General features: G+C 69.1%; 45 protein-coding genes (1 of these 45 cut by a window edge). 28 read left to right on the top strand and 17 right to left on the bottom strand.

All coding sequences use genetic code 11. The annotated features are described in order from the left end of the window. Positions 1-245: 245 nt before the first annotated feature. From kamD to kce, 5 genes are read left to right on the top strand one after another with little or no spacing between them, the layout of a single operon-like run. Positions 246-1802 (top strand): lysine 5,6-aminomutase subunit alpha, encoded by a 1557-nt coding sequence (gene kamD, locus SYV04_RS18070; protein WP_321547049.1) that lies wholly within the window; start codon positions 246-248, stop codon positions 1800-1802. Beyond that, positions 1799-2275: a hypothetical protein gene (locus SYV04_RS18065; protein WP_321547048.1), complete on the top strand. Its 477-nt coding sequence runs from the start codon at positions 1799-1801 to the stop codon at positions 2273-2275. Before kamD ends, SYV04_RS18065 begins: the two co-directional genes overlap by 4 nt. A gap of 7 nt (positions 2276-2282) precedes the next feature. Next, entirely contained in the window at positions 2283-3068 is a 786-nt protein-coding gene (gene kamE / locus SYV04_RS18060; protein WP_321547047.1) for a lysine 5,6-aminomutase subunit beta, read from the top strand. Next, the gene (gene kal, locus SYV04_RS18055; protein WP_321547046.1) at positions 3065-3460 is read left to right on the top strand and encodes a 3-aminobutyryl-CoA ammonia lyase; all 396 of its coding nucleotides are present in this window, start codon (positions 3065-3067) and stop codon (positions 3458-3460) included. Before kamE ends, kal begins: the two co-directional genes overlap by 4 nt. Before the next feature lie 19 nt (positions 3461-3479). After that, positions 3480-4307: a 3-keto-5-aminohexanoate cleavage enzyme gene (kce, locus tag SYV04_RS18050; RefSeq protein ID WP_321547045.1), complete on the top strand. Its 828-nt coding sequence runs from the start codon at positions 3480-3482 to the stop codon at positions 4305-4307. An 8-nt stretch (positions 4308-4315) separates the two neighbouring features. Here the strand turns inward: kce and SYV04_RS18045 are convergent, their stop codons facing one another. After that, positions 4316-4759 carry a hypothetical protein gene (locus SYV04_RS18045; RefSeq protein ID WP_321547044.1) on the bottom strand — a complete coding sequence of 148 codons (444 nt, stop codon included), beginning with the start codon at positions 4757-4759 and terminating at the stop codon, positions 4316-4318. 76 nt (positions 4760-4835) lie between these two features. On the opposite strand from SYV04_RS18045, the gene SYV04_RS18040 reads away from it, so the two are divergent. Further along, the gene (locus SYV04_RS18040) at positions 4836-5612 is read left to right on the top strand and encodes an SDR family NAD(P)-dependent oxidoreductase (RefSeq protein ID WP_321547043.1); all 777 of its coding nucleotides are present in this window, start codon (positions 4836-4838) and stop codon (positions 5610-5612) included. Continuing rightward, on the top strand, positions 5602-6396 hold the full coding sequence (locus SYV04_RS18035) for a class I SAM-dependent methyltransferase (protein ID WP_321547042.1): 795 nt from the start codon (positions 5602-5604) through the stop codon (positions 6394-6396). The genes SYV04_RS18040 and SYV04_RS18035 overlap by 11 nt, the downstream gene beginning before the upstream one ends. A gap of 3 nt (positions 6397-6399) precedes the next feature. Here SYV04_RS18035 and SYV04_RS18030 read toward each other — a convergent pair whose 3' ends face one another. After that, complete coding sequence (locus SYV04_RS18030; protein ID WP_321547041.1) at positions 6400-7983, bottom strand: acyl-CoA carboxylase subunit beta; 1584 nt, start codon at positions 7981-7983, stop codon at positions 6400-6402. Positions 7984-8061: 78 nt separating this feature from the next. Between SYV04_RS18030 and SYV04_RS18025 the strand changes: the two genes are divergently transcribed. Together SYV04_RS18025 and SYV04_RS18020 are read left to right on the top strand one after the other, a co-directional pair. Further along, complete coding sequence (locus SYV04_RS18025) at positions 8062-9111, top strand: hypothetical protein (protein ID WP_321547040.1); 1050 nt, start codon at positions 8062-8064, stop codon at positions 9109-9111. 10 nt (positions 9112-9121) lie between these two features. After that, positions 9122-9616, top strand: coding sequence for an MmcQ/YjbR family DNA-binding protein (locus tag SYV04_RS18020; protein WP_321547039.1), 495 nt, complete (start codon positions 9122-9124; stop codon positions 9614-9616). 21 nt (positions 9617-9637) lie between these two features. Here SYV04_RS18020 and SYV04_RS18015 read toward each other — a convergent pair whose 3' ends face one another. From SYV04_RS18015 to SYV04_RS18005, 3 genes are all read right to left on the bottom strand, one after another. After that, positions 9638-10453: a CPBP family intramembrane glutamic endopeptidase gene (locus tag SYV04_RS18015; RefSeq protein ID WP_321547038.1), complete on the bottom strand. Its 816-nt coding sequence runs from the start codon at positions 10451-10453 to the stop codon at positions 9638-9640. A 145-nt stretch (positions 10454-10598) separates the two neighbouring features. Then, positions 10599-11252: a hypothetical protein gene (locus tag SYV04_RS18010; protein WP_321547037.1), complete on the bottom strand. Its 654-nt coding sequence runs from the start codon at positions 11250-11252 to the stop codon at positions 10599-10601. Between the two features lie 48 nt (positions 11253-11300). Continuing rightward, the gene (locus SYV04_RS18005) at positions 11301-12860 is read right to left on the bottom strand and encodes a ChaN family lipoprotein (RefSeq protein ID WP_321547036.1); all 1560 of its coding nucleotides are present in this window, start codon (positions 12858-12860) and stop codon (positions 11301-11303) included. 114 nt (positions 12861-12974) lie between these two features. Here SYV04_RS18005 and SYV04_RS18000 point away from each other — a divergent pair, with 114 nt between their 5' ends. Further along, the gene (locus SYV04_RS18000; RefSeq protein ID WP_321547035.1) at positions 12975-15824 is read left to right on the top strand and encodes a TonB-dependent receptor domain-containing protein; all 2850 of its coding nucleotides are present in this window, start codon (positions 12975-12977) and stop codon (positions 15822-15824) included. Then, complete coding sequence (locus SYV04_RS17995) at positions 15824-16657, top strand: 5'-nucleotidase (RefSeq protein ID WP_321547034.1); 834 nt, start codon at positions 15824-15826, stop codon at positions 16655-16657. Before SYV04_RS18000 ends, SYV04_RS17995 begins: the two co-directional genes overlap by 1 nt. Positions 16658-16679: 22 nt before the next feature. On the opposite strand, the gene SYV04_RS17990 is transcribed toward SYV04_RS17995, so the two are convergent. Together SYV04_RS17990 and SYV04_RS17985 are read right to left on the bottom strand one after the other, a co-directional pair. Next, positions 16680-16946, bottom strand: a complete 267-nt coding sequence (locus SYV04_RS17990; protein ID WP_321547033.1) for a TIGR04563 family protein — start codon at positions 16944-16946, stop codon at positions 16680-16682. An 8-nt stretch (positions 16947-16954) separates the two neighbouring features. Then, positions 16955-17158: a TIGR04563 family protein gene (locus SYV04_RS17985; protein WP_044186644.1), complete on the bottom strand. Its 204-nt coding sequence runs from the start codon at positions 17156-17158 to the stop codon at positions 16955-16957. Positions 17159-17657: 499 nt separating this feature from the next. Here SYV04_RS17985 and tilS point away from each other — a divergent pair, with 499 nt between their 5' ends. The 4 genes from tilS to glmM all read left to right on the top strand — a co-directional run bounded on the left by tilS (position 17658) and on the right by glmM (position 23987). Then, positions 17658-19010 carry a tRNA lysidine(34) synthetase TilS gene (gene tilS / locus SYV04_RS17980; RefSeq protein WP_321547032.1) on the top strand — a complete coding sequence of 451 codons (1353 nt, stop codon included), beginning with the start codon at positions 17658-17660 and terminating at the stop codon, positions 19008-19010. A gap of 180 nt (positions 19011-19190) precedes the next feature. Continuing rightward, complete coding sequence (gene ftsH / locus SYV04_RS17975) at positions 19191-21107, top strand: ATP-dependent zinc metalloprotease FtsH (protein ID WP_321547031.1); 1917 nt, start codon at positions 19191-19193, stop codon at positions 21105-21107. Positions 21108-21191: 84 nt separating this feature from the next. Beyond that, positions 21192-22442 carry a dihydropteroate synthase gene (gene folP, locus SYV04_RS17970; RefSeq protein WP_321547030.1) on the top strand — a complete coding sequence of 417 codons (1251 nt, stop codon included), beginning with the start codon at positions 21192-21194 and terminating at the stop codon, positions 22440-22442. Positions 22443-22595: 153 nt separating this feature from the next. Then, complete coding sequence (glmM, locus tag SYV04_RS17965) at positions 22596-23987, top strand: phosphoglucosamine mutase (protein WP_321547029.1); 1392 nt, start codon at positions 22596-22598, stop codon at positions 23985-23987. 8 nt (positions 23988-23995) lie between these two features. Here glmM and SYV04_RS17960 read toward each other — a convergent pair whose 3' ends face one another. Then, positions 23996-26767, bottom strand: a complete 2772-nt coding sequence (locus SYV04_RS17960) for a YncE family protein (protein WP_321547028.1) — start codon at positions 26765-26767, stop codon at positions 23996-23998. Between the two features lie 168 nt (positions 26768-26935). Beyond that, positions 26936-32788 (bottom strand): AAA family ATPase, encoded by a 5853-nt coding sequence (locus SYV04_RS17955; RefSeq protein ID WP_321547027.1) that lies wholly within the window; start codon positions 32786-32788, stop codon positions 26936-26938. A 133-nt stretch (positions 32789-32921) separates the two neighbouring features. Between SYV04_RS17955 and SYV04_RS17950 the strand changes: the two genes are divergently transcribed. The 4 genes from SYV04_RS17950 to tsaE are packed head-to-tail and all read left to right on the top strand — an operon-like array spanning position 32922 to position 36037. Then, a complete protein-coding gene (locus SYV04_RS17950; protein ID WP_321547026.1) occupies positions 32922-33647 on the top strand; it encodes a pyridoxine 5'-phosphate synthase in 726 nt (241 codons plus the stop codon). A 4-nt stretch (positions 33648-33651) separates the two neighbouring features. Continuing rightward, positions 33652-34029, top strand: a complete 378-nt coding sequence (gene acpS / locus SYV04_RS17945) for a holo-ACP synthase (RefSeq protein WP_321547025.1) — start codon at positions 33652-33654, stop codon at positions 34027-34029. A 2-nt stretch (positions 34030-34031) separates the two neighbouring features. Further along, positions 34032-35564 (top strand): NAD(P)H-hydrate dehydratase, encoded by a 1533-nt coding sequence (locus SYV04_RS17940; protein WP_321547024.1) that lies wholly within the window; start codon positions 34032-34034, stop codon positions 35562-35564. Further along, the gene (gene tsaE / locus SYV04_RS17935) at positions 35561-36037 is read left to right on the top strand and encodes a tRNA (adenosine(37)-N6)-threonylcarbamoyltransferase complex ATPase subunit type 1 TsaE (protein WP_321547023.1); all 477 of its coding nucleotides are present in this window, start codon (positions 35561-35563) and stop codon (positions 36035-36037) included. Before SYV04_RS17940 ends, tsaE begins: the two co-directional genes overlap by 4 nt. 12 nt (positions 36038-36049) lie before the next feature. On the opposite strand, the gene SYV04_RS17930 is transcribed toward tsaE, so the two are convergent. From SYV04_RS17930 to hutU, 4 genes are all read right to left on the bottom strand, one after another. Next, positions 36050-36877: a class II glutamine amidotransferase gene (locus SYV04_RS17930; protein WP_321547022.1), complete on the bottom strand. Its 828-nt coding sequence runs from the start codon at positions 36875-36877 to the stop codon at positions 36050-36052. Between the two features lie 94 nt (positions 36878-36971). Then, entirely contained in the window at positions 36972-38237 is a 1266-nt protein-coding gene (gene hutI / locus SYV04_RS17925) for an imidazolonepropionase (RefSeq protein WP_321547021.1), read from the bottom strand. A gap of 2 nt (positions 38238-38239) precedes the next feature. Beyond that, a complete protein-coding gene (locus SYV04_RS17920) occupies positions 38240-38980 on the bottom strand; it encodes a hypothetical protein (RefSeq protein WP_321547020.1) in 741 nt (246 codons plus the stop codon). Positions 38981-38988: 8 nt separating this feature from the next. Then, positions 38989-40644: a urocanate hydratase gene (gene hutU / locus SYV04_RS17915; protein ID WP_321547019.1), complete on the bottom strand. Its 1656-nt coding sequence runs from the start codon at positions 40642-40644 to the stop codon at positions 38989-38991. Positions 40645-40930: 286 nt separating this feature from the next. Between hutU and SYV04_RS17910 the strand changes: the two genes are divergently transcribed. The 9 genes from SYV04_RS17910 to SYV04_RS17870 all read left to right on the top strand — a co-directional run bounded on the left by SYV04_RS17910 (position 40931) and on the right by SYV04_RS17870 (position 50706). Further along, positions 40931-41305 (top strand): response regulator, encoded by a 375-nt coding sequence (locus SYV04_RS17910; protein ID WP_321547018.1) that lies wholly within the window; start codon positions 40931-40933, stop codon positions 41303-41305. Beyond that, positions 41305-42303 (top strand): GAF domain-containing protein, encoded by a 999-nt coding sequence (locus SYV04_RS17905; protein WP_321547017.1) that lies wholly within the window; start codon positions 41305-41307, stop codon positions 42301-42303. Before SYV04_RS17910 ends, SYV04_RS17905 begins: the two co-directional genes overlap by 1 nt. Then, the gene (locus SYV04_RS17900) at positions 42303-43967 is read left to right on the top strand and encodes a chemotaxis protein CheA (RefSeq protein WP_321547060.1); all 1665 of its coding nucleotides are present in this window, start codon (positions 42303-42305) and stop codon (positions 43965-43967) included. Before SYV04_RS17905 ends, SYV04_RS17900 begins: the two co-directional genes overlap by 1 nt. 27 nt (positions 43968-43994) lie before the next feature. Next, positions 43995-45701, top strand: coding sequence for a HAMP domain-containing methyl-accepting chemotaxis protein (locus tag SYV04_RS17895; protein ID WP_321547016.1), 1707 nt, complete (start codon positions 43995-43997; stop codon positions 45699-45701). Between the two features lie 13 nt (positions 45702-45714). Further along, positions 45715-46254: a chemotaxis protein CheW gene (locus tag SYV04_RS17890; protein ID WP_321547015.1), complete on the top strand. Its 540-nt coding sequence runs from the start codon at positions 45715-45717 to the stop codon at positions 46252-46254. 17 nt (positions 46255-46271) lie between these two features. Beyond that, positions 46272-47144 (top strand): CheR family methyltransferase, encoded by an 873-nt coding sequence (locus SYV04_RS17885; RefSeq protein ID WP_321547014.1) that lies wholly within the window; start codon positions 46272-46274, stop codon positions 47142-47144. A gap of 31 nt (positions 47145-47175) precedes the next feature. Then, a complete protein-coding gene (locus tag SYV04_RS17880; protein WP_321547013.1) occupies positions 47176-47550 on the top strand; it encodes a response regulator in 375 nt (124 codons plus the stop codon). Positions 47551-47686: 136 nt separating this feature from the next. Next, on the top strand, positions 47687-48226 hold the full coding sequence (locus SYV04_RS17875; protein ID WP_321547012.1) for a hypothetical protein: 540 nt from the start codon (positions 47687-47689) through the stop codon (positions 48224-48226). Between the two features lie 101 nt (positions 48227-48327). Beyond that, positions 48328-50706: an FdhF/YdeP family oxidoreductase gene (locus tag SYV04_RS17870; RefSeq protein ID WP_321547011.1), complete on the top strand. Its 2379-nt coding sequence runs from the start codon at positions 48328-48330 to the stop codon at positions 50704-50706. A 7-nt stretch (positions 50707-50713) separates the two neighbouring features. On the opposite strand, the gene SYV04_RS17865 is transcribed toward SYV04_RS17870, so the two are convergent. The 4 genes from SYV04_RS17865 to SYV04_RS17850 all read right to left on the bottom strand — a co-directional run. After that, positions 50714-50929: a hypothetical protein gene (locus SYV04_RS17865; RefSeq protein ID WP_321547010.1), complete on the bottom strand. Its 216-nt coding sequence runs from the start codon at positions 50927-50929 to the stop codon at positions 50714-50716. 12 nt (positions 50930-50941) lie between these two features. Further along, a complete protein-coding gene (locus SYV04_RS17860) occupies positions 50942-53746 on the bottom strand; it encodes a hypothetical protein (RefSeq protein WP_321547009.1) in 2805 nt (934 codons plus the stop codon). A 173-nt stretch (positions 53747-53919) separates the two neighbouring features. Continuing rightward, positions 53920-54378: a BON domain-containing protein gene (locus SYV04_RS17855; RefSeq protein ID WP_321547008.1), complete on the bottom strand. Its 459-nt coding sequence runs from the start codon at positions 54376-54378 to the stop codon at positions 53920-53922. A 33-nt stretch (positions 54379-54411) separates the two neighbouring features. After that, positions 54412-54903, bottom strand: the 3' portion of a protein-coding gene (locus SYV04_RS17850; RefSeq protein WP_321547007.1) for a BON domain-containing protein. 408 nt of this gene lie beyond the right edge of the window; only the last 492 of its 900 coding nucleotides appear in the window; its start codon lies beyond the right edge, outside the window; the stop codon is at positions 54412-54414.

Here is a 54903-nt window from a genome sequence, read left to right as displayed (position 1 = left end):
CTTCAAGGCAGTCTCCCGAGAGGTGGGGTGGGGAAGCGGGAGATTCCTTCAGCAGGGCCCGTGCCAGGGGTTTAAGTTCAATGAATTCAATGGTTTGAGGAAAGAAGTCGCCTCGGGTTCACCGAAATAGCGGTGAACATCCACTGTCATGTCGGTGGGCTGGGTTGCACCCAAATATCGGTGTGCGGTGGTTTGAAGGTAAGGAGGTTGAGCACTTTCCCTGGAATGGCGTTTAAGGTGCGTCCATGCCGGGTCCGTTCATTCAAGACGAGCAGATCGCCCACGCGCGCCAACTGGCGGAGGAGATCGTCAACCCGATCTTCGATCTGATCCGCCGTAACACGACCGTGTCCATCGAGCGCACCGTGCTGCGCTTCTTTGGGATTTCAGGTGCGGGGGCCCGCGGGGTGCCGCTGGCCAACCTGATGGTGGACAAGCTGAAGGCGGCCGGGGTGCTCAACCGCGGGGCGGCCTACTGGTACGGCCGCGCGCTGCACCTGGGTGCCAAGAGCCCGCTGGAGGCCGTGGAGCGTCTCACCGCGCTGCCGACCGAGAAGCTGGGGCCGCTGTCGCCCGAGGTGGAGCAGAACCTGCGCGCCGAGGTGCGCTCCGAGGCCCGCGCCGCGCTGGAGGACATCCAGGGGCGCATCGCCCAGCGCAACGAGCTCCGCAAGCAGTTCCCCATGTCCCCGCCGCCGCACAAGTACGTCATCGTCGCCACCGGCAACATCTATGACGACGTGGACCAGGCGCGCGCGGCAGCCCAGGCGGGCGCGGACGTCATCGCCGTCATCCGCTCCACGGCGCAGTCGCTCTTGGACTACGTGCCCCACGGCGCTACCACCGAGGGCTACGGCGGCACCTACGCCACCCAGGAGAACTTCCGCATCATGCGGGAGGCGCTGGACGAGGAGAGCCGGAAGCTCAAGCGCTACATCCAGCTCACCAACTACTCCTCCGGCCTGGCCATGTCGGAGATCGCCTTCTGCGCGGCGTACGAGAAGCTGGACATGCTGCTCAACGACGCGATGTACGGAATCCTCTTCCGCGACATCAACATGCGGCGCACGTTCATCGATCAGTACTTCAGCCGCCGCATCTGCGCCCTGGCCGGCATCATCATCAACACGGGCGAGGACAACTACATCACCACCGCGGACGCCTATGACGCGGCCCACACCGTCATCGCCAGCCAGTTCATCAACGAGTGCTTCGCCAAGCGCGCGGGCCTGAAGGACTGGCAGCTGGGCATCGGCCACTCGTACGAGATCGACCCGTACCGCCAGGACACGCTGCTGCTCGAGCTGTCGCAGGCCATGCTGGTGCGGCGCTGCTTCCCCGACGCGCCGCTCAAGTACATGCCGCCCACCAAGCACAAGGAGACGGACATCTTCTTCAGCCACGCGTACGACGTGATGGCGAACCTGGTGGCCATGTGGACGCGGCAGGGCATCCAGCTGTTGGGGATGATGACCGAGGCGATGCACACGCCGCTGTTGGCGGACCGCTACGTGGCGCTGAAGTCGGCCGCGTACATCCACCGGGCGGCGCGGGGCATCGACGAGGAGTTCACCGTGCGCGAGGACGGCAAGATCGCCGAACGCGCGCGCGAGGTGTTCGGCAAGGCGATGGAGCTGTTGGAGGAGTGCCACAAGGAGGGCATGGTGGCCGCCATCGGCAAGGGTCGCTTCGGCGACGTGAAGCGCACGGAGACGGGCGGCAAGGGCCTGGACGGTGTGCTGGAGAAGGGGCCGGACTACTTCAATCCGTTCCTGGAGATCCTGGAGGGTACGCACTCATGATCGGAACCGTGCTGATGTTGGTGCTGGCCGCGGGCAAGGGTGGCTCGGCGGACGAGCTGGTGAAGCACCAGGCCAAGACGCTGTCCCTCAAGGTCCCGGCCGCGTGGGAGCGCTCGGTGGAGGAGGGGACGCAGAAGTTCAAGGCGCCCTCCAAGGACGCCTTCTTCCTGCTGGACGTGGGCGCGGTGCAGACGGCGGGCATGCAGCCGGACGTGTGCCTGCAGAAGATCCTCGCCAGCGTGGGCGGCGAGGGCTGGGAGCGCGTGAGCCTGGGGGCCAACCCCGCCGCCAAGAAGGTGGAGGTGGACGCCACCGAGGACGGCGTGGACAAGGTGGAGACGCACACCTTCGTCGGCTGCAACGGCAAGACGACCTGGTCGCTGGTCTTCTCCATGAACCAGAAGAAGAAGGAACGTTTCGAGCCGCTGGCGCTGAAGATCGCCCAGAGCGTCTCGTACTCGAAGGGGAAGTGAGCGCCTCATGGTGAAGCCGACCAAGCAGATCATCCGCCCCTATGGCGATCGCCGGGACGACGGCGTGGTGCAGCTGTCGTTCACGTTGCCGGTGCCGCTGTCGGAGAAGGCCAAGGAGGCCGCCTCCCAGTTCGTGAAGAAGATGGGGTTCTCGGACGTGAAGGTGGCCGCCGCCGAGCGCGCCGCGGACAACTACACGTTCTTCATCGTCTACGCCCGCTCGGGCATGTACATCGACTATGCCGAGATCGATGTGCCCGAGGTCATCGTCAAGAAGATGGGCTTCGATGACCTCAACGCCTTCATCCAGGAGAAGGTGGGCCGGCGCATCGTCGTCTTCGGCGCGTGTACGGGCACCGACACGCATACGGTGGGCATCGACGCCATCCTCAACATGAAGGGCTACGCGGGCGACTACGGCCTGGAGCGCTACCCCTGGTTCGAGGCCTTCAACCTGGGCAGCCAGGTGCCCAACGAGGACCTCGTCGCCAAGGCCATCGCCAAGAACGCGGACGCCATCCTGGTGAGCCAGGTGGTGACGCAGCGGGATGTCCACAAGGACAACTCGCGCCAGTTCATCGACGTGGCCAAGGCCAAGGGGCTGCACGGGAAGACGATCCTGCTGCTCGGTGGGCCTCGGGTGGACCACAAGCTGGCGCTGGAGCTGGGCTTCGACGCGGGCTTCGGGCCGGGCACCAAGCCCTCGGACGTGGCCAACTACATCGCCCACGCGCTCCTGAAGAAGCTGGGCAAGGAAGACCCGAACATGCACTACCAGGGAGAGCCCACGTGAGCACCACCAAGGCCATCATCCGGCTGCGCATGAGCAGCCATGACGCGCACTACGGCGGCAACCTCGTGGACGGGGCGCGCATGCTGGGGCTGTTCGGCGACGTGGCCACCGAGCTGTGCATCCGCCACGATGGGGATGAGGGCCTGTTCCGCGCGTATGACGCGGTGGAGTTCCTGGCGCCCGTGTACGCCGGGGACTTCATCGAGGCGGAGGGGGAGATCGTCACTGTCGGCAACACGTCGCGCAAGATGCGCTTCGAGGCACGGAAGGTGATTCGGCCGCGCACGGACGTGAACGATTCGGCGGCGGATCTCTTGTCGGAGCCGGTGGTGGTGTGCCGTGCTTCGGGCACCTGCGTCGTTCCCAAGGACAAGCAGCGCATCCAGCGGTAACCGAGGAAGGGGCCTACCCATGAGCAAGCCGATGGTCATTACCGCCGCGATGGTAGGGGCGGAGACGACGCGCGAGCAGACGCCGCACCTTCCCATTACGGCGGAGGAGATCGCCGAGGACGCGGCCAAGTGCCGTGAGGCCGGCGCGGCGATGGTCCACCTGCACGTGCGCACGGCGGACGGCAAGCCCTCTCAGGACGCGGAGCTGTTCCGGGCGGCCATCCGGGCCATCCGCAAGCGCACGGACGTGCTCATCCAGACGTCCACGGGTGGCGCGGTGGGCATGACCGTGGACGAGCGCTGCGGCCCGCTGACGCTCACGGGGCCGGACCGGCCGGACATGGCGACGCTGACGACGGGTACGGTGAACTTCGGCGAGGAGGTGTTTTGGAACCCTCGCCCGCTGGTGCGGGACATCGCGAAGCGGATCCGGGCGCTGGGCCTCAAGCCGGAGCTCGAGTGCTTCGACGTGGGGATGATCGACGAGGCGCGCTACCTGGCCAAGGAGGGCCTGGTGGACCTGCCGGCGCACTTCGACTTCGTGCTCGGCGTGCCGGGAACGCTGGCGGCGCGGGCCGAGGTGCTGGACTTCATGATCTCCTCGCTGCCGGAGGGAAGCACCTGGACGGTGGCGGCGGTGGGGCGGCACCAGTTGCCGTTCGTGGAGCTGGCGGCGGAGCGGGGCGGCAACGCCCGGGTGGGGCTCGAGGACAACATCTACGTGTCCAAGGGCGTGCTGGCCAAGGGCAACTGGGAGCTGGTGGCCGATGCGGCGAAGCGGGCCCAGGCGAAGGGTCGCACGCTGGCGACGCCGCAGGAGGCGCGGCAGCTCCTGCGCCTGTCGTAGGCGCGAGCTCAGCCGACGAAGAGCAGCAGGCGCTCCTCGGGTTGGAGGGGCGCTCGGATGCACTGGAGCAGGAAGTCCCGCCCGGCCCGGAGGATCTCCGGAGGGCACTGGAACTCCATCCCCATCAGGGGCCACTCGTCCTCGGCGGGCCCCAGCATCTCGATGGCCTCGGCGAGCCCGGGACCTTCGCCGGGCGCCAGGCAGGCCACGAGGCTCGTGTGGCGCCGCGAGAGGGCCGCGAGGTCCGGCTCCGTCGTATCGAGCGGCAGGCGCAAGTCGCGCTCTTCCAGCTCCGCCAGCACCACGTTGATGACGTGGCCCGAATGCTCGAACCGCGCCACCACCCGGGCATCTCGCTTGAGCTGGCGCCAGAACTCAGCCCCGGGCTGAGCGCGGCCGAGCTCGGCGAGCTGGGGCAGGGTGACGGCGTAGGCGCTCGCGAGCTGGGACATGGAAGTCCATCGTAGATACGCATCGCCCGATCGGGGCAACATCGACGATGGGCAGGTAACGTCAGGAACCTGATTCATGGAAACCGAACTGAGCGGCAAGGGCGTCCTCGTCACGGGCGGCGCTGGGGGAATCGGCACGGCCATCGTGCGCGCCTTCAAGGAAGAGGGAGCGCGGGTGGCGGTGCATTACCGGACGAACGAGGACAAAGCCCTCGCGCTCGCCAAGGACGTGGGCGGAGTGGCCCTGCGCGCGGACCTGACGGCCGAGGCCGAGGTGGATGCGCTCGTCCCCGCGGCGGTGAAGGCGCTGGGTCGGCTGGACGTGGTGGTGGCCAACGCGGGGCACTGGCCGTCGGCGGACGAGCCGGTGTGGCAGATGTCACTGGCGCGCTGGCGCCAGACGATGGCGGAGAACCTGGACAGCGTCTTCCTCACGTGCCGTGCCTTCCTGCGGCACGTGGCCACCACGGGGACGGGGAGCCTGGTGATCGTCAGCTCCACGGCGGGCCTCTTCGGTGAGGCGGGACACGCGGACTACGCGGCGGCGAAGGGCGCGCTGGCCAACGGCTTCTTGAAGAGCCTGAAGAACGAGCTGGGGCGCATCGCTCCGCTGGCGCGGGTGAACGTGGTGTGCCCGGGCTGGACGGAGGTGGATCGCAACCGGGCGAAGCTCCAGGACCCGGCGTTCCTCAACCGGGTGACGCGGACCATGGCGCTCCGCAAAGTCGGTCAGCCCGAGGACGTGGCGCGAGTCATCGTGACACTCGCCTCGGACCGGGTCTCCGGGCACGTGACGGGCGAGGTGGTGACCATCGCTGGAGGCATGGAAGGACGGGTGCTGCATGAAGGCTGACGTGGATGTTCGCGAGTACAACCGCGAGGCGTGGGACCGGCAGGTAGCCACGGGCGACCGGTGGACGGTGCCCGTGAGTCCGGAGGTCATCGCCGCCGCGCGCCGGGGCGAGTGGAGCGTGGTGCTGACGCCGCGCAAGCCCGTGCCTCGGGAGTGGTTCGGCGACTTGAAGGGCAAGGAAGTCCTCGGCCTGGCGAGCGCGGGCGGGCAGCAAGGGCCGGTGCTGGCGGCGGCGGGGGCGCGGGTGACGATCTTCGACAACTCGCCCGCGCAGCTCGGGCAGGACCGGATGGTGGCGGAGCGCGAGGGCTTGTCAATCCGGCTCGTCGAGGGAGACATGCGGGATCTGTCCGTCTTCCCGGACAACAGCTTCGACCTCATCTTCCACCCGTGCTCCAACTGCTTCGTGGAAGACGTGCGGCGCGTGTGGCGTGAGGCCTTCCGTGTCCTCCGGCCGGGAGGGGCGATGCTGTCCGGGTTCTGCAACCCGATCGGCTTCCTGTTCGATCCCGAGGAGGAGTCGAAGGGGGTGCTGACGCTCAAGTACCGGATGCCCTACTCGGACTTCACCAGCCTTACCGACCAGGAGCGGCGCCGGTACACCGACAAGGGCGAGCCGCTGTGCATCGCGCACTCGCTGGAGGACCAGATCGGCGGGCAGCTCGACGCGGGCTTCCTCCTCGCCGGCTTCTTCGAGGACAAGCACGTCGAGGGAGATCGACTCTCCGAGCACCTCCCTACGATTTGCGCCACGCGTGCGGTGAAGCCCGGTCCGGCGAAGTAGGCCTCAGACCGGGGAGATCTCCCGGCGGCGGAAGGGGCGCTCCACCTTCTTGTTGGCCGTGCGCTTGAGCGCCCGCGCCAACAGCCGCCGCGTGTCCCGCGGATCCACCACGTCGTCCACCATGGCCAGGGCCGCCGTGCGCTCGATGCGGATGTGCTGGCGCAGGTTGTCCGAGAGCTCCTTCTTCATCGCCTCGGCCGCCTCGGGGCTCTCGGCGCTCTGCAGCAGCTTGCGCGCCGCGATGGACACCATGCCCTCCGGTCCCATCACGCCGATCTCCGCTCCCGGCCAGGCGAGCAGCAGGTCCGGCTCGAACGCCCGGCCGTTCATCACGTAGTAGCCCGCGCCGTAGCCCTTGCGCACCACTACCGTGAACTTGGGCACCGTGGCGCTCGCCACCGCGTACATCATCTTCGCTCCGTGGCGGATGATGCCCTGCTGCTCCACCTTCGTGCCCACCATGAAGCCCGGCACGTCCTGCAGGAACAGCAGCGGGATGTTGAAGGCGTCGCACAGGTTCACGAACCGCGCCGCCTTGTCCGCCGCGTTCACGTCCAGGATGCCGCCCAGGTACATCGAGTTGTTCGCGACGATGCCCACCGGGTAGCCGTCGATGCGCGCCAGGCCCGTGATCAGGTTGCGCGCCCAGCGCGGCTTGAGCGGGAAGAACTTCCGCTCATCCACCAGCGACAGGATGACCTTGTGCATGTCGAACGCCTGCCGAGGGCTCTCCGGCACCACCTTCAAGAGGTCCTCGTCCCGTCGGTCGAACGGATCCGTGGAGGCACGGCGCGGCGGCTTGTCCTCGCAGCTCGACGGGAAGAACGACAGGTACTCGCGCACCGCGGTGATGCACGTCGCGTCGTCCGGGTACTCCGCGTCCGCGACGCCGGAGATCTCGTTGTGGACCTTGGAGCCGCCCAGCTCCTCCTCCGTCACCTTCTCGCCGACCACCGACTCCACCAGGTACGGGCCGCCGATGGCGATGGAGCTGGTTCCCTTCACCATGGGCACGAAGTCCGCCAGGGCGGGGATGTAGGCCGTGCCCGCCGCGCCCGGGCCCACCATCGCCGCGACCTGCGGAATCACCCCGCTCATCACCACCTGCTCGCGGAACAGGTAGCCCGTGTCCGCGAAGCCGGCGATGCGCCGCGGATCGATGCCCGAGGACGCATCCAGCCGCGCTCCCGCCGAGTCCACCAGCCACACCATGGGGATGCGGTTCTTGAGCGCCAGATCCCTTAGCCGCGCCACCTTGCGCTCGCCAATCTCGCCGATGGAGCCGCCGAACACCGTGAAGTCGTAGATGGCGGCGGCCACCGGACGACCGTCGATCTCTCCCGTACCGGTGATGACGCCGTCGGCGGAGGAGGGCTTGTCCGCCTCTTCCTCCTCCGGGAGGTTGCCGTGGTGGGCCGCCAGCAGCCCCAGTTCCTCGAAGGTGCCTGGATCGAAGAGCAGCTTCAGGCGCGAGCGGGCGTCCAGCTTGCCCTTGGCCTTCTGGCGCTCGACGCGCTCGGGGCCTCCCATGCCCTCGTTGCGGCGGCGGTGCTCGGCGAGCTTCTCCACGCGATCCTTCATCTTCATATGGCGCACTCCCACGAGGTGACTGCCGCATCAAACCCACTTGGAGGGGCGACCGGAAGGATAGAGTGAGCCGTGTTCGTGAACTCCTCGCGTGTGGCGCTCTGCGCCTGTGTGCTGCTGCTGCTCGGCGGGTGCCCGCAGGAGGGCGCGCCGGACACGCCGCGTGGCCGCGTGGAAGGGCAGGTGGCGGGCCCCGGCGTCCTTCAGGGGGATGCGTACGTGTTCCTCTTCGCTCCGGGCGAGGGGCCTCCCCAGGGCCCTGCGATTCCCCGGTATGTCACCGCTGTCTCCTCGTTGCGGCTGGAGGCGGGGGATTCGCGCTATCGGTTCTCCGAGGTGCTGCCGGGGCCGTACCGGCTCTGGGGGTTCCTGGATGCGAATGGGGACGCGGACCTGTCCGTGGATGTGCTGGCGCAGCCGGGCGCCGGGGATTGGAGCCCGGAGGCAGGGGGGGAGGTGGAGGTTGCAGCCGGTGAGGCGGTGGAGCAGGAGCTGACGCTGGCCCGGCGGATGCGCCATGGGCCTCCCGCCTTCCGGGTGGCGGGGGAGGGGACGGATGGCGGCGTGGTGACGTTGGAGGACGCGCCGCTGTCGCTGGTCTCGCTCTCCGTAGAGGCCGATGGCCTGGGACTCCTGCGCGGCGAGGAGGCTCGGTTCTTCGTCCGACTGCGGGATGGAGACGGAGACGGGGACGGGGATGATCTGAACGGTGACGGGGTTCCGGAGTTGTTCCCCCAGTTCTTCCTGCGGTTCGTTCCTCGGCCAGGGCAGGCGGTGCCCCGGGAGTCGGATGGAGGCGTCTCCCAGGTCATCGTGCCCCTGCTCATCAACCCGCTGCCCTTCGTCTCGGTGCTCCAGGGGGATGTGACCCGCGAGGCGTCGGCGGAGAGCCTGCAGCTCTTCGTCGTCCCTCAGGCGCAGGTCGTCTCGGTGGCTCCGGACGGAGGACAGGCGCTCACGCCCTTGGGCGCCATCCCCGTGGGCGAGTACCAGCTCTGGGCGCTCTCCGCCGAGGGAGCGTTCTGGTACGTACCCAATGTGCTGGGCGACCGGGACTCGGAGGCGCTGCGCTCCCAGGCCTTGCGGTTCCGGATCGTCCGGAGTGACTCGCGGGACGGAGGGGGCTAGATAGGAGCCCATGTCCGCGACCAACAGCCTCGACAATCCGCATGAGCTGGCGCTGCGCGACTTCGCGCTCGGCTACCCTGGCACCCATGAGGACATGCCCTGGGGCCACCGCGCCATCAAGGTGAAGGGCAAGGCCTTCCTCTTCATGGGACACGAGCAGGGGGGGCTGGGCCTCTCCGTGAAGCTGCCCCACTCCAAGGACGCGGCGTTGATGTTGCCGTTCGCCACGCCCACGGGCTACGGGCTCGGCAAGAGCGGCTGGGTGTCGGCCAGCTTCGCCAAGGGACAGAAGCCTCCGATCGAGATGCTGCGCCAGTGGATCGATGAGAGCTACCGCGCCATTGCCCCGAAGAAGCTCGTGGCGCAGATCGGCTCGGCGGCGGAGGCCCCGAGCGCCCCTGCTACGAAGAAGAAGGTCGCCGCGCCGCGAGTGCAGAAGGCCGCTGCCCCGAAGACGCCGACGACTCGCAAGAAAGCCGGGACGGCGGCGAAGCGTACACGCTGAGAAGGGGCGCGCGGCGGGGACTCAGGCCGCCACATGTCTCCGCACGCTCTTTCCCAGCCACCACCACCCGCCCGCGAAGACGGCCGCCGAGCCGAAGAACAGTGCGATGAGGGGAGGGCCGCTCAGCAGGTTCGCGGCCATGTTGGAGGTGGTGTTGCTGCTCGACGTCCCCACCAGATAGCAGAGCAGGTTGCTGGTGGCATGAACCAGGATGCAGGGCAGCAGCGAGCGCGTCTTCCAATAGAGCCAGCCCAGGAAGATGCCCATGAGGGCGCCCGCGATGCCCTGCCAGGGGTTCAGATGCACCACCCCGAACAGCAACGCCGACACGGCAATCGCCGTGGACGGCCGATAGTTCTTGAGCAGCCCTTCGAGGATGAGCCCACGAAACAGCACTTCCTCCAGCAAGGGCGCTAGGAGCACGACGGAGGCAAAGGAGAAGACGTTGGGGCGCAGAGCCTCGTCCATGACCTGCTCGTACCACCCCGGTGTGGGGAGCAATCCGATGAGCACGGTGAGGATGAACCCCATGAAGACGGTCAGGATGCAGGCCATCGCCAGGATGCCCGCTGGCACTCGCGTGAAGCGCAGGGCAGGCCGCTCGCCATCGAGCAGGGACTTGTTCCGCAGCCCTCGCCGGATGGTGAGCCCGACCGCCAGACCATACCCCACCAATCCCAACGCGGATTGAATGAGGGGGTTGGTGTTCAGGGGGGCTGGCAGAAGCGCTGCGAACGACTCGAAAGGCAGTGCCACCACGATGGCGAAGGCAATGAACACCAGCATCAGCCCCGCGGCCTGGCTGATGCTCGGATAGAAGATCTTCGAGCGGTCCATGGGCGTTCAGCTCCAACTCGAACGGGGTGGATTCACGGCGACACCCCTCAAAGTTGGAGACACCCAACCCTTCGGCAAATAGAAAATGTGGCTGACAGCCATCGGCTAAATCGATGGCCTGGGCTCGGCTGTGCGGCGGCTTACGTCACTTCAGACGCCGGGGCGAGCTGAGCTGCCGCCCGACCTTCAGCGTGCGGACCAGGGCCAGCGGGAAGAGCAGCAAGCTGACCAGGACGAGATTGAAGGGGAGGATCCTGGGCGAGGGAGTGAGGTGCAGCTCCGTTCCCAGGAAGTAGAGGGCCACGGCGCCAGGCAGCGGCCAGCACAGCAGGCCAGCGTACAAGCTGAGCCGGTGGAACCACTGCCGCTGTCCCAGCCAGATGCCCGCGAGGACGAACAACGGGTGTGGGGGCCAGAGCAGATCGTAGACGTGGACGAAGGAGTCACTCCAGAGCACGGAGAAGACCTTGGAGAGCAGGAACACCCCGCCGAAGGCGATGCCGCCGTGGACGAAAGCGCTTCTTCCCGGGTGCCTGCGCGCGACGAAGTCACCGATCGCCAGGCTCGCGATCACTCCGAGAAACGCCGAGCCATAGAGGTCCACGCGCTCGCGCCACAGGGGGCCGCCGGCGGAGAAGGCGAGGGCGGGCAGTACTTTCAACCGCACCAGGGTGGGCCATCCCACGCTCAGGGACACGGCGATGGCCTGTGTGACGAATCCCCGAAGGGCGGTTCTCAGTTCGGACGGAGGCGCACCGGAACTCACCCCGCTGTGTCTGCCGTCGATCACCTTCTCCATGCGTCATTCCCCCCGCAGGGAACGTAGCACAGGCGCCCTGGCGCTCGCTCAGGCTCCGCTGACGCGGTGGACCCAGTGGAAGTAGGCGCCGCGCGGGTCCGGCAGGGAATCTCGGAACAACGTGCGGATGTCCGCCTTCTCCACCCGGCCCGTGTCGAAGGCCCGGTACAGCGCGTCGCCCAGCTGGTAGCCCAGCGCGTGGCTGACGCCGTGGAAGAGCCGGTCCTTGCGCAGCGGGAGCAGCTTCACCGCCTCGTCCGGCCCCTCCGTCTCCGCCGCCTTGTGCGCCAGCACGAACGCGGCGATCTGCCGATCCACGCCTCGCGTCGATGCGAACCGCCGTGCCCACTCCGCGGGCCCCGCGCAGCCGCGCCTCGGGTTCACCAGCTTCGAGCCGAAGAACCCCAGCGCCTCCTCCATGCACCGCGCGTAGAACGCATCCGAGGCCCGCCGTGGTGCCTCCATCGCGTCTCCCACCGCGCAGTGCCGCACGAAGTGCGCCGCCTCTTCCGCTGCGTGGTTCAGCGACAGCGAGGCCAGGTACGCCGTGCGCGCCCGGGGAATGTAGCTGCTCTCCCGCGACAGGATGTGTCGCCGCAGTTGCCCCAGCTCCGCCTGGGTGAAGCGCCCGCGCTGCTGGATGCGCGAGAGCACATCCTCGTCCGCCGCGGTCGCCACCTCCACCTCGTCCAGCGCCCGGCCGATCGGCACTCCCGCGAGCCGGGCGATCAACCCGGACATCTCCCGGAAGCGCTCCGCCGCGCCGCGCTCCCGGATCGGCGCGTCACCGGTCTCGGCCTCCAGGTAGTCCAGGAAGCTTTGCTGGCACACCACGGGGGAGGCGTTGAGCAGGCAGAGCGAGCCGTCCTGCAGCTCCACCGCCTCCACCGCGCCGGCGCGGCTCTCCCGCGCCAGCCGCCAGTAGACGCCCTCGCAGTTCTGGTACACCACCAGCCCCCGGCGCGCATGTGCCGCCCCGAGCGCCCGCTCCACCTGCGCCGGAAGGTGGCATGGCGTCACGTGGTACTGGCCCACCAGCACCAACACCAGCGGGCGATCCTCGGCCCGAGCCACCCGGGCGATCCGCTCGGCCGCGTACGCATCCCGCAGCTCCAGCGAGCGCTCTCCCTGAACCCGCCGATCGATGCCCACCACCTGCAGGCGGTGGCGCCGGGCGAAGGAGAGCAGGGGACGGAAGCCCGACCACCCATCCACGCCGACGCCGGGCGCTCGACCCAGCCGATCGAGCAAGGCGCGCTCTGGCAGCTTGCCCTCGAGATACGCGTCCAGCGGGGCCTGATGCCGTCCCTCGACGCACTCCAGCGCCAGGACGACCCGACGGCCTGTCTCCAGCGCCCGCTCCACCAACCCGAGGTACGTCTCCTGGGCCAGGGGGAGCGTGTGGTAGTCGCCCACGTACACGACATCGGCGGCACGCACCCGCTGGTGTACCGAGGTCAGGGGCAGTTCAAGGCGGTATCCCGCCGTCCGCCGCCGATAGCGGGCCTCGTAGGCCCGAAAGGCGGAGGTCTGACCTTCGACGGCACGGGCAATCTGGGCCTTCTGCCGGCGAAACAGAGCAAGGTGGAGGGCAAGCGACGCACGCATGAAGAGCGGCGAGCAAGGTCGCACGCACTTCCGGGGGCGGCAAAAAAACGGCGGCACCCTCCCACCCCCCTTCCTTGACTTGGCAGGTAGTGGCAATGGACCATCGTCGTGCTCTTGAAGAACGCTCTCGCACGCTCGACGCTCCTCGTACTCGTGCTCCTGGTGGCGCTGCCCGCTCCCGCCGAGGAGCAGGCGGTCCTGTTGCACACCGCACCCTCCCGGGCCGAGGCGGATCAGCCGCTGAAGCTCGAAGGCACCCTGGTGGATGACGCCAACCGGATGTCGGAGCTGGTGATCCGCTATCGGGGGCCCGGCGAGCAGTACACCGATACACCCCTGGAGCGGCAGTACGGCGACCTGTACCGGGGCGCCATCCCCGCCGAGCACATGGTGCCTCCTGGCGTCGAGTACTACGTCGAGGGCATCCTCAAGAGCGGGGAGCGCGTGCCCCTGTTCCAGACGTCCGCCCGGCCCACCCGCGTCCTCGTGGCCGGAGAGCTCCCGCGCACCAAGACGCCCGTGGCGGAGACCCGCGAGCCGCCGCCGCCCCCTCCGCCCGCCAAGGGCACTCCGCGCCCCACCAAGAAGCCGGCTGACCGGGATGACGACGCCCTGGCCGTGCTCGCCGCGGATCTTCCAGAAGGGGAGCCCGCCGCGGTCCCGACTCCCGCCCCGCGCACCGGAGGGCGCAAGTCCGGAGCGCCCGCGCCTTCCAAGTCCACCCCGGCGTCTGCTCCCGCGTCGAAGCCCGCCCCGGTGGCGGCCGCCCCGGTAGAGTCCCCTCCCGAGGCTTCCTCGGAGCCCTCCACGGCGCCCGCGAGCAAGAGCTCCGTGCAGCGCTCGGAGCTGGAGGAGGATCTGGCCCTCTACAGCGCGGAGGACCCGCTGGCGCTCGCCACGCGCCACGCGGAGTCCGTGGCCCGGGTGCCCGCCATCGCCGCGACCTTGGGGCGTGAGCAGCTCCAGGCGCTCGGGGCGCGCACCGTGGCGGATGTGCTGGACGTGGTGCCCGGGCTCACCGTGAGCCGGGACGTGCAGGGCTTCCACCGCGTCGCCGTCCGAGGGCTGCGCAACGACGCGGAGGTGCTCTTCCTCCTCAATGGCCACCGCCTCAACAACTTCTTCGATGGCCGGGCGCTGATGAACCTGCCCGTGGAGAACCTGGACCGCGTCGAGGTCATCCGCGGTCCGGGCTCGGCCCTCTACGGCGCGGGGGCGTTCCTGGCCGTGGTCAACCTCGTCACGGACCACAGCGAGGGGGTGCGCGTCACGGCCTCGGGCGGCGGCTTCCCCAATCAGGACGAGTCGGCGGGGCTCACGCTGGATGGCCATGCCTCCACGGGCCTGACCGCCGGCAACCTCAAGCTCTACGGCGACCTGGACGTGTGGTCGCAGGGCGGGGACTCGGTGGCCATCGACCAGGACGCGCTCTCCGCGGACACGCTCAACCAGGAGCTGCGCGAGGCCGACCAGCCCGCAGGTCGCACCCATGACGAGCGCCTGCTGTTCAACGTGGGCGTGGGCATGTCCTACAACCTCGGCGACGCCGGGCGCGTCAGCTCCTCGGTGCGCTTCATTACCGAGGACCGCCAGGCACTCATGGGGCTGTTCGACTCGGTGGGCGAGGACTCGGAGCTGAGCTGGAGCGTGGCGCTGCTGGATGTCGAGTACGAGCGCCCGGTGGCCGAGGGCATCGTGCTGCGCCTGCGCGGCTACGGCGATCAGCAGAACACCCGCCGGCTCTTCCAGATCACCCCCGACAAGTTCCGCACCGGGGACGCGGCCAACCAGATCTTCCCCGAGGGCATGCTGGAGCAGACGCGCGTCACCGTGCGCACCCTGGGCCTGGGCGCGGACACGGACATGGCCCTGGGCAGCGCCAACCGCCTCTCGCTGGGCGTGGTGGCCGAGATGCAGATGCTGGGCAACTACGAGTACGCGACCAACTACACCGTGGACAATCGGATGCGGCCGACGCTCGCCCCGCCCGAGGGGCTGGTGGACGTGACGGAGCTGGCCGATGGCGCCGCCACCCGGCGCATGACGTTGGGCTTCTTCGCCCAGGACCAGTGGACGGTGGTCGAGCCGCTGACGCTCACCTTCGGTGTGCGCGTGGACGCCACCCAGCTTCCCACCACGGATGACGATGGCGTCATCAACGGCACCCGGCTGGTGCCCAGCATCAACCCCCGCGTGGGCCTGGTCTTCGCCGCCACCGACTCGCTGGTGCTCAAGGCGCTCTACGGGCGGGCCTTCCGCTCGCCCACGCTGCAGGAGCTGGTCGAGAGCATCCCCAACAGCGACTACAACCAGGGCCGCTTCGAGGGCAACCCGCTGCTGAGCCCCGCCACCGTGGACACCGTGGAGCTGGGCGTGGACCTCATCCAGGCCGCCGGCGACTCGCGCGTGCGCCTGCGTGGCAACGCCTTCTACGAGCGCTTCCACTCGCCCATCATCCCGGTGGACATCACCGGAAACATCATCCCCCTGCGCAACCGCGAGCTGGGCGTGCGCGTCTACGGCGTCGAGGCCGAGGCCCGCCTGGAGGCCTCCAAGCGCGCCAACGCCTGGGTCAACGCCAGCTTCTTCCGCGCCGAGGACCTGGAGCTGCCCTCCCAGTCGCGCCTGCTCACCGACACCCCCCAGGCGCGCTTCAACGCGGGCGTGTCCATGCCCATCGGCGACTGGGTGAACTTCGACGTGGTGGTGCGCGCGGGCGCCGAGCGCCGCAACAACAGCCGCTCGGTGCTGGAGCTCATCCGCCGCTACGAAATCCCCGCCTACAGCCTCATCACCGCGCAGCTGCGCACCGAGCCCATCGCCGAGCACTTCGAGGCGGCGCTGGTGGCCCAGAACCTCTTCGACCATGACCTGCGCGATGACGTGCCCCGCCCGGACCGCGTCCCGGGCCTGCTGCCGCGCGAGGGCCAGTCCGTCTATCTCACCCTGAGGGCCCGCTACTGATGATCCGCCCGCTGCTCGCCGCCCTCCTGGCCGCCGCGCTCGTCCCGGGCCTCGGCTGCCTGGCGTACAACGATCCGTGCCAGCCGCTCGTGGCCAACCCGGACGCCGTCATCGGCATCCTGGGCGAGAACGTCTACCTGGACCGGCCCTTCGCCCGGCACGACAACAACGCCCTGGGGCAGATGGCCGCTGACGCCTACCAGCATGCGGAGGATGACTCCGGAGACCTCGCGGGGCGCGCGGAGCTGGGCATCATCAACGGTGGCTCCATTCGCGCCGAGGGCCTCTGCATCAACCGCACGGTGCTGCCCAGCGGCCCGCTCACCGACGGCGTGTTCCACGAGGTGCTCCTCTTCGAGAACCGCCTGGTGACGGTGAACCTCACCGAGCAGCAGCTGGTGGACATGATGGAGCACTCCGTGGGCAGCCTCTTCCCCGAGGGGCAGCCCATCGGCACACCATTCGGCGGCTTCCTGCACGTCTCCGAGAGCACCACCGTGCGCGTGGACTGCGGGCGCCCCCGAGGCCAGCGCGTGCTGGCGATGCAGGTGGGCAATCGCGCGGTGCAACTGCCGCCGCGCGCCAACGTCTTCTACCGGGTGGCCATGGCCGACTTCCTCCTCCAGGGAGGCGACGGCTACGGGCCCATCTTCGCGGGCGCAGGGCAGGACCCCGCACGCAACCCGGTGCAGTCACGCAAGCTGGGCGGCGTGGACTCCAACATCGCCTCGGCCTACATGAAGTCGGTCTATTCGAGCGATGCGCGGCCCCTGCGCGAGGCCAGCCGCATCGTCTTCGAGAACTGCGCCAGGCCCTCCCGGCCCACCCGCTGAGGGGGCCGGGAGCAACGGCCCGCTACTGGGGCTTGGGCTCGCCGTCGGTCGGCGCCGCCGCCGCCACGGGGGCAGCCGCCGGCACCGGCGCGGGGGTGACCGGCTTGGGCGCCGGCGTGAGCACGTCATTGACGGACGGCATCTTGCGGATGTCGCCGCGGGCTACCTTCCAGGCCTGCTGGACGATCCACGAGAGCGAGCGGTCCTGCCGCGTCGCCTCGCGCTGGATCTCCTCGAGCATGTCCTCCGGGAAGTAGAGACTCTGCTTGCGATGATCGGTGGACGACATGCTCGTGTTTACTCCTCGCGAGGATCTTGGCGTTCGTCGCCGGTGACATCATTGACGGCAGGGAAGGCCTTGATGCGCTCGCGGGCGATCTTCCACGCCTGCTGAACCACCCACGACAGGGAACGGTCCTGGCGGTTCGCCTCCTCCTGGATTTCCTTCAACATCTCTTCGGGGAAGTACAGCGATTGCTTGCGCTTGTCGGTGCCTGCCATACCGAGTCTCCGGAGCGGATGCGAGGTGACGACCTGAGACACACCGGGGGGGTTATCCGACAGACGAACTAGCCGGTCAACGGTTTCAACGCCCCTTTCGACGGGGTGCGCCATCCGACAGTCAAGAGACTTCTATCGGAGCGGAAGCATCCCGGGAGCGTGGAAAAGGAGGGGAGATGGGGGCGGAGGTAGGACCTCGAAACGGAGCCCCAAAAGGGAAACGCCCCGGGCTTCTTCGAGAAAGAAGCCCGGGGCGCTCCGGAAAGAGGGACCGCGGAGAACAAGTCTCAGCGGTCCCGTGGACCCAGAGGGGGAGGGGGGGGACCCCTAGGTCCAACGCTATGAAGTTTCGAAGATCAATATTCTCAACACCCGCTGCCGCCCCAACCATTCCCCCCATCGTCCGGCTATGAGGAGCATAAGAACCACCCCCACCACCTTCAACCGACGGTGCTCGATGTAACCGGGCCGTTGGAAAATCCATTCCCCCCTCTGACCGATGCGCCGCACCGGCCCTGCCACCGCATTGATAACGACGACGCTCGAAGCGGCGTACCGGTACTTCGGGCTGGAGCGCCGTTCGGTGCTGATCGCCGTCTCGGGGGGAGCGGACTCCGTCGCGCTGCTCGAGGGCACGGCCCGGGTGTGCGGGCGACTGGGCCTCTCGGTGGAGGTGGCCACGTTGGACCATGGTCTGAGGCCCGAGGCGGTAGAGGAGGTGCGGGCGGTCGAGCGGCTGGCCGCGCTCCATGGCTTCCCGTGCCACGTGCGCCAACTGCGCCTGAAGGCGGGAGCGGGCGTGGAGCAGCGCGCACGCGAGGCGCGGTACGCGGCGCTGGAGGCCGTTCGCCTGGAGCGGGGGCTGGCGGCGATGGCCACCGCGCATACGGCCTCGGACCAGGCCGAGACGCTCCTGATGCGGCTGGCGCGGGGCACGAGCCTGCGAGGCGCGGCAGGCGTCCTGTCGCGAAGGGGCACGCTCGTCCGCCCGCTGCTCGAGCGCACGCGTGGGGAGATCGAGGCGTTCCTTCGCGAGCAGTCGGTGGGCTTCGTGGTGGATCCGATGAATGAGGACCCTCGGCTCTTCCGCTCGCGGGTGCGCCACGACGTGCTGCCCGCGCTCTCCCGGGCGGCGGGTTTCCCGGTGGCGCGGCAGCTGGCCTCCTTCGCGCGGCTGGCGGCCGAGGACGACGCGCTGCTGAGCGAGCTGGCGGACACGGCCTGGCGCCGGCTGGTGCGGCCGGAGGGGAGCCTGGACGCGGTGGGCGTCCGCGCGCTGGAGCCCCCACTGAGGCGGCGGGTGCTCTCACGGCTGCTCGCTCAGGTAGGAGCCGTGGTGGATGACGCCACCCTCGCGCGGGTCCTCGAAGCAGTGGCGCGGGGACGGTCCGCGACCCTGAGCGCGGGCCTCCAGCTCCGAGCGGCGGGAGGCAGTGTGCGCTGTGTCCGCCCCCAGGGCGCTTCGCGCGGCACATTGACGTTGGAAGGAGCGGGGGCCGCGGGTCTTCTAAAGGGTACGGGCTGGCGCTTCCAGGTGAGCGCTCAGGCCGCGCCGCCAGGAGCGCTGGTCCTGACGCTGCCCGAGGACACGCGCTGGCCGCTCACCGTGCGAACGCGCCGAGCAGGCGATCGGGTGTCAGGTGCCCAGGGATCGCGAAAGCTCCAAGATGTGTTCGTGGACCTTCGAGTGCCCGCCGAGCGTCGGGATCTCCAGCCCGTGGTGACGGACTCCGAGGGGCGACTGCTCTGGGTCCCGGGGATCTGGGGGCCGCCTGGCCGTAAGCTGGTTGGCGGACAGTCGCTCTGGGCGCTGCCTCCCATCCCGAGCGACGGGGGCAGCGCTCCGTTATAGAGTCTGCACAATGAGGGGCGGAGGATGGGCACAAGGCCCTAAATAGTTGGGGGCTCTTTGGTGTTGCTGATACGGTCCGAGGCAGGGCAGTTCGCCAAGCGTCGGACCAAGTCATTGAAATAGCTGGAGGAATTCCAGCGCGGCCCGCATTCCGCCGAGCTTTGAAAGGGCAGCAAACACGTGCGTTCGACTTACAAGACCATCGGACTCTGGGTCATCCTGATCGTCCTGTTCGTGGCCTTCTATAACTTCTTCTCCCAGGGCAACGAGCAGGTACAGGAGCCCAGCTTCACCCAGCTACTGGCCAAGGTGGAGGACAAGAAGGTCAAGGAGATCGCGGTCAAGGGCAACACGTACTCGGGCAAGTACGCCGACACCAACGAGAAGTTCCGGACGACGGGCCCCGCGCCGGACTCCACCATGCTCACGAAGCTGCAGGGCATGGGCGTGGACGTGAAGTACGAGAAGGAGGAGCAGAACAACCTGTGGTTGACCATCCTCGGCCAGTGGATGCCGGTGGTCTTCCTGTTCCTGTTCTTCATCTTCTTCATGCGCCAGCTGCAGGGCGGTAGCGGCAAGGCGATGACCTTCGGCAAGTCGAAGGCCAAGCTCCTCAACGAGAGCCACAACAAGGTGACGTTCGCCGACGTTGCTGGCGCCGATGAGTGCAAGGAGGAGCTGGAGGAGATCGTCGCCTTCCTCAAGGACCCCAAGAAGTTCACCAAGCTGGGCGGCCGCATCCCGAAGGGCGTGCTGATGATGGGCTCGCCGGGTACGGGCAAGACGCTGCTGGCCCGCGCGGTGGCCGGTGAGGCCGGCGTGCCGTTCTTCTCCATCTCCGGCTCGGACTTCGTGGAGATGTTCGTGGGCGTCGGCGCCAGCCGCGTGCGCGACCTGTTCGAGCAGGGCAAGAAGAACGCCCCCTGCATCATCTTCATCGATGAGATCGACGCCGTGGGCCGCCACCGTGGCGCGGGCCTGGGCGGCGGTCACGACGAGCGCGAGCAGACGCTCAACCAGCTGCTGGTGGAGATGGACGGCTTCGAGTCCAACGAGGGCGTCATCCTCATCGCCGCCACCAACCGTCCGGACGTGCTGGACCCCGCGCTGCAGCGTCCCGGTCGTTTCGACCGCCGCATCGTGGTTCCGCGGCCGGATCTGAAGGGCCGCCTGGGCGTGCTCAAGGTGCATACGCGCCGCGTGCCGCTGGCTCCCGAGGTGGACCTCGAGGTCATCGCCCGCGGAACGCCGGGCATGACGGGCGCGGACCTGGAGAACCTGGTGAACGAGTCGGCGCTGATGGCCGCGCGTCAGAACAAGGACCGCGTGGACCTGAGCGACTTCGAGGCCGCCAAGGACAAGGTCTTCATGGGCCCCGAGCGCAAGTCCATGATCATGACCGAGAAGGAGAAGCGGAACACGGCGGTGCATGAGGCTGGCCACGCGCTGTTGGCCAAGCTGCTGCCCGGCTGCGACCCGCTCCACAAGGTCACCATCATCCCGCGCGGCCAGGCCCTGGGCGTCACCTGGAGCCTGCCCACCGAGGACAAGGTCAACGGGTACAAGAAGCAGATCCTCGATCAGATCACCATGGCGATGGGCGGTCGGCTCGCCGAGGAGATCATGTTCAACGAGATGTCCAGCGGCGCGGCCAACGACATCGAGCGCGCCACCGAGACGGCGCGCGCCATGGTGTGCCGCTGGGGCATGAGCGACAAGCTGGGGCCCCTGGCGTTCGGCAAGAGCGAGGGCGAGGTGTTCCTCGGCCGCGACTTCAGCGCCACGAAGGACTACTCCGAGGACACGGCGCGGCAGATCGACGCCGAGGTGCGCGGCATCGTCCTGGGCTCCTATGAGCGCGGCAAGCAGCTGCTCACCGAGAACCGGGACGCGCTCCAGCGCATCGCCGACGCGCTCGTGGAGTACGAGACGCTGGATGCCGAGGACGTGAACATCCTCCTGCAGGGTGGCGCGCTGACCCGTGAGCGTCCGCCTCCGCGCGTGACGGCTCCTCCGAAGTCCACCGAGAAGAAGGACAAGCGGAAGATCCTCGACGCGCTCGAGTCCATCCCGAAGATGGAGCCGAACAAGGCGTGAGCCTGAGGCTTCGGTAGAACCCAAGGCCCTCCCCGCGCAGTGCTGGGAGGGCCTTCTTGCGTTTATCGCCCTGGAGCCCGCGTCATGATTCGCGCCCACCCGCTGCTCGCCGAGCGTCCAGCGGAGATCGATCTCGCCTTCCGCCGCATGGGGCTGCCCACCAGCGCCCGTGAGTACCTGCTGGAGAAGCTGCCGCAGTACCGGCTGCTGCTCACGGGGCTGACGCGGGTGGAGGGCCGCTTCCTCAAGGGTCTCTTCGAGGCGTCCACCGCGCCGGGGCGGGAGGAGTTCCCCGTCTACGTCGCGGGAGACCCGCGCACCCGGCTGGGCAGTGGGCTCCTGGTGGGACGGCGCGAGCAGTTCGATCGGCTGATCTCCGCGGCGCGGGAGAACGCGGAGCTCGCCGAGCTGGCAGGCGCGCTTACCCGAGCGCTGGAGACGGTGGCCACGCCGGCTCCGCTCGTGCTGGGCGGGCGGACCTTCGAGTTCGGTGCGCGCACCTATGTCATGGGTGTGGTGAACGTGACGCCGGACAGCTTCTCGGACGGCGGGCAGTTCGCCACGCCGGACACGGCGATCGCCCACGGACTGAGGTTGGCCGAGGCGGGCGCGGACGTGCTGGACGTGGGCGGGGAGACGACGCGGCCGGGCTCGAAGCCGGTCTCCGCCGAGGAGGAGCTCGCTCGGGTGCTGCCCGTCATCCAGGGACTGCGCGCGCACACGCAGGTGCCCCTCTCGGTGGACACCACCAAGGCGGTCGTGGCCCGGGAGGTGCTGAAGGCGGGCGCGACGCAGATCAACGACATCAGCGGCTTCCACTTCGACGCGGAGCTGCCGCGCGTCGTCGCGGAGGCGGGCGCGGCCTGTTGCCTCATGCACATTCAAGGCACTCCGGAGACGATGCAGCAGGCGCCTCGCTACGAGGACGTGATGGACGAGGTACACGCCTTCCTGGAAGAGGGTGTGGCGCGCGCCGTGGCGGCCGGTGTGGCCCGGGAGCGCATCCTGGTGGACCCCGGCATCGGCTTCGGCAAGACGCTAGGACACAACCTCTTCCTGCTGCGCCGGCTCGCGGACCTGCGCGTGCTGGGGCTGCCAGTGCTGGTGGGCACCAGCCGCAAGGGCTTCCTGGGGACGCTCACTGGCGGCAAGCCCGCGAGCGAGCGCCTGGCGGCGACCCTGGGCTCGGTGGCGACGGTGGCGGCCCTGGGGGGTGCTGACTTCGTCCGGGTACACGACGTGGCGGAGGCGCGCGATGCCCTCTCCGTGGTGGACGCCATCCGCTCCGCCACCGAGGGCGGCACGCTCTACGCCTCGGGCAAGGTGGGCGGCTGAAGGGACAGGTGATCCCTTGGAATACGCATGGTTGGGCGGTTGCCCAGATGGCTTTGGCTTCCTAGCTTCGAGCCCGTGATGGGCGCGGTATAAGCCCTGCGGGGATGGGGCGCCGGGGTGTTCTGGCGCGGGAAAAGGTGAGAGGCGGCACACATGGCTTACAAGATGAACATGTCTCCCAAGGAGGAGCGGGCGTCACAGCGGCTGTTCGGCACGGATGGCGTGCGCGGAGAGGCGAACGTCTATCCGATGACAGCCGAGGTGGCGATGCAGCTCGGGCGGGCGCTCGCGTTCCTCATTCGGAACGGGCCGCACCAGCACCGGGTCATCATCGGCAAGGACACGCGGCTGTCCGGCTACATGATCGAACAGGCGCTCGCGGCGGGCATCACCTCGATGGGCGTGGATGTGTGGCTCACCGGGCCGCTGCCCACGCCGGGCATCTCGAACCTCACCACGTCCATGCGGGCGGATGCGGGCGCGGTCATCTCGGCGTCCCACAACCCGTACCAGGACAACGGCATCAAGTTCTTCTGGCGCGACGGCTTCAAGCTGCCGGATGAGACCGAGGCGAGGATCGAGGAGCTGCTGTCCTCGGGCACCATGGACACCATCCGGCCCACGGCGGACAAGATCGGCCGCGCGTTCCGGTTGGATGACGCGCGGGGCCGCTACATCGTCTTCCTCAAGGCCACCTTCCCGCGCGAGCTGACGCTGGAGGGGATGACCATCGTCGTCGACTGCGCCAACGGCGCGGCCTACAAGACGGCACCCGCGGTGCTCGAGGAGCTGGGCGCCAAGGTCATTCCGCTGGGCGTGGCGCCGGACGGCAAGAACATCAACGACAAGTGCGGCGCGCTGCACCCCGAGGGGCTGGCGCGCGCGGTGTTGGAGCACGGCGCCCACCTGGGCCTGGCGCTCGACGGCGACGCGGATCGCCTCATCGTCGTGGATGAGAAGGGCAAGGTCGTCGACGGCGACGCCATCATGGCCATCTGCACGGGCGAGCTGGTGGCGCGCCAGGAGCTGAAGAAGAACACGCTGGTCGCCACGGTGATGAGCAACATCGGCCTGGAGCGCGCGGTGTCGCGCTTCGGCGTCAAGGTGGCCCGCACGCGCGTGGGTGACCGCTACGTCGTCGAGGAGATGCGCAAGCACGGCTACAACCTCGGCGGCGAGCAGAGCGGACACCTGCTCTTCCTGGACCACTCCACCACGGGTGACGGGACGCTGGCGGCGCTGCAGCTCCTGGCGGTGATGTGCCGCCAGGGCAAGCCGCTGAGCGAGCTGGCGTCGATCTTCGAGCCGGTGCCCCAGACGCTCCTCAACGTGGTGGTGAAGCAGAAGCGCGAGCTGGGCGAGTTGCCCGAGGTGATGAAGGTCATCCACAGCGTGGAGCAGCGGCTGGGCAGCGACGGCCGGGTGCTCGTGCGCTTCTCGGGCACCGAGCCGAAGGTGCGCATCCTCATCGAGGGTGAGAACGCGGCGCGCAACGAGGCCTACGCGAAGGAGATCGCCGAGGCGCTCTCCCACGCGTTGAGCTGAGGGGCGGCTCAGGGGGTGCTGGTGGGGTCCGCCGGATTGCTGCCGGCGGCCCGCTCGTCCCCATCCAGGAAGCCATCGAGGTCGCGATCGATGCCGATGCGCTCACCCGAGCCCAGGGGAACGCAGGTATAGGTCAGCACCCCTCCGCTGGCGATGACGAGCGTGCGCAGGACCGCGTCATGGAGCGGGGCCTGCGCCTGCCGGTCGCCCGCGAACTTCCCGCCACCTTGGTAGAGGTAGCCCACCTCGAGCAGGGCGATCCGGCCCTTGGCCACCAGCTCGCACTCGCCGGCGTCCGCGCGAGCCTTCAGCAGGCTGATGCGGGGGGCCACGACGAGGTGGTTGGCGGCGGTGAGCGTCACCTGCTGGCCGACGATCGGCGCCAGGTTGCTGTCGAAGGCCAGCATGAACTCCTCCATGTCCCGCTTGCCCTTGGCGCTCTGAGGCGTGTTCGGCAGTCCGTCCGGATTCAACGCGTTCTGGTCGAAGCCGCTGCTGAAGCGGAACAGGTCCGGAATGGTCCCGTCGTGGTTGAAGCCGAGGCCGCGGACCTGATCGCCCATGAAGGGGTCCTCGCCGAGGAAGCCGAAGGCGAAGCCGGCGCCGAACATGCCGACCTTCTGGTACATGTTGCGCAGGTGCGGGACCTTGAAGAACTGCGGCCCCGGATCGAATGACGTGCGGCCGTCGGCGCCGAAGAAGCCGGCGGCGGGGCCCTCTCCGGGGTTGGCGGTGGGATCGAGCCGGTGACAGGTCTCGCACGTGCCCTGCGGTGCGAGCGTCACGTTGAAGAAGAAGTCCCGCCCCGCCTGCTGGCTCGGTGTGAGGGAGTTGTCGAGGTTGCGCACCGGGTTGGGCGGGTAGGCGACCTGCAGGATGAAGTCGGTGAACTTCTGCATCTCCGCGGGGGTGAGCTGCGCGCTGCGCCCGAGCAGATCCATGAACGCCGGGTTGAACTTCTTGAAGGCCGCGGCCTCGTCGAAGGAGCCCTCGTTCGGCTGTGCGTTGGGCTCCTCCTGACCGCCGGTGCGGTCGGCGCGCCAGTGCATCGGCCCGTGGTTGGCCATGCCGCGCAGGCTCTGGGTCGACATGGGACCCTTCATCGGGTGGAAGTCGGGATTGAAGCCAAACGTGGGATCGGTGCCGCGTCCGGGCAGGGGAGGGACCATGGGGCTCGGGTTGTCCGCCACGGTTCCGTCCGGGTTGCCGAGATCCCAGGCCAGGCTGTCGAAGTCGCCAAAGATGTGGCAGCTCGCGCAGGACGAGTCACCGTGGCTCGAGCTGTGGCGCGCGTCGTAGAGGAAGCGGCGGCCCTCCACCACGCTGGGCGGCTCGGGGTTGTACATCCGCAGGTGGGCGATCTCCTGGCGGGTGACGGTGTTGACGATGGAGATCGCGTTGTCGAAGCGCGTCAGCACGTACATGCGCCCGCGCGCCTCATCCAACACCATGCCGGTGGGGCCACCGCCGCTCAGCGGAATCTGGTTCGTCGTGCTGGGCACGAAGGTGTTGGCCTCGAGCGCGGCGGTGGCGTACACGCCGACCTTCGAGGAACCGAACGCGGCCACATAGAGCGTGGCGCCGTTGGAGCTCACCGCCATGCCGAGCGGCTGCGCCAGGCTCTTCTCATTCTCGGCGTTGGGCAGCGGGGCACAGCAGGCGTTGTAGTTGATGTGCTTGTTGAGGTGCCGGGGCGCGACGGCCGAGCCGCTCAGCACGGTGATGCGGCTCTCATGCAGGTGCCCCCGGAGGCTGGTGCCGGCGAAGGTGCCAGGCCCCTCGAAGCGCAGGTCATTCCGGGCCTCCGTGTTGCTGACGTACACCTTCCCGTTCACCGGGTTGACGGCCATGTTGAACAGGATGGTGCCCACGCCGGAGTAGGAGCCGGAGGCGCCCGCCACCTGCTTCGGCGGAGACGCCATCGCATCGATGACGAACACGTCCTTGTCCGGCAGCGAGAAGCGCACCTCGTCGTTCCACGAGCGGTTGAGCACGTCCACCCAGTTCTGGCCATCGAACTTGACGATGAGCCCCACCTCGGGCGCGGGTATGCCTTGGAAGTTGGTGTTCGGGCCGGGCACGCCGCCCTTGGCCTCGCCCCCATCGGGCACCTGGAACTCGTGAAGCACCGTGGTGCGGTTGCCGGAGTGGAACGCAGCCGCGTAGACGCGCGAGCCATCCGGTGTCACCGCGAGCGCGCGCGGGGTGTCGCTGAAGAGGGTGAGGATGTTGACCGGAATGCCGCCCAGCGAGGCACCCAGGTTCTCGGCGTCGAAGACCCAGACATCGGCCCGGCCAACTCCCGGCGTGGTGAGCTTCGGATCGAAGGGGACGTTCTGGCCACGGTGGGCGGCGGTGATGAAGGCGCGCCGCCTGCCGGGGCCGGCGAAGACGATGTCGCGCGGCTCATCGCCCACGAGCAGGGTCCGCACCACGGTGCCGTGATAGCCCCCCAGCCCGAGCTTCACGATGCTCACGCTGTCGGAGAGGTGATTGACGACCCAGACCTCGTCATCGCCGCGCGCCGCGACCGCGACGGGCTCGAGGCCCACGGGCACCGAGGCGCGGTGGACGAGCCCGCTGCTCTCGACGTGGAAGATCTCGAGGCGATTGTCTGGCGTGTTGACGGCGAAGAGGAACTTGCCATTCGGAGAGAGGGCCAGGGGCCTGACTTGACCACTCTCGAAGACGGTAAAGGACGGCGCGGCGGAAGCCTCGCTGTCTGTGGAAAGCAACGCGAACAAAAGCGCGGCAAAGACAGCTCTCGCAAAGCCTTGCATGATTGTCCCCCATCCCGAGTTTCGGACCTCGTGCTCGCCACCGAGGTGGAGCAACGAGGAGAGGGAATCGTCTGATTACTCAGCACGTGCTGTAAAGAGGGGACACCGTGGGGTGATTTTCACCTGCGAGGGTGCAAGCTGACACCTCGCCCACGGTGTTCTCGTTTCTCAAGAGCTGGCGCGCGGCAGGATGAGCTGGAATTTCGCTCCCAACCCTGGCCCTTCGCTGTGGGCTTCGATTCGGCCTCCGAGCGATTGGGCGCTCAATGCGGCGCTGTGCAAGCCAAAGCCATGACCCTTGGCCCGCATGGTGAAACCAAACGAGAACAGCCGGCTCTTGACACCCTCATCGAAGCCGATGCCGTTGTCGCTCACCGTCACCGTCGTCTGGGTGGCGTCCTGGTGAACCGAGATCGTGATGCGCGGCTTGTTGCCACTCTGCGCCTCGAGCACCGCGTTCTTCGCGTTGGTGATGAGGTTCACCAGGATCTGGACGATCACGTGCCGCTCGTACAACTCCGGCTGCTCGTCTCCGTATTCGCGCTGGATGATGTTGTCGAAGTGGCCCCCGATGGCGCAGAGGCGGAGCGCGTCCTCGACGAGCTCGTGCAGGCACAGCCGCTCGCGCAGGGTGATTCGGGTGCGCGCATACTGTTGCTGGGTGCCGATGACGCCATGCACGTGCTCGACCAGCTCGGACAGGTTGTCGGTCTCCTTGAGGAGCAGCTCGCCCTCGGCCTGGAACTTGCGATGGAGCTCGTTCAGGAACCGGGGGGCGTGGACTCCCCGCTCATCCTCGGTGAGGAACTTCGCCAGCTCCGCGCTGGGGCGAGAGAGCAGCGTGGCGAGCCTGCCCAGGCTGGCGATGGGCAGCGCTTGCACGTGCTCTCGCAGCCACGTGCTGCTGACGGAGATGCTGTTGAGCGCGTTGCCGAGGTTGTGGAGGATGCTGCTGGCGATCTCGAACATGCCCGCATGGCGGGCCCGGTCCACGAGCTGGAGCTGCGCGACGTGGAGCTGCTCGGTGCGCTCGTTGACGCGGCGCTCGAGCTCTTCATTGGCCTGCTGGAGCGCGATCTCCGCTCGCTTGCGGTCGGTGATGTCCGTGGAGATGCCGCAGATCGCGTAGACCCGCTGGTTCTCCGTTCGCATAGGGAACTTCAGGGCGAGGAAGGTCCGTACCTCGTCCCCCTGCTGCACGTCCTCTTCGAACTCGAGCGTGGTGCCGCTCTCGGCCACGCGGCGGTCGTTCTCCTGGAGCCTGCGGGCATGCTCGGCCGGGAAGACGTCCGCGTCTCGCTTGCCCAGCAGGTCCTCGCGAGAGAGGCCACTGCGCTTCTCGAAGGGCGAGTTGATCAGGAGGTAGCGGCCTTCGAGGTCCTTCACGAAGATCACCGCGGGCGAGTTGTCGATGATGTCCTGGATCTGGCGCTGGGCGGATTCGATCGCTCCGCGGGAGGACTCCAGCGCGCGGTTCTGCTCCGCCATGTGATGGTAGAGCTGGGCATTGTCCAGGGCGACCGCGGCCTGGGCGGCGAGGATCTCGACGACACCCTGCCGGGCCTCGCTGAACGCCTGGGTAGCCAGCGAGTTCTCGAGGTAGAGCAGCCCATGGTGGCGCTCCCGGTAGACCAGGGGGATGCACAGCACGGAGCGCAGGCCCCGGGCGCGCACCACCGCATCCACCGAATAGGGAGGCTGGGTGCTGGCGTCGTCCAGCACCACGGGCTTGAGCGTGCGACGGACATAGTGGAGCACGCTCATGGGCAGGTCGGCGGCCGTGCGGCTCTCGTTCTCCGTCTGGCAGCGGATGAGCCAGCCCTGGCGCTCATCGAAGTCCACCAGCGCGCCGTACTGGGCGCCCACGTTCTCGCGGATGATGCGCAGCACCGTGTGCATCAGGTCCGACAGGACGATCTCGCTCGAGATGGCGCGAGCGGATCGGATGATGGACAGCACATCCAGCGAGGAGCTCTGGGCGGTCGAGGACTGGCTGGACTCCGGCACCGTGCTCGCGCGCTGCAGGGGCGCCATCAGCTCGAGCTGCGCATGGCGCTTCATCAGCGCCGCGAGCTTCGCCGTGGAGCCCCAGGACTCATAGAGGCGCCGGGCGCGCCGCAGGTGCATGAGCGCGTACTCCGGGTTGTCCTGGGCCTGCCAGAAGAGGCTGGCGCGCTCGTTGGCCACCGCTTCCTCCCGAACGAAGCCCTGGAGGTGGGCGCCACGGATGGCCGCCTGGTAGAGCTCGACGGCGCGCCACCGGTCGCCTCGAACGCGGGCGAGCTCCGCGTCCACCAGCTCGTAGCGGTGCTGCTGGTTCATGGGCGCGTGCTGGGCCCACATGCGCAGCCGCTGCTGGTTGAGCTCCACCCGCTCCAGGGTGGCGGCGCGCTCCTGCGCGTCCATCTCCTCCACCAGCGCCAGCCGCGTCAGGGAGTCATAGAGGTTGACCAGCGGCGGAATCACCGTGGCGGCGGGCCCCATGATGCAGGTGTCGAGCACCTTCGCATCCTCGAGGCCCCGCTTGTACTGCCCGAAGAGATAGGCGTGGATGAGCCGGTTGCAGTAGAGCATCGACAACGCCACGAGGTTGTTGTCGGCGCGATAGCCTTCCACCGCGATGCGCTCGTCATACACCTCGCCCACGATCTCCCAGGGGCGCTCGGCCTCCCCGCTGAGCAGGAGCGTGCTCTGGAGGGAGATCCGGGTGAGCTCCGCCGTGCGCGGTTGCTGGAGCCGGGCGATGCTGGCCAGATGCTCCTCGAGCATGGCCTTCATCGCGGGCAGCGGTCGCCCCGAGGCGAGGGCCGCCATGCCCTGGGCGATGAGACACCAGGCGGCCTGCTCGGGATCGCCGTTCTCCAGGGACAGGGTGTACGTCTCCCGGAGGGGGCGGAGGATCTCGTGGATGGGGTGCTTCCAGTGCCACAGGAAGTTGTAGACCACGAACATCGTCCGGAAGCGGGTCCGCTTGGTGTCGAACCGGCGACTCACCTCGTTGGCGATCAGCGCCCAGCGGTACGCCTCGTCGATGTCATCCGCCGCGGCACACCGGATCAGTCCGTAGTTGGCGTAGAAGACGGCGGAGTAGGCGGTGTTGCCTTGGCGCACCATGCGCTGGATCAGCTCGAGGATGACGAACGGGTAGAGCGCGGGCGCGGCGTTCCACAGCGTGGAGACGCTGTTGCTCGCCACCCACAGCGCCGCCTGGAGCCTGGCATCGCTCATGGGGGGCAGCGCGGCGATCTCCTCCGCGCCCCTGTCTCCCAGCAGGGCCCGGTTGGCCGCGAAGGCGGCATCCAGGTCCTCCGGCGTGGGGTTGGCGGGCGGTGAGATGCCCAACTGGGAGAGCACCAGGAGGCTCAAGGACACCGTGTCGGTGAGGCGGCTCTGGGCCTGGAGGGCCTGGAGCCGGGTCACCTGCACTGGAATCACATCGAGCAGCTCGCGGGCGTGGGCGAGCACCTCCTGCGCATGCTGCTCCATGCGCTCGAACGCGCCGCTCAGATAGGCCGCCTCGACCAGCTCCGAGTGGAGCTCCAGGGTCAGCGCATAGTCCTGCTCCCAGCGCTCGTTCGGCAGGAGTGTCAGGCCGTTGTGCAGGTACTGCAGCGCCGTGCCGTGGGCGTTGGCCGCCTTCGCCTTCGTCCCCGCGCGCAGGTTGATGCCCGCCAGGCGATGGCGCTCCGCCGGGTCGGTCAGCAGAGGGAGTCCATGGGTGTACTGGTCGGCCACCTCGAAGAGGCGCCGCTCCAGCACGTCGCTCGGGAGCGCGGCGAGCAGGCGCCGGCCTATTTCCAGGTGCAGGAGCTGCCGCTGCTGCTCCGGGATGCCGGCGTAGACGGCCTGGTGAACCCGGTCGTGCTGAAAGGAGAAGCTACACTGCGCCAGCTCGGCCGCGTCGGGCTGCTCGGTCCGCACCACCTTGTAGGCCTGCTCGCTGGGGATGATGAGCTCCTCGTCGATCGCCGGCCAGAGCTCGCGCAGCAGTCCGCGCATCACCTCGAGCTGCTCCGCGCTCCCGTCGGGAGGCGTTTTGGCGCCAGCCACGCGTGCGTTGGCCACGAGCGCCAGGGTCTTCAGCTCGAACGTCCCTCCGAGGCAGGCCGCCACCTCCAGCACTTCTCGCGCACGAGGGGGGAGCTTCTCGAGCCGTTTCTCGAGGAACTCGACGACGTTGTCGGTGGCCGAGCGCCCCCGGATCGCGGTGATGTCCCAGCTCCACTGCTCGTTCCGGGAGAGGGTGGGGCGGCGCACCAGCAGCTCCGCCTCGTGGAGCGAGTGCAGGAACTGGTGGACGAAGAACGCATTGCCCCGGGTCTTGGCGTAGACGAGGTTCGCCAGCTCCTGGACCCGCTCGCGCCCGCTCTTCAGCGTATCCGCCACCAGCGTGGTGACGTCGTCCACCGTCAGGTTGCCCAGCCTCAACGTCGAGATCATCACCCCCGCCACGAGCGTGTCCTCGATCAACTGGAGGAGCGGGTGGCCTTTCCGCACTTCGTTGTCGCGGTAGGCCCCGATGAGCAGGAGGTTCTTGATTCCGGAGCCGACCAGCAGGGTCTCCAGCAGCTTCAGCGAGGCCCCATCCGCCCACTGCAGATCATCGATGAAGAGCACCAGCGGATGCTCCGGGTGGCACACCGCGCTCAGGAGTTGCTGGAAGGTGAGCTGGAAGCGGTTCTGGCGCGCCAGGGGATCCAGCTCCGAGAGCGCCGGCTGGGGACCAATGACGGCCTCCAGGCTGGGGACGAGCTCGATGATGACCTGGCCGTTCTCGCCCACGGCCCGGAGGATCCGCTTGCGCCAGCCCGCCAGCGCCTCCTCGCTCTCGGTGAGCAGGTAGTGGCAGAACGCGTCGAAGGCGCGCGCGAAGGCGGAGTAGGGCACGGCGCTGCCCTGGTACGGATCGAACTTCCCCGCCAGGAAGAGCCCGCGCCGCTGGGTGATGGGCTTGTGCAGCTCGCGCACGAGGGATGACTTGCCCACGCCCGACTCGCCCATGACCAGGAGCAGCTCGGCCTTCCCTGTGCCTGCTCCGGGTACGTTCCCCTCGCACACACGGGAGAACGCCGCGAGCAGTTGCTCGGCCTCGTTCTCGCGGCCGTAGAGGTTCTGGGGAAGCTGCAGGCCCAGGGGCTGCTCATCCAGGCCGGGCTCGAAGGGCGCGATCCAGCCCGACTGGTCGAGCTGCTCCAGGCAGCGGGTCAGGTCGGCTTGCAGTCCCTCGAGGGACTGGTAGCGGCTCTCGGCATCCTTGGCCAGCAGCTTCATGACCACGGCGGAGACGGCCTTGGGCACCGTCGCGCTTCGCACGTGGGGCGGCTCGGGCGGCTGGGCCAGGTGGCAGTAGATCAGCGCCAGCGGATCCGTGGCGGTGAACGGCACGGTCCCCGTCAGCAGCTCGTAGAGGCAGATCCCCAGCGAGTACAGATCGGCGCGGTAGTCCACGGAGCGGTTCATGCGCCCCGTCTGCTCCGGGGCGATGTAGGGCAGCGTGCCCTCCACCATGGTTGGGTTCTTGAACGAGGGCGTCTCCCGGCTGAGCGTCGCCGCGATGCCGAAGTCGATCAGCCGCAGCTCGACCTCAGCGGCGCCCGCGCCCCCACGCTCGATGACGAGGATGTTGCTGGGGTTCAGGTCCTTGTGGATGACCCGCTGGGCATGGACCTGCTGGAGCTGGGCCACGAGCCTTCCGCCGAGCACCAGGGCGTCGCGCACCCCCAGGGCCATGCCCTTCATCCAGGCGCGCAGGGACGTGCCTCCCACGTCCTCGAGCACCAGCACGGGCTGGTCCGCGTTGGAGAGCAGCTCCAGCGCGTGGATGGCACCCCGCCCATTCAGGAACCGGAGCACCTCGAGCTCATGGCGCAGGCGCACGAGGACGCGCTCCGCCGCGATGGCCATGTTCATCATCTTCAGGACGACGGGGCGCCCGTCCCTGACCCGCGTGGCGCGGTACAGCACCGACCGGCGTCCCTCGTGGAGGAGCTCGCCCAGCGAAAATCCTGGAACCTGAGACATCGTGCGCTGCCTCCCCATGCTCAACGAGCCGTGAGAGTTATAACTGAGTGCGGCTGCGAGGATGAGTTGACATCCGCGCGCCAGCCACCAATAGAAGGGCCGGCGCGCCCCCTGCGCGCACGAGGAGTGGGCCATGGGACAGCGACTGGGTGTGAATGTGGATCATGTGGCGACGCTGCGGCAGGCGCGGCGCACCACGTATCCGGATCCGGTGACGGCCGCGGCGCTGGCCGAGCTGGCCGGCGCGCAGCAGATCACCATCCACCTGCGAGAGGACCGGCGCCACATCCAGGACCGCGACCTGCGCATCCTCCGGGAGACGTGCCAGACGCTGCTCAACCTGGAGATGGCCGCCACCGCGGAGATGGTGAAGATCGCCTACGAGTACAAGCCGGACGTGGTGACGCTGGTGCCCGAGCGGCGCGAGGAGCTCACCACCGAGGGCGGGCTGGATGTCGCCGGTCAGCGCGAGTCGGTGGCGAAGATCATCAAGAACCTCAAGGACGGGGAGATCACCGTCTCGCTGTTCATCGATCCGGACCTGGACCAGGTGCGCGCGGCGCACAAGGTGGACGCCGACCGCATCGAGATCCACACCGGGCGCTACTGCGAGGCGCGCAACGAGCGCGAGCGGGGGCGGGAGCTGAGCCGCATCCTCGACGCTTCCAAGGCCGCCGCGAAGCTGGGCATGAGCGTGGCCGCCGGACACGGGCTCAACTACGACAACGTGCAGCCGGTCGCGCGTATCAAGGAGATCGACGAGCTGAACATCGGGCACGCCATCGTGGGACGGGCGGTGCTGGTGGGCTTCGAGCGCGCGGTGCGTGAGATGTTGGAGTTGATGCGCAACCCGGGGTAGGGCGATGGCGATCGTCGGCCTGGGGATGGATATCTGCTCGGTGGAGCGCATCCAGCGCATCCTCCAGGGCCCGCGCGCCCAGCGCTTCCTGGAGCGCGTGTATACGGACGCCGAGCGGGCCCTGTGCGGGGCTCGGGCCGACTCGGCCAGCGCCTATGCCGCGCGCTTCGCCGCCAAGGAGGCCCTGGTGAAGGCGCTCGGGGCACCGCCGGGCATCCGCTGGCGGGACATGGAGGTGGTGCGCGGCGCCGGCATGCCTCGGTTCGTGGTGAGCGGCGTGGCCCGAGAGGTGATGGAGCAGCGGCGGGTGGACGCGCTGCTGACGATGACCCATGACGCGGGGGTGGCCGCGGCCACCGTCATCCTGCAGGAGCGAGCCTAGCGATGCAGAGCGTCCTCACCGCCGCACAGATGCGCGAGGCCGAGCAGGCCGCCGAGGCCCAGCATGGAATGCCCTCGGCGCTGCTCATGGAGAACGCGGGCCGGGCGTTGGCGGAGGCGGCTCGGAGCGTGGCGGGCCCGGGTGGGCGCTTCTCCGTGGTCTGCGGGCCGGGCAACAACGGTGGGGATGGGCTGGTGGCCGCGCGTTTTCTCCGAGAGGGTGGGGCGCGCGTGGACGTGGCGCTGGTGGGCGACCGGGCGAAGATGACGGCCGAGGCGAAGCGCAACCTGCGAGCGCTCGAGGCCGATGGCTTCACCGCGCAGGGCTTGGAGGCGCTGCCGACGCTGGGGAGAGGGGACGTGGTGGTGGATGCCCTCTTCGGCACGGGGCTCAGCCGGGCGCCCGCCGGGGAGTTCGCGGATGCCATCCATCGCATCGACGGGTGGCGGGCGGCGGGGGCGAAGGTGGTGGCCGCCGATGTCCCTTCCGGGCTTCAGAGTGATACCGGTGAGGCCTTCACGCCGTGTGTGGAGGCAGACGTCACCGTCTCCTTTGGGCTGCTGAAGCGGGGACAGGTGCTGGAGCCGGGCGCCTCTCGCTGTGGCGAGCTGCGGCGCGTGGACATCGGTCTTTCTCCCGCGACGTTGCATGCCCTCACCGGGCTGGTGCCGAGGCTCGTGGAGGAGGCGGACGCCCGTGGCGTGCTACCCCCTCGTCGTGCGGATTCCCACAAGGGGACGTACGGGCACGTGCTGGTGGTGGCGGGCAGCCGGGGCAAGACGGGCGCCGCGGCCATGGCGGCCCGTTCGGCTCTGCGCTCGGGGGCGGGGCTCGTCTCCGTGGCCACCCGCGCGGAGGTGGTCGACACCGTCCTGTCCTTCGCGCCCGAGCTGATGGGGATTCCGCTGGAGGCCTCGGGGCCCCTGGGCCTCGCGGACCTGGAGCCCCTGCTGGCCGCGGCCGAGGGCAAGGATGCGCTGGTCATCGGCCCGGGCATCCCCCGAGGGCCGGAGACGGGCAAGCTCATCGCCGAACTGCTCGCGCGCGTGGAGGCGCCCGTGGTGCTCGATGCGGACGCGCTCAACGCCGTGGCCACGGACCTGAGCGCCTTGCGTGGCGCGAAGCGGCAAGTCGTGCTCACGCCGCACCCGGGCGAGATGGCCCGGCTCACGGGGCGCTCCACCAAAGAGGTCCAGGCCCACCGCCTGGAGTTGGCCCGGGAGTTCGCGATGGAGCACGGGGTGACGCTCGTCCTCAAGGGCACGCGGACCCTCACCGTGAGTGCGGACGGGGACCTCTACATCAACCCCACCGGAAACCCCGGCATGGCCACCGGAGGCACGGGAGATGTGCTCTCGGGCATCTGCGGCGCGTTCCTCGCCCAGGGCTTCCAGGTGCCCGATGCCATCTGGGCGGCGGTCTACGTCCACGGCCTCGCGGGAGACCTCGCGGCGGGCAAGCGCGGGAAGGTGGGGCTCATCGCCACCGATCTCATCAAGGGCCTCTGTGACGTCTGGACGCGGTGGGACCGATGAGCGCGCCGACCCTGACGCGCACCGTGCGCTCGGAGTCTCCCGAGGAGACGCACCGCCTTGGCGTGAGGCTGGGCGAGCTGCTCCAGCCGGGGGACTTCGTCGGGCTCATTGGCGACCTGGGCGCGGGCAAGACGCACCTGGTGCGCGGGGTGGCCCAGGGAGCCCAGGTGCCACGCTCCGAGGTGGCCAGCCCCACCTTCGCCATCGTCTACCCGTACAACGGGCGCATTCCGCTGCACCACGCGGACCTCTACCGCATCGCGGACTATGACGAGCTGTACGCCACCGGCTTCCTCGATCTGCTCGGAGGCGAGAGCGCGGTGCTGGTCGAATGGCTGGACCGGATCCCCGAGGCGGCGCCGCGCGAGTACCTGCGCATCACCCTGCGCCCCTCGGGAGAAGACGCGCGAGAGCTGCACGCCGAGGCCTTTGGACCCAGGCCCGCGGAGCTGCTCACCGCTTGGCTCGCGTGAGCCGGAAGGGCGCTAGCCCACCACCGCGAGATCCGACAGGCGCCAGCGGTGAAGCACGAGCTTGCCGTCCACGCCGATGACCTCCTCCTCGGAGACCTCGTTCCACGCGGTCTGGTTGCCGCACAGCACCTCGCTGGCGATGAGCAGCTGGTTGAGCTGCGTGCCGTGCCGGATCGGCGCCGAAGTCGTGCAGGTCGACGAGCGGCGACCGTCGGAGATGTAGAGCGTGCGGTGCCGCCGCGTGGCCACCATCACCTCGCCATTGGTCACCAGGAAGTTCATCGCCGAGCGATCCTTGCCCGGCTCGTCCGTGAGGGCGGCCACCAGCCCCATCGTCTCCGCCAGCGCGCTGGCCACGTCCTCCAGCCGCACCGAGTCGTCCACGTTCCCGCGCGCCGACAGCCGGGTGAGGAAGATGTGGAAGCAGCGCTCCGAGTCCGTCGTCCCGCGAATGTTCGTGCGCAGATCCGGCCGGATGAGCGCCTCCACCGAGGAGCGATGCCGCTCGAAGTCCTTCAGCGTGCCGTTGTGGACGAAGGACCAGCGGCCCAGCAGGAAGGGGTGCGAGTTGCGCAGCTCGACGGCTCCCACGGAGGCCTGCCGGACGTGCGCGACCACCGTGTGGGAAGACACCAGGCTGCTCACCCGGTGGAAGTCCGGGTCGCTGTGGGCCGGGCCCACCCCGTGCGCGGTGAGGGGGCGCTGCTCGACTCCATACGCGGCGATTCCCCAGCCGTCCTTGTGCTCACGCGACTGGATGACAAGAGAGTTCTTCTCCGTCACCAGGGCGGGATGGACAGCAGCGGGAACTGAGGAACGAAATCCAAACAGGCGGCACATAGCGCTCGAACGACGGAATAATAACGGCCGGCCCCGACGAGAGGCTTTATGTCCTCCCGCCTGGGCTGAACTGTCAAGAAGGAGGGTCCCCCCCTCAAGTACAGTGTGTCACTCCGTCTCGAATGACAACACGGCCTGCTTTCAACACCGTCCGAGCGTGGTTCACTCCGAGGTGGTAGGGCAGGTGCCGGTAGTTTGAACACGAAAAGACAACCAGGTCGGCAATGTCTCCCACCGCCAGCCGACCGTGAGAGGCCAGGCCCAGCGCCAGCGCGGCGCCTCGGGTGGCCGCCCAGTACGCCTCGGCCGCCGTCAGCCCGTTCTCCAGGCAGGCGAGCCCCAGCGCCAGGGGAAGGTTCTCCGTCATCGCCGAACCAGGATTGACGTTGGTGCCCAAAGCGACGTTGACCCCCGCCTCGCGCAGCTTCCGGCCGGGCGCGTAGGGGCGCATGCGCAGGAAGAGGGTGGAGGTAGGCACCAGGACGGCGGTGACGTCCGCTGTGGCCAGCGCACGGATACCCGCCTCGCTCACCTGCTCCAGGTGGTCCACGGTGGCGGCCCCCAGCTCGGCGGCCAGCTCGGCGCCTCCGCCCGAGGTGAGCTGATCTCCGTGCAGGCGCGGCCGCAAGCCCAGCGCCTTCGCGGCGATGAGCAGCCGGCGGGCTTCGTCCGGGGTGAAGGCGCTCTGCTCGACGAAGATGTCGCAGAAGCGCGCCAGGCCCTCCTTCGCCACGGCGGGAAGGATTTCGCGAACGCACAGCTCCACGTACTCCTCGCGGCGGCCCTTGTACTCCTCCGGCACCGCGTGGGCGCACAGCAGCGTGGGCACCAGCTCCACCGGCGAGAGCGTCGAGAGCTGGCGCACCGCGCGCAGCATCTTCAGCTCGTTCTCCACGTCGAGCCCGTAGCCGCTCTTCACCTCCGCCGTCGTGACGCCGTACTCCAGCAGGCGCTGGAGGCGGGGCAGGGCGAGGCGCACCAGCTCCTCCTGGCTCGCCGCGCGCGTGGCGCGCACGGTGCTGAGGATGCCGCCGCCCGCCTGGGCGATCTCGAGATAGGTGGCGCCCTGGCAGCGCAGGTCGAACTCGGTGGAGCGCTCGCCCGCGAAGACCAGGTGCGTGTGCGGATCCACGAAGCCCGGGCCCACCATGCACCCCTGGGCATCCAGCACCTCGGTGCCCGAGTCCACGGCGCCGGGGGGCAGCTCCTCCTCGCGGCCCACCCAGGCCACGCGGCCCCCGCGCACCCCCACGCAGGCACGCGGGCGGGCGGTGAGCGCCTGTTCGGCGGGCTCGCGGTGCGTGCCCTCCAGGGTGAGCACCTCGGAGGTGTTGCGGACGAGCAGCGCCAGCGGCTCCATGCTCAGCGCCCCCACCGCGCCCCGACGATGGGGACGTTCCAGCTCGCCTCGCTCAGCACGTTCGCCCGGCCGAAGCCTCCGGAGAACTCGATCTTGTCCACCTTGCCCAGCGGGATCTGAAACACCAAGGCGCCTCCGTAGTACAGCGCGGTGTTGCTCTCCGCCTCGTTGAAGACCTGATGCACGCCGAAGAAGGGCACCAGTCCCAGGGCGACCCGCGGCTCCGGGCAGAAGTAGAGGGCGCTGGAGGCCTCGGCGCCGAGGATGCTCCCGGGCCCGCCCCGGGTCTCGATGCCGAAGTCCGTGGCCCCCCGCACCACGACCGCGGGGGCGATGCCCAACTGCTCCGTGCCGTACCAGGTCGACAGACCCCCGTACACGCCATAGCCCGGCAGCGGCAGCGGGTAGTAGATCTCTCCATTCACCCCCAGGTGCATGGAGAGCTTCTCGTTGAAGTGCCGGGTGACGGCGAAGTCGTAGGCCATCGACCACTGCCGCGTCGAGAAGCTGGCCTGGTCTCCGCCAAAGGGCACTCCGGAGTTGTCGGAGCCGGTGCGCGCGGCGACCGGGGCCGACAGTCGTGGCCCGCTGCGGATGCCTCCATGGACGGAGCTGCCGCTCGAGGGCCCAGGCCCCAACCGCATCACCATGGGGCTCACGGTGGTGGGCGCGCAGCCGACCAGCCCCGCCAGCGCCGCGGCCGCCGCGAGCGCCAGTCCCTGTCTCGGAGATCGCGTCCGCACGGCGTGCCTCACACGGTGACGCCGGGGATCTTCACCCCGCGCTGGTGGGCCACGTCGATGGCCTCCGAGTAGCCCGCGTCCACGTGCCGCAGCACCCCCATGCCCGGATCCGAGGTGAGCACGCGCTCGATGCGCCGCGCCGCCTCGGGCGTGCCGTCCGCCACGATGACCTGCCCGGCGTGCAGCGAGTAGCCCATGCCCACGCCGCCGCCGTGGTGGAACGAGACCCACGAGGCCCCGTTCACCGCGTTCACCAGCGCGTTGAGGATGGGCCAGTCCGCCACCGCGTCCGAGCCGTCCTTCATGGCCTCCGTCTCGCGGTTGGGCGAGGCCACCGAGCCGCAGTCCAGGTGGTCTCGTCCGATGACGATGGGCGCCTTCACCTCGCCCTTGCGCACCAGCTCGTTGAAGGCCAGCCCTGCCTTGGCGCGCTCGCCGTAGCCCAGCCAGCAGATGCGCGCCGGCAGGCCCTGGAAGGCCACGCGCTGCTGCGCCATCTCGATCCACCGCCGCAGCGACTCCTTCTCCGGGAACAGCTCCAGCACCGCCCGGTCCGTGCGGCGGATGTCCTCGGCGTCTCCCGACAGCGCCACCCAGCGGAAGGGCCCCAGGCCCTCGCAGAACATGGGGCGGATGTACGCTGGCACGAAGCCCGGGAACTCGAAGGCGTTCTCCTTGCCGCCCAGCTGCGCCTGCCCGCGCAGGTTGTTGCCGTAGTCGAACACGTGGCTGCCGGCCGCCTGGAAGTCCAGCATCGCCTGCACGTGGACGGCCATCGTCTCCCGCGCCCGGCGCACGTACTCCTCGGGGTTGCGCTGGCGCAGCTCGGCGGCCGCCTCCAGCGACAGGTCCGCGGGGATGTAGCCGTTGAGCGGATCGTGCGCGCTCGTCTGGTCCGTCACCAGGTCCGGCTTGACGCCGCGCCGGTACAGCTCGCGGAACACCGTGGCCGCGTTGCCGATGACGGCGATGGAGCGGCCCACGCGCTTCTGCTGCGCCTCCTTCACCAGCGCCAGCGCCTCGTCCAGGCTGCCCGCCACGACGTCCAGGTAGCGCGTCTCCACGCGGCGGCGCGCGCGCGTCGGGTCGATCTCCACCCCCAGGAACACGGCGTTGTTCATGGTGGCGGCCAGCGGCTGCGCCCCGCCCATGCCGCCCAGGCCTCCGGAGAGCACCAGCCGCCCGGACAGGTCCGCCGAGCCGAAGTGCATGCGCCCCGCCTGCGCGAACGTCTCGAAGGTGCCCTGGAGGATGCCCTGTGTGCCGATGTAGATCCACGAGCCGGCCGTCATCTGGCCGTACATCATCAGCCCCTTCTTCTCGAGCTCGTGGAAGTGCTCCCACGTGGACCAGCGGCCCACGAGGTTGGAGTTGGCCAGCAGCACGCGCGGGGCGTCCGGGTGGGTGCGCAGGATGCCCACCGGCTTGCCCGACTGCACCAGCAGCGTCTCCTCGTCGGTGAGCGACTGGAGGCTGGCGACGATGCGCTCGAACGAGGGCCAGTCGCGCGCGGCCTTGCCGGTGCCGCCGTAGACGACGAGATCCTCGGGGCGCTCGGCCACGTCGGGATCCAGGTTGTTCATCAGCATCCGGAGCGCGGCTTCCTGGACCCACCCCTTGCAGGTGAGGGTGTTGCCTCGGGGGGCGCGGATGACTCGGGACATGAGCGGAAACTCCGTAAGAGCAGAAGGGGTTGCCTGAGGGCCGGGCAGCCTAACCGAACTCGGCTGCCGGGCAGCGGGGAACCTCTACCCGAAGGGATGGGGCAGGAGGCAGCCAATCCCTAAAGGGGCCGCCGAATTGATCGTGAAACAACGTGTGATAACACCAGGGTTGAGGCCAGGGTGCCGTGAGGTGGGGGCACGTGTACTCAGAGAGATTCTCTGGGTGGGTGGGAGCGTAGGGGGCATTCCGCCCGGCTCGGCGCCCGGGACCCTTCCAGAGAAAGCCATGTCAGCCCAGAAGAAGATCCTATTGGTCGATGATTCACCCACGGTCCTCTTGATGGAACGGCTGCTGCTCCAGGATGGGCCGTACGCCCTGCTCAGCGCCACCAGTGGTCAGGAGGCCGTGGACACCGCGCTCGCCGAGCGCCCGGACCTCATCCTGATGGACGTGGTGATGCCGGGCATGGATGGCTTCGAGGTGTGCCGGCGCCTGCGGGCCGAGGCGCCCACGAGCACCACCCCCATCATCCTGGTCACCACGCGCGGCGGCTCCGAGCACGTGGAGCGCGGCTACGAGAGCGGCTGCAACGACTACGTCACCAAGCCCTTCGACGGCAATGAGCTGAGGGCGAAGATCGAGAGCTTCCTGGGACCGTGATGTCGAATGACGCACCCGGACATCCCCCCCTCCGCCCACGGGCGGCCGCCGCCCTTCAGCGACTGAAGAGCTGTCAACGCCCGGCCGAGGCACTGGAGGCCGTGGGAGAGATCGTCTCCCAGCTCATCGGGTGCGAGGAGTTCGTGGTGCTGGCGCGGGACTCCAGCGGGACGGGCTTCGCGCACGCCGCGAGCCTGGGCCTGCCCGAGGCGCGGGTCCACGCTCTCATGTCCGCCCCGGACCTGCTCGGCCAGGTGGCCCGCGAGGGTGGGGTGTACATCGCCGGCCGCACCCGCGGTGTCAGCTCGAGCGCTCAGGAGGCGGAGCTCTCCGCGTGCATCCCCCTGTCGAGTGGTGGGCAGGTGGGAGGGGTGCTCGCGCTCTTCCGGCTGCTGCCCCAGAAGCGCGGCTTTGATGAGGAGGACTTCGAGATCCTGGAGCTGCTCGCCACGCACGGCGGCGTGGCGCTTCCGGCGGTGGGCAAGGTCGCCCTGCCCGCCGGGGTTCCGCCGCCTTCCGTGGCCTCCGCTGCCTCTGATGTCCGCGGGGTGTTCCTCCATCCGGGGGAGATCTTCGTCTCCCGCAATCCCTCCGAGGTGACCACCATCCTGGGCTCGTGCGTCGCGGTCTGCTTGTGGGATCCGCACCTGCACATCGGCGGGCTGAACCACTTCCTGCTGCCGAGCGCCCCCGGGGCCTCGGGCGCCGCCGGTCGCTTCGGCGATACCGCCATCCCCGCGCTCGTGTCGGAGCTGGAGCGGCTGGGCAGCCAGCGCCAGCACCTGCGGGCCAAGGTGTTCGGCGGCGCGGCCGTGGGCGGCATCGCTCCCGGCGGGAAGGCGGGCCTGGGCCAGCGCAACGCGGAGCTGGCCCGGCAGCTGCTCGGCGAGCTGGGCATCTCCCTCGTCGCCGAGGATCTGGGGGGCACCACGGGCCGCAAGCTGCGCTTTCGCACGGATGACGGGTCGGCGCTGGTCAAGAAGTTGGGGGGTGGGTGATGCGTCCGGATCTGGAGATGGTCCGCGCGGTGTTCCGCGCCGAGGCCACCGAGCTGCTCGCGGGCATGGAGCAGACCTTCCTCTCCATCGAGACGTCCGCCGGGAGCGAGGTGTTCGAGCGGCTCTTCCGGTCCATCCACACGCTCAAGGGCAATGCCCTGTTGATGGGCTTTCCGGCAGCCTCCGAGCTGGCGCACACGGTCGAGGATCTGATCGAGAAGCTCTCGGCGCGGGCCGTGCCCAGGACGGCGGCCCTGGCGACCCTGCTGCTGCAGGCGGTGGATGCGCTCCGGCTGCTGATCGGCATCCCCAACGTGAACGAGCGGGCGGGCGTCGATCCGGGGGAGATCCAGCGTCGGCTGGTGGCCGCGGCGCGCGCAGGAGGTCCCCCCGAGGCGGCGTCGCCCGCGAGCTCCGCACCTGCCGTCGAGGGCGAGGCTCCCGCCGCCGAGCGGCTCACCGAGGCCGTGCCAGCCCCAGCACGGGAGCGGACGCTGCGGGTGGGGCTGGACCGGCTGGATCGGATGTTGGACCTCACGGGGGAGATCGCCATCGCCCGTGGGCGGCTGACGACGATGCTGGAGCAGCCCGGGCGCTACTCGCCCCAGGAGCTGCTGGCGGCCCACCGTGAGTCGGACCGGCTGTACCAGGACTTGCAGGAGCTGGTGATGAAGGCGCGCCTAGTGCCGATCGGCAGCGCCTTCCAGCCCTTCGCGCGGACGCTGCGCGACCTGAGCACGGCCACGGGCAAGTTGGTGCGGTTGGAGTTGAGCGGGGAAGAGGTGGAGGTGGACACCGCCGTGGTGGAGTTGATCCGCGATCCGCTCACGCACCTGGTGCGCAACGCGGTGGACCATGGCATCGAGCCGCCCCAGGTCCGCAAGGCGCGGGGCAAGAACCCCATGGGCACCTTGCGGCTCCATGCCCGCCATGAGGCGGGCGGAATCCTCGTCGAGGTCTCCGATGATGGGGCGGGGCTGGACCCGGGGCGCATCCGGGACCGGGCCCGCGCCATGGGGCTGCTCGGGCCCACCGAGGAGCGTCCGGACGATGAGCTCTACCAGTTCATCTTCACCCCGGGCTTCTCCACCGCCGAGCGCCTTACCGAGCTGTCCGGCCGGGGCATCGGCCTGGACGTGGTGCGCAGCAACATCGAGGCGCTGCGAGGCGCCATCTCCATCGACACCCAGGCGGGCCGGGGGACCACGCTGACGCTGCGCCTGCCGCTCACGCTCTCCATCATCGAGGGCTTCCTGGTGGGGGTGGGGGAGGAGACGTACGTGCTGCCCCTGGAGAGCGTCATCGAGTGCGTGGACCTGCCCCCCACGGAGCGGCAGCCGGGCCGCTCTGGAGTCCTCAACCTCCGAGGCCAGCCGCTGCCCTTCCTGCGCCTGCGCGACCACTTCGCCATGGAGGGTCCGCCCGCCGAGCGCGAGAGCGTGGTCATCGTCGGCTATGGCCAGGGCCACCAGGCCGGCTTCGCCGTGGACGCGCTGCTCGGCCAGACGCAGACGGTCATCAAGCCCCTGGGCCGGCTCTTCCAGCACCTTCCCGGCGTCTCGGGCTCCGCCATCCTCGGCAATGGTCGTGTCGCCCTCGTCCTCGACGTCTCCACGCTCCTGCGCAAGCTCCTGGTGGCTCCAGGGCCCACCGCCGCCGCCTGAGCCCGTGCCTCGACTCGCGAGAACTTCATGATCTGGTTCCGGAACTTCAAGATCACCACCAAGCTCCTGGTCGCGTTCCTCTCCTTGTTGGTGCTCTCCTCGGGGTTGGGGTTCTTCGCCCTCGATGTGATCGAGGACCTGCGCCGGGTGGCGGATGAGGCCGCCAACCAGTGGGGGCCCGGTGTCCAACACCTCGCGAAGGTGCGCGGCAGCCTGCTCAAGCTGCGCAACGCCGAGCTGAGTCACCTCGTGGCCTTGTCCCCCGAGGCGAAGGAGCGACTCGAGGGCGAGGCGGAGCAGTCCCGCCAGGAGTTCGAGCGATCCCTGAAGGGGTACGAGCAGAGTGTGCTGCCCGTGGCGGAGCGCCAGCTGCTCGAGGAGACCAAGAAGCCCTGGGAGGACTTCCTCGGTCGTCACCATCAGTTGATGGAACTCTCGCGGAAGAACGGGGACAGGCGGAGCATCGAGGCGCTCCAGGTCCAGTCGTCGAAGGACTTCGAGGTCCTCACGGGCAAGGTGGACGCGCTGGTGGCCACCTTCGTCAAGGGCGCGCGACAGACGACGGCCGAGGCTGCCACCGCCCACGACTCCGCCCGGCGGTGGATTGGCACCGTGATGGTGGGCAGCGTGCTGCTGGGAGCGGTCCTCTGCTTCGTCGTGGCCCGGAGCATCACCGCTCCCCTGGCGGCGGCGGTGAAGGTGGCCGACCGCATCGCCGAGGGCGACCTCACCGTGAGCATCGAGGCGACCACCGGGGATGAGGCGGGCCGACTGCTGGCGGCGATGAAGCGCATGGTGCAGCGGCTGGAGCAGACGCTGCGCGATGTGCGCGAGGGCGCTCGGGCGCTGGCCGCGGCGGCGGCGCAGGTGTCCTCCTCCTCGCAGAGCCTGTCCCAGGGCACCAGCGAGCAGGCCAGCAGCATGGAGGAGACCACCGCCAGCCTCGAGGAGATGAGCGCCACCATTCAGGAGAACGGCAACCACAGCCGGCAGATGGCGCAGATGGCCCTCAAGGGGGCCAGCGAGGCCGCCGACAGCGGCAAGGCCGTGACGGAGACGGTGGAGGCGATGAGCGCCATCGCCGAGCGCGTCACCATCATCGAGGAGATCGCCTACCAGACGAACCTGCTGGCGCTGAACGCGGCCATCGAGGCGGCGCGGGCCGGCGAGCACGGCCGGGGCTTCGCGGTGGTGGCCACCGAGGTGCGCAAGCTGGCCGAGCGCGCCCAGGGCGCGGCGCGGGAGATCGGCACCATGGCCGCCCAGAGCGTGAAGGTGGCCGAGCGCTCCGGCAGCCTGCTGGGCGAGCTGGTGCCCTCCATCCACAAGACGGCCCAGCTGGTGCAGGAGGTCGTCTCCGCCTCCACCGAGCAGGCCTCCGGCGTGAACCAGATGAACCGGGCGATGATCCAGATGGACCAGGTGACCCAGCGCAATGCCTCGGCGGCCGAGGAGCTGGCCTCCACGGCCGAGGAGATGTCGGCCCAGGCCGAGGCGCTCCAGGTGCTCGTGTCCGTCTTCCGGGTAGCGGCAGCCGAGGAGCCGTCGCGTCGCCCGGGTTGGAGCCCTCCGCCCGCTGGCGGTAAACTGGTGCCTCGCGTTCAGGTCCCTTCCGGCCCGACCAGTCAGGCCGCTGCTGCCCTGAAGGCCATTGCCAGCACCAGCCCCACCCAGGTACCTCGGGAGAACGCCCCTGCGCTGCCCGATGAGGACCGTGAATTCAAGCGTTTCTGATGAGGAGACTCCCGTGAGCCAACCTTCCACCCCCGCGGTCGTCTCGCAGTACCTGAGCTTCTTCGTCGCCGGCGAGGAGTACGCGCTGGGCATCCTGCAGGTGCGGGAGATCATCGAGTACGACACGGTGACGCGCGTGCCCGGTGCGCCCGCGTGGATCCGCGGCGTCACCAACCTGCGCGGCAGCGTGCTGCCCGTCATCGACCTCGCGGTGAAGTTCGGGCTCGCGCCGTGTACCCCCCAGCGCCGCAGCTGCATCGTCGTGGTGGAGGTGTCACTCCAGGGCGACAAGCTGGTGCTGGGCGTGTTGGCGGATGCCATCGGCCAGGTGGTGGAGCTCGGCCCCGGGGACATGGAGCCGCCGCCCGCGTTCGGCACCCCCGTGCGCGTCGACTACCTCGTGGGCCTGGGCCGGGCCGGCAAGAAGTTCATCCTCCTGCTGGACATCGATCGGGTGCTCCAGGGACAGGATCTGCTCGCCGCCGGCGCGCTCAAGGCCTCCGAGGCCCCGCCCGTCCAGGCGGAGACGTCCTCCAAGGAAGCCGCGCGATGAATGGGGCGCTATCGCTCATGTCCCGAGTTCCCGAGTCCGTGCCCTTCCCGGGCGCTCCCGAGGTGCCGGACCGGATCTTCCGCGGCTACCAGCAGCTCATCTACCGCGAGGCGGGCATCCACCTGGGGCCCGCCAAGAAGGCGTTGCTGGTGGGGCGGCTGTCTCGCCGGCTGCGGGAGCTGGGGGACATCTCCCTGAGCGAATACCTGAAGCGGGCCGAGGAGGATGCGGCCGAGCGGATGAAGCTCGTGGAGGCCATCTGCACCCACGAGACGCACTTCTTCCGCGAGCCCAAGCACTTCCAGTGGCTGGAGCGCGAGCTGCTTCCCCGCTGGCGCGCCCAGGGCGCCACGGATTCGGGCTCGCGCTCGGTGCGCGTGTGGAGCGCCGGGTGCTCGTCGGGCGAGGAGCCCTTCACCCTGGCCATGGTGCTGCGCCGCCATCTGCCGCCCGAGGAGGGCTGGAGGATCGAGATCCTCGCCACGGACCTGTCCACGCGGGTGCTGGAGCGGGCCCGGCAGGCGCTGTGGCCGCTGGACAAGGCGCGGGAGATCCCCACGGAGTACCTCAAGAGCTTCATGCTCAAGGGCGTCGGCAGCCAGGAGGGGCGGATGAAGGCCGGCCCGGAGCTGCGGGAGCTGGTGCGCTTCCAGCGCCTCAACCTGCATGCCGACGACTATGAGGTGAGCGGGCGCTTCGATCTGGTGTTCTGCCGCAACGTGCTCATCTACTTCGACGCGGCCTCCAAGCAGCGGGCGCTGGAGCGGCTGCTGAGCTACCTGGGGCCGGCGGGCTATCTCTTCATCGGCCACGCTGAGAGCCTGACGGGGCTGACCCACCGTGTCCGCCTGGTGATGCCCACGGTCTACGCGGTGCGCGCGAACCAGTAGCATTCATCTGGCAAAACCCTTGGGAGGGGCAGTGTCCGCGGCGAAGAAGATCCTACTGGTCGATGACTCACCCACGGTGCTCATGATGGAGCGGCTGCTGCTCCAGGTGGGGCCGTACGAGCTGCTCACCGCCTCCAATGGCGCGGAGGCGGTGCAGGTGGCCCTCTCCGAGCACCCGGACCTCATCCTGCTGGATGTGATGATGCCGGGGATGGATGGCTTCGAGGCGTGCCGGAGGCTGCGGGCCGAGGAGGCCACGCGCAACACGCCCATCCTCCTGCTGACCACGCTCAGCGGCGCCGAGCATGTGGAGCGCGGCTACGAGAGTGGTTGTACGGACTACATCACCAAGCCCGTCAACGGCGGCGAGCTGTGGCTGAAGATCGCCAACTTCCTCCGGGAGTAAAACCGGTTTCACAAGTCTGGCTGGACTAGCGCCTCTGGCCTGGAATGCGGTTCTAACTTGATGCTTCTGTAAAATTCGAGCATCATCGAATCATTCCACTGCGGGCTGATCTGGCCCGCTGAGACAGGAGCCCTGGATGACGCGCTTCTCGTTACTGGCCCTCACTCTGGCTGCCACCCTGGGCGTGGCGTGTAGCAAGGAAGCGCAGGAAAACGCACCTGCTCAGGCCACGAGCCTGAAGAAGGCCTCGCAGGCGGTGGGAGACACCTCGCTGGTGGAGGTTCCGGTGAGCGCCGAGGTGCTGGCCGCCGCCGGGGAGAACGCCACCGTGCGCGCCTTCCAGTTCGCCCCGTCGGCGGGGGAGCTCGCCTTCGCGGACGTGGTGCCCATGGCCTTCGAGGTGGGGGCCTCGGACCTGTCGAAGCCCTGGGAGCGGGACTCGGAGCACCCCGAGCGGAGCATGGAGGACACGCAGTCGGCGCTCCGGTTCCTCGATCCGCTGGTGCCGACCATCGAGACGCAGGTGGGGACGTCCGAGGCGTACCGCTCCGGCTACTACCACTGGTGGCAGGTGTCGACGGATGACTTCTGCCACCACGCCGATCTGCACATCCTGGTCTTCCCCGAGGCGCGCCAGGTGTTCACCATCGAAGCGGCGGGCGGAACCGAGTGCTGAGCAGGTTGCCTGGCGCGCTCTTCGCGCGGCCAGGACGTTAGAGTGGGGCGAGGGGCCACCGCACCGGCAGACGCCGGCGCGAGCTGCCCCCGGGAGACCCCATGGCGGACGCACGGAGAGACAAGCAGGCAGTGCCGGAGGAGGCCTCGCGCTCACCGGCGCCGCTCGCTCCGGAGCGGGTCAGCGCCCAGCCTCCGCCGGAGGCTCGGCCGCCTGACATCGGGCCCCCGCAGGAGGTAGCGGGTGGCGTTCCCGCGGTGGTGTCCTCGCTCCAGCACATCTGGAAAGAGATGGGCGCCGTGCGCGGCACCCAGCTGCTGCTCAAGGTCAACCAGAAGGACGGCTTCGACTGCCCCGGCTGCGCGTGGCCGGACCCGGACGCCGAGCGCTCCATGGCGGAGTTCTGCGAGAACGGCGCCAAGGCGGTGGCGGAGGAGGGGACGACGGCGCGGGTGACGCCGGAGTTCTTCCGCCAGTGGAGCGTGGAGGCGCTGTCGCGGCAGTCGGACCTGTGGCTCGGCAAGCAGGGGCGCCTGACGCACCCCATGGTGCTGCGCGAGGGTAGCGGGCACTACGAGCCCCTCTCCTGGGAGGAGGCCTTCGCGCTGGTGGCCAGCGAGCTGAACGCGCTGGGCTCGCCGGACGAGGCGTGCTTCTACACCTCCGGGCGGACCAGCAACGAGGCGGCGTTCCTCTACCAGCTCTTCGTGCGGCAGTTCGGCACCAACAACCTGCCGGACTGCGCGGATCTGTGCCACGAGTCCAGCGGCACGGCGCTCGGAGAGGTGCTGGGCTTCGGCAAGGGCACGGTGAAGCTGGAGGACTTCGAGAAGGCCGAGGCCATCTTCGTCATCGGCCAGAACCCGGGCACCAACCACCCGCGGATGCTCACCTCGCTGCAGCAGGCCGCGCGCCGGGGCTGCAAGATCGTCAGCATCAACCCGCTGCCGGAGACGGGACTCAACCGCTTCAAGCACCCGCAGGAGGCGATTCAGCTCCTTGGGCCCGGCACCGCCATCAACAGCCTGTGGCTCCAGGTGCGCATCAACGGAGACGTGGCGCTGCTGAAGGGGCTGGGCAAGGCGCTGCTGGAGGAGGAGGCGCGCCGGCCCGGACAGGTGGTGGCCCGCGACTTCATCCGGCAGCGGACCACGGGCTTCGAGGCCTACGTGGAGTCCCTGCGCGCCGTGTCCTGGGACGAGGTGGTGGAGCAGAGCGGCGTGTCGGCGGAGCAGCTCCGCGAGGCGGCGCGAATCCTCGCGGAGTCGGAGGGGACGATCTTCTGCTGGGCCATGGGGCTCACCCAGCACCGCAACGCGGTGGCCAACATCCAGGAGATCGCCAACGTGGCGCTGCTGCGCGGCAGCGTGGGCCGGCCGGGGGCGGGGCTGTGCCCGGTGCGAGGCCACAGCAACGTGCAGGGCGATCGGACCATGGGCATCGTCGAGAAGCCGAGCCCGGCGTTCCTGGACGCGCTCCAGCGCGAGCTGGGCTTCGAGCCTCCCCGCAAGCCCGGGCTGGATACCGTGGCCACGATTCACGCCATGCACGAGGGGCGGGTGAAGGTGCTCTTCGCCCTGGGCGGCAACTTCCTGTCGGCCACGCCGGACACCGAGTTCACCGCCGAGGCCCTGCGCCGCACGCGCCTCACCGTACACGTGTCCACCAAGCTCAACCGGGCGCACCTGGTCCACGGGCGGCGCGCGCTCATCCTCCCCTGTCTGGGGCGCACCGAGCGGGACATGGGGGCGGGCGAGGCGCGCTTCGTCACGGTGGAGAACTCGATGGGGGTGGTCCACACCTCGCGCGGCGCGGTGGAGCCGGCCTCCGAGCACCTGCTCAGCGAGCCGGAGCTCGTCTCGCGGCTGGCGCGCGCGGTGCTCGGCGAGCGCAGTCGGGTGGACTGGCAGGGGCTGTCCGAGGATTACGATCGGATCCGCGAGCTCATCTCCCGCGTCATTCCTGGCTTCGAGGACTTCAACCGGCGCGTGCGGGAGCCCGGCGGCTTCTATCTGCCCAACGGCCCGCGCGAGGGGCGCTTCCTCACGCCGGACAGCAAGGCGCGCTTCACCGTCCACCCGCTGCCGCGAATCGAGCTGGCTCCTGGCCAGCTGCTGATGATGACGATCCGCAGCCACGACCAGTACAACACCACGCTGTACGGCCTGGATGACCGCTACCGGGGCATCCGCAACGGGCGGCGGGTGGTGATGATGCACCCGGAGGACATCCGCGCGCGGGGGCTCACTGAGGGGCAGGTGGTGGACCTGACGAGCCACTTCCAGGGAGAGACGCGCGTGGCGCGCCGCTTCGTGGTGGTGCCCTACCGAATCCCGAAGGGGTGCGCGGCGACGTACTTCCCCGAGACGAACGTGCTGGTGGCCATCGACGACTTCGCGGAGAAGAGCCGCACGCCCGCCTCCAAGTCGGTGGTCATCAGCGTGGCGCCCTCGACTGAGCCGGCCCCCGTCGCCAGCTGAGGCGGCGTCATTCCGGTACGGGCGTGTCGTGGTACTGGCAGTCCGTGACGGGGCAGGTGCGGTCGGCGCGCAGCAGGCGCCCGTCATCCGGACAGTAGTTGGACTTGGGCTTCGACATCGCCAGGCGCACGGGCTCCGCGCTGGCCTTCTTGGCGGGGGCCTTCTTGGCGGGGGCCTTCTTCTGGGTCGACTTCCTGGCGGTCTTCTTCGCCCTCGTGGCCATCGTCTGTCTCCTCTACTCGCCTGAGTCGAACACGGTACTGAAGGGGACGACCACCGTGAGCCCTAGCGTGAGCTGGGGCTTGTCGGGAGTGAACGTGAAGGGCATGGCCGCCGCGGCGTGAGCCTCGAGGCCCAGATCCAATCCGGCCATGCGAGGAAAGCCCACGGTGAACCCGGCGAGCCAGTACTTCTCCTCGACCCCCGAGGCCGTGCGCACCAGCGCATCGAGGAAGCCTCCCACGAAGGGGCCGGCCTCGAAGCCATAGCTCGGGCCGTTGTACTTGATGAGCGCCAGGCCGAACTTGTCGACGACGGTGAGCGTGACGAAGTCGCTGTCGAGCTTGTTCGGGCGCACCCAGTTGACCCCCAGCCCCACGTTGAGGATGACGGGCGTCGAGGCCAGCAGGGGAGACTGGAGGAGCTGGCGGTAGGAGGTATCCGCCAGCCGGGCCGCTCCTGGAGCCGTGAAGCCTCCCTCGCTGAGGTAGTCCGCGATGGGGTGGTAGGCACTCTGGATGAGGAGGTGCGCCGTACAGGCCGCCTGGAGCCGGTTGAGGATGCTGCGCCACTTCGGGTCATCCTCCTGGCACCGAGCGGCATCGGCGCCCACGATCCGGATCGCCAGCTTGTCCGCCTGCGCGACGAGGAAGTCGGCGCCGATGCGCATCATCCGCCGGCGGGAGTCGTCGGTCCGTCGCTCCACGCCATCCTGGGCGGCCTGGGCGAGGGGCCCGATGGGCAGGGTGCCCTCGATCTTCTCCAGGATCTCCGGGGCGATGGCGCGCAGCAGGCCGCGCAGCAGCTTGAACACCTCCACGGCGCGCTGCTCCTTGGGAATCTCCAGGAACGCCCGGACCTCCCGGGGCTGGGGCAGGCGCTGCGAGCGGGACCGCAGCCCGGCAAGCTCGGCCTGCTCCGCCGCCGAGGGGTTCTGCTGGGCCTCGAGCTGGCGCTTGCGCGCGAGCCACTGTTGCCAGACGGGGGCGAGCCGGCCTTCGATCTCGGAGGAGACGCCATCGAGCATCAGCTGGACGAAGCGCTCCTCGGTGAGCGAAGGCCCACTGGCGGGGGCGGGCACCGTGGCGGCGAGGGCATAGGCCCGGGCCTGCAGCTTCGTTCGGGCCTCCATGTCCCCGGGGCTCGCGTTGAGGCGGACGAGGGCGTCGCGGATCTCCGGCCAAGCCTGGGTGACGGTGGGGGACTGAGAGCCCATCACCTCGCCAAGGAAGCGCTCGGACTCCTCGACCAGCCGCGCGAGCAGCTCGCTGTTCAACCCGCTGGCCGGCGTGTTCTGCTGGAAGTAGGCGTGCTTCAGCAACTGGGCGAAGGCCTTGGCCTCCACTTCGATGGGCGCGTCCTCTCGCTCGCCGAGGTCCACCAGATCGGTGATGCCCAGGACCGTCGTGCGGCTGTTCAGCTCGAAGCACCGGGGCGCGTTCAGATCGGCCACGGTGTACGGCAGGCCGAGCAGGGCGCTCACGCGCTGGAACTCACAGGTGCCCAGCACGTCGCCCGGCCCCACCATCGTCACGCCGGTCAGCCGGCTCTCGGGAGCAGGAGTGCGGCCCTGCTCGGCCTGGAGCCGCTGGGTGATCTGCTGGGCGGCCACGGACTGGGCCACGCCGAACACCGTCGTCCGGGTGATGCTGGCGCTCAGCTGCTCTTCGTTGGAGGAGCGCACGTAGTCGAGGAGCGCCGCCGCGCTGAGGGCGACGACCCCGTAGCGCCGGATCGCGCTCCGGAACTCCAGGGGCACCAGGAGGCTCTGCACCTGGTTGCGCATCTCCTGCAGTCGCTTCTGATGGTCCTCCGTGCCGGCGCTGCACTGCTTGTAGGTGAGCAGCGCGCTGAGCGGCTCGACCTGCTCCTGGATGTCGCTGCCGACGAGCAGGGACTGGCGCAAGGCGGGCAGGCTCGCGCGGGCGCGGATCCACCCATCATAGGCGTCCGTGGGCAGCCCACAGTCCCTCAAGAGCTGGAGGATCATGTCGTCCTCGGTGCCGTTGAGGAAGCGGTACTCGAAGAACGCGCCGCTGGCGATGGCTCGCTCCTCGACGCCGACCCGGTCCCAGATTCGCGACTTGCGGTCGGGGCTGGTGAGGAACGACCAGGTGGCGTCGTACAGCCCATGTTCGGGCGCCCGGGCCAGGAAGTCGCCGAGGCTGTACAGATAGAGGCTCTCGCGCTTGCGGTGGAAGGGAGCGCCCTCGACGATCTGGGACAGCCCGTACACCACCTCGTCCACCTTCACGGGGCGCTGCTCCAGCAGGTTCACCACCTTGTCCACGAGCGGGCAGGCCCGAGGATTGACGCGGCAGACGAGGCGCTCGGCCTCCGACTTCAGCGCCTTCAGCTCGTCCGGGTCGAACCGACACTCCTCGAGGGTCTGGCCTGCCTCCCGGCCCGCGATGACCGACGCGACCAGACACTGGCTGACGGGCTCGAGGGCCTCGGCGAGCCGGGGGTACTCACTCTGCTGGGTGTCGGCGAGATCGCCCAGGACGACCTCGACGAGCCCCGCCACCGAGCTCTTGACGAAGAAGGTGTTGAGCGCCCGTTCCAGCCCTGCTTGATCCTTCGAGATGGCCGCCTCGGTGGCGACCGCGAGCTGCTCGACGATCGGCTTGCACAGCGGCTTGTTGTCGGGACAGGCCGAGACGATGTGGCTCGTGACGAGCTGCCGCGAGGCCTTCTTGGCGACCGACTTGAACTGATCGCTCACGTACACGGGCAGCTCGGAGGTCTGCGCCCGAGCCGGCCCTGGCAGCAGGCCGAGCACCAGCGCGCAGCCCGCGACAACCCATCGGTGAAACCTCATGAGGCGCTCTCCCACGGGAAGACCCGCACGGATGGAGAGCTTAGCAGGGCCCCTGACCTGGCGAGCAGCGGCGCAAGCGCTCGATTCTCATCAATACGAAAGACAAACCTGGACAGCCCTCGGGGGAGGGCGCCGCCTGGGTGGACGACGCCCTCGCTCTCCGCTCCGGCACCTCAGGAGTGGAAGTGCCGCGGCTCATCCGTGAAGGGGAGCGACTGCTGTGTCTCGCCTCGCTGAATCCGGATCTGGTTGTGGATGTCGTGTATCCCCACGACGTCCTCGATCACGTCCTCGATGCCCCACTTCTCGGCGCGGTGGCGCACCGTGCCACTCAGGGTCACCTCGCCACCGGTGACGGTCACCTCCACCTCGCTGGCGTCATAGGGGCTGTACATCAGCCGCTCGCAGACGTCCTCGCGGATGCGCTCGTCCGAGCGGACGTAGCCCTTGGGGGCCTTGCCCGTGCCGCGTGAGCGAGCCGTTCGCCACTCGTCCCCGAAGGGCTCCCGGCCCATGCCCGCGGCGCCGGCGGCGTAGCCTCCGCCCTTGCCCCAGTTGCGCTCGTGCCAGTAGCGCTCGTCCTCGTCCCGAGGTCGGTCGTACTCCTCTTCATCGCCATAGCGGTTCGCCATCGTTGGGTTCCTTTCGTGCGGGGCCCCGTCACGTCACGAATGCATCGGGCCCTTCTCCGAGTCCTGGGCCACGGCCAGCTTGTCGCCGTGCGGCTCGGGACGCTCCGAGGCCCGGAGCGGGTCCGTACGCTCGACGCGCAGCATGTTGATGAGGTCCTTCACCCCCAGCACGGACTCGGCGAGCGCTTCGATGGCGCGCTTCTCGTCCCGGCTCTTCACCATGCCCTTGAGGGTGACTTCGCCGTTGCGCACCTCGACGTCGACGTTCTCCGCGTTCATCCAGCCCATCATCAGCCGGTCGCAGATGTCCTCGCGGATGCGCTCGTCCGAGCGCTGGTAGCCCTTGGGGCCCCGTCCCGTGGGCATCGGTGAGCCCGAGCGGTAGTTCCCCCCGCCGAGGAAGCCACCGTGGCCCATGTCATGATCATCACCGCGCGTGGTGCTGGTTCCATAGCCCAGGCGTGGCGCATCCATGTTCTCCACACCTGGGCCGTGGCCATAGCGTGGCGGGTAATCGTCGCGCTG

The sequence above is a fragment of the Hyalangium ruber genome, from assembly GCF_034259325.1.
Taxonomy (GTDB): domain Bacteria; phylum Myxococcota; class Myxococcia; order Myxococcales; family Myxococcaceae; genus Hyalangium_A; species Hyalangium_A rubrum.
Note: the sequence above shows the minus strand (reverse complement) of the source record. Positions and strands in the feature narration are given on the sequence as shown.

Coding starts and splice junctions, on each gene's coding strand:
- SYV04_RS17930 (WP_321547022.1), bottom strand. CDS start 36,877: ATGTGCCGCCTGTTTGGATTTCGTTCCTCAGTTCCCGCTGCTGTCCAT.
- SYV04_RS17865 (WP_321547010.1), bottom strand. CDS start 50,929: ATGGCCACGAGGGCGAAGAAGACCGCCAGGAAGTCGACCCAGAAGAAG.
- SYV04_RS17950 (WP_321547026.1), top strand. CDS start 32,922: ATGGGACAGCGACTGGGTGTGAATGTGGATCATGTGGCGACGCTGCGG.
- folP (WP_321547030.1), top strand. CDS start 21,192: ATGATTCGCGCCCACCCGCTGCTCGCCGAGCGTCCAGCGGAGATCGAT.
- SYV04_RS17875 (WP_321547012.1), top strand. CDS start 47,687: ATGACGCGCTTCTCGTTACTGGCCCTCACTCTGGCTGCCACCCTGGGC.
- SYV04_RS17855 (WP_321547008.1), bottom strand. CDS start 54,378: ATGGCGAACCGCTATGGCGATGAAGAGGAGTACGACCGACCTCGGGAC.
- SYV04_RS17900 (WP_321547060.1), top strand. CDS start 42,303: ATGCGTCCGGATCTGGAGATGGTCCGCGCGGTGTTCCGCGCCGAGGCC.
- SYV04_RS18035 (WP_321547042.1), top strand. CDS start 5,602: ATGAAGGCTGACGTGGATGTTCGCGAGTACAACCGCGAGGCGTGGGAC.
- glmM (WP_321547029.1), top strand. CDS start 22,596: ATGGCTTACAAGATGAACATGTCTCCCAAGGAGGAGCGGGCGTCACAG.
- SYV04_RS17910 (WP_321547018.1), top strand. CDS start 40,931: ATGTCAGCCCAGAAGAAGATCCTATTGGTCGATGATTCACCCACGGTC.
- tsaE (WP_321547023.1), top strand. CDS start 35,561: ATGAGCGCGCCGACCCTGACGCGCACCGTGCGCTCGGAGTCTCCCGAG.
- SYV04_RS17870 (WP_321547011.1), top strand. CDS start 48,328: ATGGCGGACGCACGGAGAGACAAGCAGGCAGTGCCGGAGGAGGCCTCG.
- SYV04_RS18030 (WP_321547041.1), bottom strand. CDS start 7,983: ATGAAGATGAAGGATCGCGTGGAGAAGCTCGCCGAGCACCGCCGCCGC.
- SYV04_RS17960 (WP_321547028.1), bottom strand. CDS start 26,767: ATGCAAGGCTTTGCGAGAGCTGTCTTTGCCGCGCTTTTGTTCGCGTTG.
- SYV04_RS17985 (WP_044186644.1), bottom strand. CDS start 17,158: ATGGCAGGCACCGACAAGCGCAAGCAATCGCTGTACTTCCCCGAAGAG.
- SYV04_RS17995 (WP_321547034.1), top strand. CDS start 15,824: ATGATCCGCCCGCTGCTCGCCGCCCTCCTGGCCGCCGCGCTCGTCCCG.
- kce (WP_321547045.1), top strand. CDS start 3,480: ATGAGCAAGCCGATGGTCATTACCGCCGCGATGGTAGGGGCGGAGACG.
- SYV04_RS17885 (WP_321547014.1), top strand. CDS start 46,272: ATGTCCCGAGTTCCCGAGTCCGTGCCCTTCCCGGGCGCTCCCGAGGTG.
- tilS (WP_321547032.1), top strand. CDS start 17,658: ATGCGCCGCACCGGCCCTGCCACCGCATTGATAACGACGACGCTCGAA.
- SYV04_RS18040 (WP_321547043.1), top strand. CDS start 4,836: ATGGAAACCGAACTGAGCGGCAAGGGCGTCCTCGTCACGGGCGGCGCT.
- SYV04_RS18015 (WP_321547038.1), bottom strand. CDS start 10,453: ATGGACCGCTCGAAGATCTTCTATCCGAGCATCAGCCAGGCCGCGGGG.
- hutI (WP_321547021.1), bottom strand. CDS start 38,237: ATGGAGCCGCTGGCGCTGCTCGTCCGCAACACCTCCGAGGTGCTCACC.
- SYV04_RS18065 (WP_321547048.1), top strand. CDS start 1,799: ATGATCGGAACCGTGCTGATGTTGGTGCTGGCCGCGGGCAAGGGTGGC.
- SYV04_RS18005 (WP_321547036.1), bottom strand. CDS start 12,860: ATGCGTGCGTCGCTTGCCCTCCACCTTGCTCTGTTTCGCCGGCAGAAG.
- SYV04_RS17905 (WP_321547017.1), top strand. CDS start 41,305: ATGTCGAATGACGCACCCGGACATCCCCCCCTCCGCCCACGGGCGGCC.
- SYV04_RS17895 (WP_321547016.1), top strand. CDS start 43,995: ATGATCTGGTTCCGGAACTTCAAGATCACCACCAAGCTCCTGGTCGCG.
- kamD (WP_321547049.1), top strand. CDS start 246: ATGCCGGGTCCGTTCATTCAAGACGAGCAGATCGCCCACGCGCGCCAA.
- SYV04_RS18045 (WP_321547044.1), bottom strand. CDS start 4,759: ATGTCCCAGCTCGCGAGCGCCTACGCCGTCACCCTGCCCCAGCTCGCC.
- SYV04_RS17955 (WP_321547027.1), bottom strand. CDS start 32,788: ATGTCTCAGGTTCCAGGATTTTCGCTGGGCGAGCTCCTCCACGAGGGA.
- SYV04_RS18010 (WP_321547037.1), bottom strand. CDS start 11,252: ATGGAGAAGGTGATCGACGGCAGACACAGCGGGGTGAGTTCCGGTGCG.
- hutU (WP_321547019.1), bottom strand. CDS start 40,644: ATGTCCCGAGTCATCCGCGCCCCCCGAGGCAACACCCTCACCTGCAAG.
- SYV04_RS17860 (WP_321547009.1), bottom strand. CDS start 53,746: ATGAGGTTTCACCGATGGGTTGTCGCGGGCTGCGCGCTGGTGCTCGGC.
- SYV04_RS18020 (WP_321547039.1), top strand. CDS start 9,122: ATGTCCGCGACCAACAGCCTCGACAATCCGCATGAGCTGGCGCTGCGC.
- SYV04_RS17990 (WP_321547033.1), bottom strand. CDS start 16,946: ATGTCGTCCACCGATCATCGCAAGCAGAGTCTCTACTTCCCGGAGGAC.
- acpS (WP_321547025.1), top strand. CDS start 33,652: ATGGCGATCGTCGGCCTGGGGATGGATATCTGCTCGGTGGAGCGCATC.
- SYV04_RS17940 (WP_321547024.1), top strand. CDS start 34,032: ATGCAGAGCGTCCTCACCGCCGCACAGATGCGCGAGGCCGAGCAGGCC.
- kamE (WP_321547047.1), top strand. CDS start 2,283: ATGGTGAAGCCGACCAAGCAGATCATCCGCCCCTATGGCGATCGCCGG.